Source organism: Pontibacter populi, from assembly GCF_019336435.1.
GTDB classification, from domain to species: domain Bacteria; phylum Bacteroidota; class Bacteroidia; order Cytophagales; family Hymenobacteraceae; genus Pontibacter; species Pontibacter humidus.
Window position 1 is genome coordinate 115,344 of record NZ_JAHWXQ010000001.1, and the last position, 57,671, is coordinate 173,014.

At 45.3% G+C, this 57,671-nt stretch carries 51 protein-coding genes and 3 tRNA genes (2 of these 54 cut by a window edge); 24 read left to right on the forward strand and 30 right to left on the reverse strand.

All coding sequences use genetic code 11. The features are described 5' to 3' along the window. The 3 genes from KYK27_RS00435 to KYK27_RS00445 form a co-directional block, all read right to left on the reverse strand. Nucleotides 1-45: the start of a serine hydrolase domain-containing protein gene (locus KYK27_RS00435; RefSeq protein ID WP_199108114.1), read on the reverse strand. It extends 1,131 nt beyond the left edge of the window; 45 of the gene's 1,176 nt are visible here — the first part of the coding sequence; its start codon is at nucleotides 43-45; the stop codon falls past the left edge of the window. Between the two features lie 95 nt (nucleotides 46-140). After that, complete coding sequence (locus tag KYK27_RS00440) at nucleotides 141-881, reverse strand: metallophosphoesterase (protein WP_199108115.1); 741 nt, start codon at nucleotides 879-881, stop codon at nucleotides 141-143. Between the two features lie 3 nt (nucleotides 882-884). Next, nucleotides 885-1,679, reverse strand: coding sequence for a nucleotidyltransferase (locus tag KYK27_RS00445; protein ID WP_199108116.1), 795 nt, complete (start codon nucleotides 1,677-1,679; stop codon nucleotides 885-887). A gap of 1,107 nt (nucleotides 1,680-2,786) precedes the next feature. Here KYK27_RS00445 and KYK27_RS00450 point away from each other — a divergent pair. Further along, nucleotides 2,787-3,347 carry a thioredoxin family protein gene (locus KYK27_RS00450; RefSeq protein ID WP_199108117.1) on the forward strand — a complete coding sequence of 187 codons (561 nt, stop codon included), beginning with the start codon at nucleotides 2,787-2,789 and terminating at the stop codon, nucleotides 3,345-3,347. On the opposite strand, the gene KYK27_RS00455 is transcribed toward KYK27_RS00450, so the two are convergent. After that, the gene (locus KYK27_RS00455; protein WP_233150191.1) at nucleotides 3,325-4,170 is read right to left on the reverse strand and encodes a murein L,D-transpeptidase catalytic domain family protein; all 846 of its coding nucleotides are present in this window, start codon (nucleotides 4,168-4,170) and stop codon (nucleotides 3,325-3,327) included. The two genes, KYK27_RS00450 and KYK27_RS00455, sit on opposite strands and share 23 nt — an antisense overlap. A 280-nt stretch (nucleotides 4,171-4,450) precedes the next feature. Between KYK27_RS00455 and KYK27_RS00460 the strand changes: the two genes are divergently transcribed. Together KYK27_RS00460 and KYK27_RS18390 are read left to right on the forward strand one after the other, a co-directional pair. Next, on the forward strand, nucleotides 4,451-5,350 hold the full coding sequence (locus KYK27_RS00460; RefSeq protein WP_199108118.1) for a Ppx/GppA phosphatase family protein: 900 nt from the start codon (nucleotides 4,451-4,453) through the stop codon (nucleotides 5,348-5,350). Between the two features lie 351 nt (nucleotides 5,351-5,701). Further along, entirely contained in the window at nucleotides 5,702-5,827 is a 126-nt protein-coding gene (locus tag KYK27_RS18390; RefSeq protein WP_255531932.1) for a hypothetical protein, read from the forward strand. Nucleotides 5,828-6,052: 225 nt separating this feature from the next. Here the strand turns inward: KYK27_RS18390 and ppk1 are convergent, their stop codons facing one another. The 6 genes from ppk1 to gyrB form a co-directional block, all read right to left on the reverse strand. Next, nucleotides 6,053-8,155, reverse strand: coding sequence for a polyphosphate kinase 1 (gene ppk1 / locus KYK27_RS00465; RefSeq protein WP_199108119.1), 2,103 nt, complete (start codon nucleotides 8,153-8,155; stop codon nucleotides 6,053-6,055). Nucleotides 8,156-8,308: 153 nt separating this feature from the next. After that, the gene (locus tag KYK27_RS00470; RefSeq protein WP_199108120.1) at nucleotides 8,309-8,962 is read right to left on the reverse strand and encodes a hypothetical protein; all 654 of its coding nucleotides are present in this window, start codon (nucleotides 8,960-8,962) and stop codon (nucleotides 8,309-8,311) included. Nucleotides 8,963-9,001: 39 nt separating this feature from the next. Next, nucleotides 9,002-10,162, reverse strand: a complete 1,161-nt coding sequence (locus KYK27_RS00475; protein WP_199108121.1) for an alpha/beta hydrolase-fold protein — start codon at nucleotides 10,160-10,162, stop codon at nucleotides 9,002-9,004. Between the two features lie 183 nt (nucleotides 10,163-10,345). After that, the gene (locus KYK27_RS00480; protein WP_199108122.1) at nucleotides 10,346-10,834 is read right to left on the reverse strand and encodes a hypothetical protein; all 489 of its coding nucleotides are present in this window, start codon (nucleotides 10,832-10,834) and stop codon (nucleotides 10,346-10,348) included. A 70-nt stretch (nucleotides 10,835-10,904) separates the two neighbouring features. After that, nucleotides 10,905-11,681 carry a hypothetical protein gene (locus KYK27_RS00485; protein ID WP_199108123.1) on the reverse strand — a complete coding sequence of 259 codons (777 nt, stop codon included), beginning with the start codon at nucleotides 11,679-11,681 and terminating at the stop codon, nucleotides 10,905-10,907. 196 nt (nucleotides 11,682-11,877) lie between these two features. Beyond that, nucleotides 11,878-13,833 carry a DNA topoisomerase (ATP-hydrolyzing) subunit B gene (gene gyrB, locus KYK27_RS00490; RefSeq protein WP_199108124.1) on the reverse strand — a complete coding sequence of 652 codons (1,956 nt, stop codon included), beginning with the start codon at nucleotides 13,831-13,833 and terminating at the stop codon, nucleotides 11,878-11,880. A gap of 484 nt (nucleotides 13,834-14,317) precedes the next feature. Here gyrB and KYK27_RS00495 point away from each other — a divergent pair, with 484 nt between their 5' ends. The 4 genes from KYK27_RS00495 to KYK27_RS00510 all read left to right on the forward strand — a co-directional run bounded on the left by KYK27_RS00495 (nucleotide 14,318) and on the right by KYK27_RS00510 (nucleotide 16,500). Then, on the forward strand, nucleotides 14,318-14,647 hold the full coding sequence (locus tag KYK27_RS00495; protein ID WP_199108125.1) for a DMT family protein: 330 nt from the start codon (nucleotides 14,318-14,320) through the stop codon (nucleotides 14,645-14,647). A 345-nt stretch (nucleotides 14,648-14,992) separates the two neighbouring features. Next, complete coding sequence (locus tag KYK27_RS00500) at nucleotides 14,993-15,427, forward strand: hypothetical protein (protein WP_199108126.1); 435 nt, start codon at nucleotides 14,993-14,995, stop codon at nucleotides 15,425-15,427. Next, a complete protein-coding gene (locus KYK27_RS00505) occupies nucleotides 15,411-16,094 on the forward strand; it encodes an SCO family protein (RefSeq protein ID WP_199108127.1) in 684 nt (227 codons plus the stop codon). Before KYK27_RS00500 ends, KYK27_RS00505 begins: the two co-directional genes overlap by 17 nt. Continuing rightward, complete coding sequence (locus tag KYK27_RS00510; RefSeq protein ID WP_199108128.1) at nucleotides 16,081-16,500, forward strand: c-type cytochrome; 420 nt, start codon at nucleotides 16,081-16,083, stop codon at nucleotides 16,498-16,500. Before KYK27_RS00505 ends, KYK27_RS00510 begins: the two co-directional genes overlap by 14 nt. 572 nt (nucleotides 16,501-17,072) lie before the next feature. On the opposite strand, the gene KYK27_RS00515 is transcribed toward KYK27_RS00510, so the two are convergent. The 3 genes from KYK27_RS00515 to KYK27_RS00525 all read right to left on the reverse strand — a co-directional run bounded on the left by KYK27_RS00515 (nucleotide 17,073) and on the right by KYK27_RS00525 (nucleotide 17,483). Next, nucleotides 17,073-17,146: transfer RNA gene (locus KYK27_RS00515), tRNA-Arg, on the reverse strand. A gap of 66 nt (nucleotides 17,147-17,212) precedes the next feature. Next, a tRNA-Pro gene (locus tag KYK27_RS00520) sits at nucleotides 17,213-17,286 on the reverse strand. 110 nt (nucleotides 17,287-17,396) lie between these two features. Beyond that, nucleotides 17,397-17,483, reverse strand: a tRNA-Ser gene (locus KYK27_RS00525). A gap of 321 nt (nucleotides 17,484-17,804) precedes the next feature. Between KYK27_RS00525 and KYK27_RS00530 the strand changes: the two genes are divergently transcribed. The 7 genes from KYK27_RS00530 to KYK27_RS00560 all read left to right on the forward strand — a co-directional run bounded on the left by KYK27_RS00530 (nucleotide 17,805) and on the right by KYK27_RS00560 (nucleotide 23,317). Further along, nucleotides 17,805-18,776 carry a VWA domain-containing protein gene (locus tag KYK27_RS00530; RefSeq protein ID WP_199108129.1) on the forward strand — a complete coding sequence of 324 codons (972 nt, stop codon included), beginning with the start codon at nucleotides 17,805-17,807 and terminating at the stop codon, nucleotides 18,774-18,776. After that, nucleotides 18,773-19,699: an aerotolerance protein gene (locus KYK27_RS00535; protein ID WP_199108130.1), complete on the forward strand. Its 927-nt coding sequence runs from the start codon at nucleotides 18,773-18,775 to the stop codon at nucleotides 19,697-19,699. Before KYK27_RS00530 ends, KYK27_RS00535 begins: the two co-directional genes overlap by 4 nt. 102 nt (nucleotides 19,700-19,801) lie before the next feature. Beyond that, nucleotides 19,802-20,401, forward strand: coding sequence for a TetR/AcrR family transcriptional regulator (locus KYK27_RS00540; RefSeq protein ID WP_199108131.1), 600 nt, complete (start codon nucleotides 19,802-19,804; stop codon nucleotides 20,399-20,401). 49 nt (nucleotides 20,402-20,450) lie between these two features. Continuing rightward, nucleotides 20,451-20,963 (forward strand): acyl-CoA thioesterase, encoded by a 513-nt coding sequence (locus tag KYK27_RS00545; protein ID WP_162427191.1) that lies wholly within the window; start codon nucleotides 20,451-20,453, stop codon nucleotides 20,961-20,963. Nucleotides 20,964-21,107: 144 nt separating this feature from the next. Next, the gene (locus tag KYK27_RS00550) at nucleotides 21,108-21,743 is read left to right on the forward strand and encodes an HD domain-containing protein (RefSeq protein ID WP_199108132.1); all 636 of its coding nucleotides are present in this window, start codon (nucleotides 21,108-21,110) and stop codon (nucleotides 21,741-21,743) included. A 149-nt stretch (nucleotides 21,744-21,892) separates the two neighbouring features. After that, the gene (locus tag KYK27_RS00555) at nucleotides 21,893-22,339 is read left to right on the forward strand and encodes a PaaI family thioesterase (protein ID WP_199108133.1); all 447 of its coding nucleotides are present in this window, start codon (nucleotides 21,893-21,895) and stop codon (nucleotides 22,337-22,339) included. Nucleotides 22,340-22,714: 375 nt separating this feature from the next. Continuing rightward, a complete protein-coding gene (locus tag KYK27_RS00560; RefSeq protein WP_199108134.1) occupies nucleotides 22,715-23,317 on the forward strand; it encodes a hypothetical protein in 603 nt (200 codons plus the stop codon). A 74-nt stretch (nucleotides 23,318-23,391) separates the two neighbouring features. On the opposite strand, the gene KYK27_RS00565 is transcribed toward KYK27_RS00560, so the two are convergent. Then, a complete protein-coding gene (locus KYK27_RS00565) occupies nucleotides 23,392-26,286 on the reverse strand; it encodes an alpha/beta hydrolase family protein (RefSeq protein WP_199108135.1) in 2,895 nt (964 codons plus the stop codon). A 443-nt stretch (nucleotides 26,287-26,729) separates the two neighbouring features. Here KYK27_RS00565 and KYK27_RS00570 point away from each other — a divergent pair, with 443 nt between their 5' ends. The 3 genes from KYK27_RS00570 to KYK27_RS00580 all read left to right on the forward strand — a co-directional run bounded on the left by KYK27_RS00570 (nucleotide 26,730) and on the right by KYK27_RS00580 (nucleotide 30,098). Further along, nucleotides 26,730-27,914: an acetyl-CoA C-acyltransferase gene (locus tag KYK27_RS00570; protein WP_199108136.1), complete on the forward strand. Its 1,185-nt coding sequence runs from the start codon at nucleotides 26,730-26,732 to the stop codon at nucleotides 27,912-27,914. Nucleotides 27,915-28,212: 298 nt separating this feature from the next. Then, nucleotides 28,213-28,746 carry a HEAT repeat domain-containing protein gene (locus KYK27_RS00575; RefSeq protein ID WP_199108137.1) on the forward strand — a complete coding sequence of 178 codons (534 nt, stop codon included), beginning with the start codon at nucleotides 28,213-28,215 and terminating at the stop codon, nucleotides 28,744-28,746. Nucleotides 28,747-28,781: 35 nt separating this feature from the next. Further along, on the forward strand, nucleotides 28,782-30,098 hold the full coding sequence (locus tag KYK27_RS00580) for a toxin-antitoxin system YwqK family antitoxin (protein ID WP_199108138.1): 1,317 nt from the start codon (nucleotides 28,782-28,784) through the stop codon (nucleotides 30,096-30,098). Nucleotides 30,099-30,675: 577 nt separating this feature from the next. On the opposite strand, the gene KYK27_RS00585 is transcribed toward KYK27_RS00580, so the two are convergent. From KYK27_RS00585 to murI, 11 genes are all read right to left on the reverse strand, one after another. Continuing rightward, complete coding sequence (locus KYK27_RS00585; protein WP_199108139.1) at nucleotides 30,676-32,568, reverse strand: amidophosphoribosyltransferase; 1,893 nt, start codon at nucleotides 32,566-32,568, stop codon at nucleotides 30,676-30,678. Nucleotides 32,569-32,576: 8 nt separating this feature from the next. After that, complete coding sequence (locus KYK27_RS00590) at nucleotides 32,577-34,091, reverse strand: NADH-quinone oxidoreductase subunit N (RefSeq protein WP_199108140.1); 1,515 nt, start codon at nucleotides 34,089-34,091, stop codon at nucleotides 32,577-32,579. A 150-nt stretch (nucleotides 34,092-34,241) separates the two neighbouring features. Further along, nucleotides 34,242-35,984 carry a NuoM family protein gene (locus KYK27_RS00595; RefSeq protein ID WP_199108141.1) on the reverse strand — a complete coding sequence of 581 codons (1,743 nt, stop codon included), beginning with the start codon at nucleotides 35,982-35,984 and terminating at the stop codon, nucleotides 34,242-34,244. 112 nt (nucleotides 35,985-36,096) lie between these two features. Further along, nucleotides 36,097-38,268, reverse strand: coding sequence for an NADH-quinone oxidoreductase subunit L (nuoL, locus tag KYK27_RS00600; RefSeq protein WP_233150192.1), 2,172 nt, complete (start codon nucleotides 38,266-38,268; stop codon nucleotides 36,097-36,099). Nucleotides 38,269-38,370: 102 nt separating this feature from the next. Next, a complete protein-coding gene (nuoK, locus tag KYK27_RS00605; RefSeq protein ID WP_233150193.1) occupies nucleotides 38,371-38,682 on the reverse strand; it encodes an NADH-quinone oxidoreductase subunit NuoK in 312 nt (103 codons plus the stop codon). A 2-nt stretch (nucleotides 38,683-38,684) separates the two neighbouring features. Next, a complete protein-coding gene (locus KYK27_RS00610; RefSeq protein WP_317195872.1) occupies nucleotides 38,685-39,197 on the reverse strand; it encodes an NADH-quinone oxidoreductase subunit J in 513 nt (170 codons plus the stop codon). Nucleotides 39,198-39,342: 145 nt separating this feature from the next. Beyond that, on the reverse strand, nucleotides 39,343-39,945 hold the full coding sequence (locus KYK27_RS00615; RefSeq protein WP_199108142.1) for a 4Fe-4S binding protein: 603 nt from the start codon (nucleotides 39,943-39,945) through the stop codon (nucleotides 39,343-39,345). A 139-nt stretch (nucleotides 39,946-40,084) separates the two neighbouring features. Continuing rightward, nucleotides 40,085-41,188, reverse strand: coding sequence for a complex I subunit 1/NuoH family protein (locus KYK27_RS00620; RefSeq protein ID WP_199108143.1), 1,104 nt, complete (start codon nucleotides 41,186-41,188; stop codon nucleotides 40,085-40,087). A 324-nt stretch (nucleotides 41,189-41,512) separates the two neighbouring features. After that, nucleotides 41,513-42,697, reverse strand: a complete 1,185-nt coding sequence (locus tag KYK27_RS00625; protein ID WP_199108144.1) for a glutathionylspermidine synthase family protein — start codon at nucleotides 42,695-42,697, stop codon at nucleotides 41,513-41,515. Between the two features lie 23 nt (nucleotides 42,698-42,720). Continuing rightward, on the reverse strand, nucleotides 42,721-43,275 hold the full coding sequence (locus KYK27_RS00630; RefSeq protein WP_199108145.1) for a hypothetical protein: 555 nt from the start codon (nucleotides 43,273-43,275) through the stop codon (nucleotides 42,721-42,723). A 913-nt stretch (nucleotides 43,276-44,188) separates the two neighbouring features. Then, nucleotides 44,189-45,004 (reverse strand): glutamate racemase, encoded by an 816-nt coding sequence (murI, locus tag KYK27_RS00635; protein WP_199108146.1) that lies wholly within the window; start codon nucleotides 45,002-45,004, stop codon nucleotides 44,189-44,191. Nucleotides 45,005-45,338: 334 nt separating this feature from the next. Here murI and KYK27_RS00640 point away from each other — a divergent pair, with 334 nt between their 5' ends. The 5 genes from KYK27_RS00640 (at nucleotide 45,339) to KYK27_RS00660 (ending at nucleotide 49,444) form a co-directional block, all read left to right on the forward strand. Beyond that, nucleotides 45,339-45,842 carry an RDD family protein gene (locus tag KYK27_RS00640; protein WP_233150194.1) on the forward strand — a complete coding sequence of 168 codons (504 nt, stop codon included), beginning with the start codon at nucleotides 45,339-45,341 and terminating at the stop codon, nucleotides 45,840-45,842. A 92-nt stretch (nucleotides 45,843-45,934) separates the two neighbouring features. Next, nucleotides 45,935-46,330 carry an SPW repeat protein gene (locus KYK27_RS00645; protein ID WP_199108147.1) on the forward strand — a complete coding sequence of 132 codons (396 nt, stop codon included), beginning with the start codon at nucleotides 45,935-45,937 and terminating at the stop codon, nucleotides 46,328-46,330. A gap of 90 nt (nucleotides 46,331-46,420) precedes the next feature. Continuing rightward, nucleotides 46,421-48,304, forward strand: coding sequence for an ABC-F family ATP-binding cassette domain-containing protein (locus tag KYK27_RS00650; protein ID WP_199108148.1), 1,884 nt, complete (start codon nucleotides 46,421-46,423; stop codon nucleotides 48,302-48,304). A 116-nt stretch (nucleotides 48,305-48,420) separates the two neighbouring features. After that, nucleotides 48,421-48,591, forward strand: a complete 171-nt coding sequence (locus KYK27_RS00655) for a hypothetical protein (RefSeq protein ID WP_199108149.1) — start codon at nucleotides 48,421-48,423, stop codon at nucleotides 48,589-48,591. A 106-nt stretch (nucleotides 48,592-48,697) separates the two neighbouring features. Beyond that, nucleotides 48,698-49,444, forward strand: a complete 747-nt coding sequence (locus KYK27_RS00660; RefSeq protein WP_199108150.1) for a phenylalanine 4-monooxygenase — start codon at nucleotides 48,698-48,700, stop codon at nucleotides 49,442-49,444. 107 nt (nucleotides 49,445-49,551) lie between these two features. Here the strand turns inward: KYK27_RS00660 and KYK27_RS00665 are convergent, their stop codons facing one another. Both KYK27_RS00665 and KYK27_RS00670 read right to left on the reverse strand, forming a co-directional pair. Beyond that, nucleotides 49,552-50,229, reverse strand: a complete 678-nt coding sequence (locus KYK27_RS00665) for a hypothetical protein (RefSeq protein ID WP_199108151.1) — start codon at nucleotides 50,227-50,229, stop codon at nucleotides 49,552-49,554. A gap of 98 nt (nucleotides 50,230-50,327) precedes the next feature. Next, on the reverse strand, nucleotides 50,328-51,428 hold the full coding sequence (locus KYK27_RS00670; RefSeq protein ID WP_199108152.1) for a CaiB/BaiF CoA transferase family protein: 1,101 nt from the start codon (nucleotides 51,426-51,428) through the stop codon (nucleotides 50,328-50,330). 855 nt (nucleotides 51,429-52,283) lie between these two features. On the opposite strand from KYK27_RS00670, the gene KYK27_RS00675 reads away from it, so the two are divergent. After that, nucleotides 52,284-53,651 carry a DEAD/DEAH box helicase gene (locus tag KYK27_RS00675; RefSeq protein ID WP_199109174.1) on the forward strand — a complete coding sequence of 456 codons (1,368 nt, stop codon included), beginning with the start codon at nucleotides 52,284-52,286 and terminating at the stop codon, nucleotides 53,649-53,651. A gap of 49 nt (nucleotides 53,652-53,700) precedes the next feature. Here the strand turns inward: KYK27_RS00675 and KYK27_RS00680 are convergent, their stop codons facing one another. Genes KYK27_RS00680 through KYK27_RS00690 form a run of 3 tightly spaced genes read right to left on the reverse strand, consistent with a single transcriptional unit; the run spans nucleotide 53,701 to nucleotide 57,290 of the window. After that, nucleotides 53,701-55,818: a ComEC/Rec2 family competence protein gene (locus tag KYK27_RS00680; RefSeq protein ID WP_199108153.1), complete on the reverse strand. Its 2,118-nt coding sequence runs from the start codon at nucleotides 55,816-55,818 to the stop codon at nucleotides 53,701-53,703. Next, a complete protein-coding gene (locus KYK27_RS00685; RefSeq protein WP_199108154.1) occupies nucleotides 55,818-56,246 on the reverse strand; it encodes a GNAT family N-acetyltransferase in 429 nt (142 codons plus the stop codon). The genes KYK27_RS00680 and KYK27_RS00685 overlap by 1 nt, the downstream gene beginning before the upstream one ends. A gap of 3 nt (nucleotides 56,247-56,249) precedes the next feature. After that, complete coding sequence (locus tag KYK27_RS00690; protein WP_162427215.1) at nucleotides 56,250-57,290, reverse strand: PhoH family protein; 1,041 nt, start codon at nucleotides 57,288-57,290, stop codon at nucleotides 56,250-56,252. A gap of 97 nt (nucleotides 57,291-57,387) precedes the next feature. Here KYK27_RS00690 and KYK27_RS00695 point away from each other — a divergent pair, with 97 nt between their 5' ends. After that, a protein-coding gene (locus KYK27_RS00695; protein ID WP_199108155.1) for an S-adenosyl-l-methionine hydroxide adenosyltransferase family protein crosses the window boundary here: on the forward strand, nucleotides 57,388-57,671 show its 5' portion. The gene runs 493 nt beyond the window's last position; the window shows 284 of its 777 coding nt (coding positions 1-284); it begins with the start codon at nucleotides 57,388-57,390; its stop codon lies beyond the right edge, outside the window.

The window sequence follows — 57,671 nt, forward strand, 5'->3', positions numbered from 1 at the left end:
CAAAGCAAGTATAACGAGCAGGTACAGGTGGTTTCTGAATTTCATGATGCGGGTGAATTAATTCTCTAAAATACGTACTGCCGCAACAAAACAAAAACGGCCACCTGTTTTGCAAGTGGCCGTTTTTTCCTTTTCATACTTTATACTTCCAGTACATAATACAGCAGTGGTTTATCCAGCTTTTGCAGCAATGGTTTAGCTACATTAAAGACCTTTACACCTTTAGCAGTTGCCCCTTCTAAAGTACCCACATGCGCATGCCCATGGAAGGCGGCCAATACCTGGCGTCGCTCTAATGGTTCTGCCAGCCTGGATGAGCCCAGAAACGGGTAAATAGCTTCGGGCTCGCCTTCTATAGTTGCTGCAATAGGAGCATAATGCAAAACAGCAATTTTAGGGATATCCGGGTGTTCTGTCTCCAACCTTGACAAAGCGCCATCCAGTTTCAGCGACTCATCAACAGCTTCCTGCACGAAAGATTTCATCATTGGTTCACCGAACATGGCCAGCATAGCGCGGTTAAAACCTCCGCCAAAGCCTTTTACGCCGGCGAATCCCACACCTTCCAATACCACCATATCGCCATCCAGCATATGTACGCCGGTTTGCGCCAGCACTTTCCGTATTTCGTCATGCTCGTTGTGGTCGTAGTCGTGGTTACCTAATACAGCAACTACAGGTATGGAACAAGCACGCAGTTCTTCGGCTAATATTTCTGCTTCCGAGGCACGTCCGTGGTCGGTCAGGTCACCGCATATCAGCAGCACATCTGCATCTGCCGATACGTCCTTGAAAAACTCAGTCCATTTGCCCTTGTCGGTATCACGTACATGTATATCGCCCACAGCCGCAACACGCGTTTTCTTCTTTTTTTTATCCATTCGCTAAATGGTTTTTATAGTTACCACCTTGTACTCCCATTCCGTAATATCGGTTTTGTACTGGGTCTGGTCTATAATAGGGCCGCGGCAAACTTTTTCAACCGAAGCAGGAAGTTCATACTGATGATGCGCGCGCTGCATAAGCTCATCAAAAAGCCATTTCGGGATAATATCGCGGTCGGCAGGATAAACAAACTGGAAGTTGATGACCTGGCTCAGGAGCAGTTGCCAGTGGTGGTCCATGCGGCTGAACAGGCGCTTCCAGTCGAGCTTTTTACCGTAGCGCAGAAACAGGTGGTTCACATCGGCACCGTCGTAACGCTCGCGATTCTGCACGTATATTTTGCACCAGATCAGCTCTTCCGGCGCCAGGAATTTTACAGGTATCCCAAACACTTTTCCTTTCACGGCATACTCATACCAGCTATCGTCTACAGTACAGATGTTATTCACCGTATCAAAAATAATATCGATGTAGTAGCCATTCTGAAACACTTTGGCCAGCCAGCGGGCATCTGTTATCTCGGTCTGGTAGCCCTTGTCGTTGAGGTATTTCAGGTGATACTGGTACTCGCTGGGCTTGCAGAAAATATCCAGGTCTTTCATGTCGCGCACAATACCGGTATATTCATACATCGCATAGCCGCCGCCCAGCAGGTAGGGCGTAGGGCTGTCCTTCAGGAGCGTAAGGGTTTTCTTATAAAATTCGTTGGCGATATCCTGGCCATTTGTAGCTTCTTTAGGCGTAGCTACGCTTTTGCCGTTTATCACCGCTTTTTCTTCTTTTATCTTTTTCATGTTAAGTCGATACTATAAAATCAGGTCTTGTTGCATTCATTTGGCATCGCAAGTGACGGGAAGGAACAACAAGGGAGTAGATTATTTACTCCATTCTGAGAGAATAGTTGTTGCGTAATTACAAGAAAGTGTCTGGTTATTAGCTAAAAGAAGTGCAAAAAAGTTGTTTTACATTGTGAGTAAATAGTGTCGTTACCTGTAAAAAATCGGGGTTTGTGGCTATTGACCCGGAGTATTTGTTGTGGGACTAGTGCAATGTTGCATAAGTATTGACTGTTTCACTAGTTCACCTTAGTCCTATAGTTACTGTTTCTTTTCATGTTCTTCAGAGCGGCAGGTGAGGGATCATAATCGTACTATAGTTGCTTTACCCTTTACTGTCATTTCGAACGCAGTGAGAAATCTATCTCGGCTTATAGTTGAATTTACCTGCACTTTGATATAGGATATCCTTTCAAATATCCTTTAATCCTGGGAGCTTTACTTATCTATCGTTTCAATTCACCTTGGCTCCCTCACGGCCGGGAGGCCCCGTCTTCGGGCATCGCGCTGCTTTCGCTTCCTTGGCTCCTAACCTCGCCATGCCTGCCGGCACCGCAACAAAGCAAAGGCGCTCAACCCAAAGACTGTGATCAATTCGATAGTTATGGTTGTTATAGTTTGCAACAATAAGCTTCGAGCTTGATCGTGGTAGTAGTTTCGAGAAGACAGGTAAACCTGTCCTGTTCTTCAGCTGTAACTATAGCACTATAAAGCAAACAATAGTAAATGCAGCAATTGTCCCCTTGAGGGTACTACAGGGGTGTTAAAACCGGAACTATAGAACTATAATACCAACTATAGCAACAACAGAAATTCCCCTCTCGGGAGGGGCAGGGGTGGGTTAAAACACTAACGATAAAACTACACCTCCAACTATAGAAGTAGCAGATGGTTGTGAAGGGGTAATCCTATCACTTTCGATCAAATCTCTCCTGATATACTGATACATTCAACCTATGCAAAACCGCTCTATAGCCGCTATTGATTAAATCAAATTAAAGAGGTATTTTAGAAGGGCCGGCAGGTAATGGTTCCGGCGCTTCACTCACTTCCAAACCTAAAACTATGGCTTACGCAACTTCTGAAATTGCTTTAGGCACCCAGGCACCCGACTTCGCATTACTCGACACTGTTTCCGGAAGACTGTTTTCGCTACGCGATGTAGCAGGTAGTAAGGCAACTGTTATCATGTTTACCTGTAACCATTGCCCATATGTCCAACACATCCTGGATAAGGTAGTAGAAGTTGCAAAAGAATATCAGCAAAAGGGAGTAGGTTTTGTAGCCATCAGCGCCAACGATGCAACTATACAGCCAGAAGACCGACCAAGTGAAATGAAAGCCCTTGCACAGGAACGCGGCTTTACTTTTCCATATCTGTATGACCAGACGCAACAAGTGGCCCGCACGTATCAGGCAGTTTGCACGCCCGAGTTTTTTGCGTTTGATGCCAACAAACGCTTAGCCTACCACGGTCAGTTTGATAGTTCACGGCCAAAATCGCATATACTGGTTACCGGACAGGATCTCACAAGTGCCCTCGATGCATTACTAAAGGGCCAGCAGCCATCACAAGAACAACAGCCAGCTGTTGGGTGCGGCATTAAATGGAAACATCCGTATTAGGCGGCAAAGCATTATTCGGATTTTCATTTACGATTTCAGCCATAGCAGTGGCGTGGTCTAAATAATGCGACGTATAGGCGTCGCTTTTAGCGTGTACATACATGGCTGTTTCGCCCATGACCGTGTTAATAATATCCTCGTGCTCCTCCATAGGCAAGGCCGGACAACCTAAGCTTCTGCCAAGTCTACCTGCCTGATCTATAAATTTAGGGCTTGCATATTCGGCACCATGTATTACAATGCAGCGGTCCAGGGCGTTGGTGTTAAACCCCTCATCTACACCTTCTAATTTAAGCGAAAGCCCATGCTTGCCGTTGTAAGTTTTTTGGGTCACATAAAAGCCTATACTACTCATATACGACTTGTCCTCGTTCGAGAAATTCTCAGCAAACTCCCCTCCCGAATTCCGGCCATGTGCCACGTAAGTATGATGCAAAAGTTCTTTCTTTTCAATATCTACCACCCAAAGCCTTTTTTGTGTTGATGACTTTGTAAAATCGACCATCGTTAATACCGGTTTGCCTGATAGCTTGCCTTCATGTTTCATGTTATAGTACCCGGTGAGTGCTTTCGAAAAAACTTCGTATTTCAGGCCGGTTTGCCCAAGTCCCATTTCGTTATACAAACTATAAGCCACCTCATCGAACTGCATAATTTTGTAGTTCGATACTGTTTCCTTAGTAGTTTTCTTGGTCTTGGTTTTAGCTGCACTGCTACTGATCGGCGCGGCCATAGGCGAAAATATAAGTGGAGCAAACAGCGGAAAAAGTCTTTTCGCTACTTTTCGTTTCCGTGCGTGCCACCTTGTTTTTTTCTTATCCATATCTTCTAACATTCGTTCTTCAGCACTTTATTGTACGCCCTGCACCTTCCATAGTTTAATTTTAAACCCTGGCTAACAGTGTTTTCAGATTAATGAGCTGTTGAAAGCCCTAACTATAGTCGGGCTGTGTTTTTCCTGTTCCGAATAAGATGGAGGTACTTTTCCCGGACTAAAAACAAATGTCATTGCGCCCGTATACCTGCACTATAGTTTCTCAGGAAACTGATTTCTGATTATCTTTGAACTAGAGAAGCAATTTATAACTATAACCGATCACCGTTTGAAATTAGCCGCCATCGATATAGGCTCCAACGCCGTAAGGTGCCAGATCTCAAGTGCCCTTCAGCAGGATGCCAGTGTAATTTTTAAACGGATAGAATACATCCGCTACGCCATCCGATTTGGAGAAGATGTATTTAATTCAGGCTATATCAGCGAGATCAAGATAGATAAGTTTGTAAAGTTGCTTCATGCCTTCCAGCTGCTTTTAGATGTGCACGATGTAGATCACTTTATGATCTGCGCAACCTCAGCCATGCGTAACTCCCAGAACGCACTGGAAATACTGAAACTGGTAGAGGAACGATTGGGGATGAAGATAGATGTTATTGACGGCGTGGCCGAAGCAGAGTTAATAAACAAAGTCATCGTGAATTTCCTGGATGAGCGTAACTACCTGCATATTGACGTGGGTGGTGGCAGTACAGAATTCAATATTTATGTTAACCGCCAGAAAGTGGCTTCTCAATCATTTGAGCAGGGTTCTATACGCCACATGCACGGGAACGACTCTGTAGAACTCTGGAACATGATGCGCCACTGGATAGAAGAAAATGCACGTAAATACCAGCCTTCCCGCGCTATTGGTACGGGTGGCAACATTAACAAGATCTATGACATGGCCGGCAAGGTAACCGGCAAGCCCATCTTCCGAAAACAGATCGAAGAGGTAGTAACTATAGTTTCGGGGATGAGCATGGAAGATCGTGTAAATAAGCTGCTCCTGAACCCGGATCGAGCCGATGTCATTCTGCCAGCCGCCGAAATATATTTATCTGCTATGCGCTGGGCAAAACTGGAGAGTATGATGGTTCCGAATGTGGGTTTGAAAGATGGCATGATCCACTCCCTTTACGAGCAGTTTCATCCCGAACGGTTCGTTATTGGTGGGATTAATTAATCGTTATAGTTTAGTCTCTTTTCAGTTTCATCCCGAATGCAGCCAAGGAATTTTATATGTTTTATAGTTCACTTTTGTCATTTCGACGAAAGGAGAAATCTACCTCAGCTTATAGTTCGATTGTCTAAAGTTCTATAATCTACTACTCCACAACCCGAAACAAGCCTTCCTTTTATAGCTCCTTCTAATCCTGAGAGCTCTGCATACTTACTGTTCTATAGTTTACTTTGGTGCCCTCACGGCCGGGAGGCCCCGTCTTCGGGCATCGCGCTGCTGCTTTCTTGCTTCCCTCGCTCTGCTCGGGTTGCCTAAAGGCACTGCAACAAAGCAAAGGCGCTCAACCCAAAGACTGTGAAGTTTCGCATAGTAACCAGCATCTATAGTTTGAACTGGGAGGCTTTGAGATGTATCGTGGCTATAGTTCCGAAGGGGCAGGGAAACCTGCCCTGTTCGTGGTCTGTAACCATAGAACTATAGTTTAGAAATTAGTAGCAGCAGCAATTGTCCCCTTGAGGGGACTATAGGGGTGTTAAAACAGAAACTATAAAATTATAGCCACGGACTAAAGCAACCTCAGAAATCCCCCTCTTAGGCGAGGCAGGGATGGGTTTAAGGCATGACCTCTCACCCCAATCAACATGACAAAAGAACCAGCATTAAAAAACCCTCCTCTTATTACTAAGGGAGGGTTTGAGGATTTATTTAAACCAGTTCTATATCCGCATTCTCATAGATGGTACGGTTGTAGAAAATCTTGTGAATATCCACTACATCTTCTCCGGCGGCAGGGCGTTTTTTAACGTACGTACCGTCTTCGCGCATAATGTAGGAGTTCTGGTTATCGAGCAGGTTATAGTGCAGGATGGAGATTGCTTCGCGTTTCAGATCTTCGTTAAGTAACAGGAACAAGGCTTCTATTCTCCTGTCGAAACTGCGGACCATGACATCAGCGCTGCCGCTGTAAACTTTGGCATCACCACTGTTATGGAAATAATAAATACGGCTGTGTTCCAGGTACTCCCCAACTATAGATTTCACGAAAATGTTCTCGCTCAGGTCTTCGCGGCCCGGGCGCAGACAGCAAATTCCGCGAACTATAAGTTTTATAGGAACACCAGCTTTGGATGCCTTGTAAAACTCGTCCATTACCTCTTTGTCTTCCAGCGAGTTGATCTTGATTACAATACCGCTTTTCAACCCTTTCTTGGCATTCCGGGCTTCGTTACGGATAAGTTCTATCAGCTGGTTGCGCAGGCCTTTCGGCGAGGTCATCAGCGATTTATACTCGTTCGGGCGTGAGTGGCCGGTAATTACATTAAAGAATTCGGAAACGTCGTGCGCGTAAATCTCATCGGTTGTAAGCAAACTGACATCAGAATATAAACGGGCCGTTTGTTCGTTATAGTTACCACTACCAATATGCACGTAACGTGTTACCTTCTCCCCTTCTTTCCGAATGATCATCAGCATTTTAGTATGGGTTTTATACTTGCTGATGCCATAGATTACAAAACAGCCGGCTTTTTCCAGGCGGTCCCCTTCTTTCAGGTTACGCTCTTCATCAAAGCGGGCTTTTACTTCAAACAACACCGATACGTGCTTCCCGTTTTCAGCCGCTTTAAGTAAGGCGGCCGTAACACGGCTTTGGTCTGCGAGGCGGTATATCGTTTGCTTGATACCCAGCACGTACGGGTCTTCGGCGGCGCGCTCCAGCAATTGCACCACCGGCTCCATGCTGTTGTAAGGATGATGCAGCAATACATCATGCTCTTTCAGGTACTGGAAAAGATCGATGCCATCACTGGGCAGGCTGCGTGGCATTACCGAGGATGGCTGTTTAAAGCAACGGTCCTTGAACTGGCGATGGTTAATAATCTGCCACAGCGCGCGCAGGTCTATTAAACTATTGATAGTGAAAACGTTGGCATTGTCAATCACCCAGCGATCCTTCAGCACTTTCATCATAAATGCAGATGGGTTCCGTTCCACTTCCAGGCGTACCACACGTCCTTTTTTACGCGTTTTCAGCTTCGATTTTATTTCCTGTACAAAGTCAGCTTCAATGTCGTCAGATTCTTCGAGGGTAAAATCGCCGTTGCGGGTAATACGGAACAGGTTAACTGAAACGATATCCACATTACGGAAAAGCTTCTTTATTTTCCAGCGGATAATTTCTTCGATGGGTACGAATATGATCTTATCCTTGCGGTTGATCTCGTAGAAACGCGCCAGGTTTTGGGGTATCTGTACAAAAGTCAGGCGGTCCTGTGCCTTCTGCTCATCGTCGGTGCGGGTGACTACACCAAAGGTCAGCAGCTGATTCATGAGTAGCGGAAAGCCATGGTAATTATCGAATACCATGGGCGTAAGCAGCGGGAATATGGTATTTTTAAAGTACCCGTCTACTTTTTTCTGCTCTATTTCGGTCAGTTCGCCAACCATCAGTACGTCAAAGCCACTCTTATCGAAAAGCGGTTTTAGCTCGTTGTTGTAGGTCAGGTACTGGTCGTTTACGAAACGATGCGAGTAATCTAAAAGCTTTTTGCGGAACGGCAACTCGCGCAGGCCCGAATAATCTGTACGCTCTTTACCGTAATCGATATAGTTGTACAAACTGCCCACCCTGATCATGAAAAACTCGTCGAGGTTAGACGAGGTAATAGCCAGGAACTTGAGCCTGTCGAAAATAGACTTGTTTGTGTCGCGGGCCTGATCGAGTACGCGGTAATTAAAGCGTAGCCAGCTCAGGTCGCGGCTGATGTATTTACTTTTCTTTATCTGGTCAGAGACCTTATTTATAAGCATGTTAACAGTAGAATTTAAAGCCGATCAGGGTTTGAGATCAGTTTTCTCAGGATGAAATTTGTACTTAGTGCTAATATATAGTTTGTAACGGATATTGCACAGTTTTAGCCATCCCAATACGTATTTATTATAGCTTCGGCCAGCGTTTATAGTTTAATCTATGGTTTGATCCGAAGAATTGCTTCCCAAATCAATAATATATACTATGCCTGCCGCTACCGTAACTCCATTTATAGAGGTAAGAGAAGTATAATTGCGGTAAGCTCCACCCTCTTGTGTAGCTCTTGAAAAGGACTCCGGGGTAAGGTACCGGGAAGTGGTGCCACTCAGGTATTCGATGCTTCCCTCGAAGCGCCATTTTTTGCCCCCGATCTGCAAGCCTGCTCGGGCACCATACCCCAGCGAAACAGAAGTAAAACCAGAGCTGCTCTCAGAAGAAAAATCATCTTTTTCGTAGCTCATGAACCGCAGACCCAGCAATGCATAGGCAAACGGATGAAAGTATCTGGCTACGGTAGCTTCAGCGCCAAAATGTGTATTTAAAATACTCATGCCGGCCTTCATATCCGAATTATTATCAAAAGCCAGGATGTTCCGGGAATAACTAAGTCCGCCAGCCCAGGGCTTTTCTGATGGCTTTATAAGTAAGCTCGGCTCATAGCCAATGGCCGCATACGTATCCCCGAATCTACCGGCAAAACCTGTTACCCGTGCTTTTAACGAAATGTCAACTTCTTGTGCGACGCCAACTATAGGCACTAATACAAAACAGGCTAAAACCAGTAGCGATGCTTTAAAAGCTTTCATAAACAAACTATAAAGAGAGATCAGAACTATAAGAAACGGTTATTTATTGCTGCGCTTTGCCGGGAAAATCAACTTTAAGGCACCGGGCATTCTGCGGGCCCATGCTGCTTCGTTGTGTTCAGCCTGAGGCGCTTTTACCCACACAAAATCTTTATGCTCTTTGTAGCCTTTTGCTTTCAGGGCCTGTAGCATTTCATCTATGCCGGGCTGCAGTTTTTCTTCCAGGGCTACGCCGCCGTTATCAATGTAAAAGTATATTTTCTTCTTTTTGCCAGTATAGTTCAGCACATCGTCCACGTAATCTATATGCTGTATTTTAAAGGCCGGCGACATACAGATGGCTTTCGAGAACACGTCCGGATACTCCCAGGCCAGCATGAACGCCATGATGCCACCAGCAGAGGAGCCGCCAATGGCTGTATATTTCCGTCCAGGTTTGGTGCGGTATTGCTTGTCAACAAATGGCTTCACAGTGTTCACTACAAAATCCATGTAGGCGGTACCTTTCTGGCCGGGTATGTACTCGTCGCTGCGGTCTGAGGTGTTGTAGATGCCAACTATAATAACCGGTTCGAGGGCGTTTGCACTTATCAGGCTATCAGCGGTTTCGTCGAGTTGCCAGTCTGTGCCAAAGGAGCTTGTGGCCGGGTCAATTATATTCTGCCCGTCGTGCATGTAAAGCACGGGGTATTTTTTGCTTTTATCAGCCTCATAACCATCCGGCAACCAAACTATAACATCACGATCCTGGAGGCCTTTTGCTTTTAAGTTTTTATGATAGTTTACATTACCTGTTATGCCGCCTTTAAACGGACGCATTTTCTTTTCGAGCCAGTGTTCAATGGTGTTTGCTATAGTTGTATCGCTGGCTATAGTTGCCCTGAAGTTTGACAGCGGAAATCCTTTTGCATCTGTGCCTTCGCGGTCCCAGGAACCAAGGGTGTATTTGTATTCCAATTGGGTATTTGCCGGAAACTTCAGCTTTAGTTGCCAGGTGTGCCTGCCCGTGTTTTGCATCGCTACTTTGGCAGGATTCCAGTTACCTAATTGCGGCTCGTTACCAACTATAAAAAAGGTACTGCTGTCGGGTAATGTGGGTGCGTATAGTTCAAAAGTTACCTGCACAGTTTCAGGCTGCTGTGCTTTGGCAACTATAGCTGAGGCCATGGCAAGTATCAAAACAAAGAAGAGCTTTCGCATGAGTGAGACGCGCTTTAAATGGATGTGGATATCAGGGAATAAAGATATTTATTTTATAGTTCTGCCAAGTAGCTATTCACAAAAAAGGCCAGCTAGATTGCTGGCTTTGGTGATGGTAACGGTTAGGCTAAACGACGGCAAGGCCGTCGGCCGAGGCTGACGTTTAGCTGTTGTTGTAGCACGTTATTCTATTTTCTTTTCAATTTGAGCTTTATGTATTTTCCTCAATCTAATCCCAAGAAGTTTGTTATCCGCATAGGCCGACAACGTCGTTCTTAAATTAATCTCATGCTCAGATTTTGTTTCAGCGTCCATCGCTAGAGAGATGTTTGCTTCATTTAATCCACTTATTGAGATTCTTGAATACTTCTTTTCAAATTCTTTTACCGTTTTCAGTTTGCTGGCTTTAAATGCTGGCCAATCCGTCAAATTACGTTTTGTCGAGTCCTTATTCTTTTCAGCAAACTTTTCTAGGTTCCGCTTTATTGATTCGCCTAACAGCTCATCAGTTACGTCGAAACTTAAAACCTCAACGTCCTCTTGCTCATAACGAAGCCAAGATTCATCAACAATGAAAGGAGCAACAAGTATCTTTCTATACTCTTCGCTCAAGTATACAGCAATCATTTTTGAAAACTGTTTCTTTTCTTTTTTTGACTTAAACCAATTCATATTATTAATGTACTACAACGTACTTGGGCATAAGGCGGCGAAGCTGGCTTATGGGTTTGGTTAGCAGAATTTATGCTTCTCCGGCAATGTTTAAATCAAAGCAATTCCTTTTTGTTAGATTCACTTTCAAATTAATATTACAATTTCCTCCATCATTCATTCTGATTATGAAGTATTTAAATTCTTTACTTATATAACTTCCTCTACAGTAATCTCTTACCCAAACTTCTTTTTCCTGCTTAGAATTAATAACTGGAATACATTGGATAACATAATTATCTATCGCTTTGAGATTAACCCTATTTTCTGAAAAGCATTTTTTTAAAATACTATCCAATGCTTCTAAATCATTTTGATTCAAGTCGTAAGGTTTAACAGAATTAGGGTCATAATTATAATTGGCAGGATTATAAAGCTTGGGACTAAATGTGAAAACTGCGTAATTTTCATATTTACTAAAATCTAATCTAGGTTTAGAATTGAAAAGATTTTTTTGAATTTCTATTCTTAAAGGAGAATCAATGAATTCTATGAAATTATTTTTTATTACAGCTTTATCAGTGTTTGCATATTTGAAATCAAAAGGGCTAAAATTAATTGTATCATTTTCTAAAAAATAAAAGCCCTTAAACTTTTCTTCCTTCTCATAATTAAAACTTTCTTCTAAAACTGTAAAAGTATAGCTGCTATCAGAAAAGAGTTTTATTTTCATATTTACGCCCAAATCATGATTGTTTTCCGCAACAATCTGTACATTTTTTGTTCGTGTTGAAACTACCTGTCTATTCTTCTGGCATTGAACGAATAATGCTAAAGAAAATAATGTGAGTATGATTTTTATCTTCACTTTTGATTTGAAATACCTGCTAACTATAGTACAAACAACAACATACACTTATCTGCACTATGTACGTCATTACATACTCAATATTATCAAACCTGAATATACACTATTACAACTCAACTCTTTACAAATTACCCAACAAAAAAGCCGGCTATACTTTGCAGTACAGTCGGCTTCTGTAATCAATAAGAACTATAGTTTACACGTCTACGCGTGCATACTTCGAGTTACGTTCAATAAAGTCACGGCGAGGGCCGACTTCGTCGCCCATCAGCATCGAGAACAGGTGGTCGGCTTGTGCAGCAGACTCTATCGTTACCTGCTTTAAGCTTCTCACATCCGGGTTCATGGTGGTAGTCCAGAGCTGTTCCGGGTTCATCTCACCAAGACCTTTGTAACGCTGCACGCCTACGCTGTCGTCTTTACCTTTACCAAGCTCTGCAATCGCGTCGATACGGTCCTGCTCGCTCCAGCAATAGCGCTCTTCCTTACCCTTTTTAACCAGGTAAAGCGGTGGCAATGCAATGTAGATATAGCCATTCTCGATCAGCTCCTTCATGTAACGGAAGAAGAACGTAAGGATAAGTGTACGAATATGCGATCCGTCCACGTCCGCATCCGTCATGATGATGATACGGTGATAGCGAAGTTTCTCCATATTCAGGGCTTTCTCGCCGTCTGCTGTACCAAAGCTCACACCAAACGCCTGGATCATATTCTTGATCTCTTCGTTCTCGTAAATGCGGTGCTCCTGTGCTTTCTCCACGTTCAGGATTTTACCACGTAACGGAAGTATAGCCTGGAAACGACGATTACGGCCCTGCTTAGCCGATCCACCAGCCGAGTCACCCTCTACCAGGTAAATCTCGCAGTTTTCAGGGTCGCTGTCAGAGCAGTCAGCCAGTTTACCCGGCAAGCTGGTGCTTGAAAGTACGTTCTTGCGCTGTACCATTTCGCGGGCTTTGCGGGCTGCGTTACGGGCCTGTGCGGCAAGTATTACCTTCTGAACTATAATGCGGGCTTCTTTCGGGTTTTCTTCCAGGAACTGGTTCAGCATTTCGCCAACAGCCGTATCCACAGCACCACCTACATCAGAGTTACCCAATTTGGTTTTTGTCTGACCTTCGAACTGCGGTTCCTGCACTTTTACAGAGATCACAGCTGTTAAGCCTTCTCTGAAGTCGTCACCGGCAATGTCTATCTTCAGCTTATCCAGCATACCAGACTTATCTGCATAAGCCTTAAGCGTACGGGTAAGCGCTCTACGGAAACCACCTACGTGCGTACCACCTTCTATGGTGTTAATGTTGTTCACGTACGAGAAAATATTCTCAGTGTAGGAGGTGTTATACTGAAGCGCGATCTCAACCGGAACACCGTTTTTCTCGCTCTCAATATGAATAGGCTGCGGTATCAGGTTTTCGCGGGTTTCATCCAGGTAAGCAACAAATTCCTTCAGACCACCTTCTGAGTAAAACGAATCGCTCAGAGGTTCGCCCTGCTCGTTCATTTCGCGCAGGTCTTTCAGGTTAATGCGGATACCTTTGTTAAGGTAAGCCAGTTCGCGTAAGCGACCTGCTACTGTATCGTATTTGTATTCGGTAACCGTAAAGATGGAAGCATCCGGCTGAAAGGTAACTGTTGTACCTGTTTTGTCAGTTGTTCCGATCTCGCGAACCGGGTAAGCCGGTGCACCAATGTTGTAATGCTGCTCAAATATCTTTCCGTTACGGTGCACAGTTACGTGCATATCAGTAGATAGTGCGTTAACGCAGGATACACCCACGCCGTGCAGACCACCGGATACTTTATACGTGTCTTTATCAAACTTACCACCGGCGTGCAGTACTGTCATTACCACTTCCAGGGCAGAGCGGCCTTCTTTCTGGTGAAAGTCCGTAGGAATACCACGGCCGTTATCCGATACCGTTACAGAGTTATTTTCGTTGATGGTAACATTGATCTCATCGCAGTGGCCGGCAAGGGCCTCATCGATAGAGTTATCTACTACTTCCCAAACCAGGTGGTGTAAGCCTTTTATACCAATGTCACCGATATACATGGCCGGACGTTTACGAACTGCTTCCAGTCCTTCCAGTACCTGTATACTATCTGCTGAATAATTATTTGCTCTTTGTGCTTCTACTTCACTCATGTGTGTCAATAAGGTAGATTAATAGGTAAAATTACCACTTTTATTTCGATTATGCTATACTTTCTCCGGCTAAAAAGTACCTGTAGCTGACAGGTAAAATTTCAGGATTCTGAACTGGTAAAGCACAACAATATATCAACAAAAAACCACAGCATTTAGTGCCTGTTTTACAGCCTTTTACCTGACAAAACACAAAGGGCAGCCTATAGTTACAGGCTGCCCTCCGGCAATGTTAAAAACAGGAAAATCTATCGTAAAAGCCGGGCTCAAATTCTGAAGGAAACTATAGTTCTGAACTGGAAGTAAATCCGTTACAGCATAACTCCATCACCCGGTTTATTTATTCCTTTTTATAGTTAGTGAAAGCCCCACAATCTGAGCACTAAACTGTAAACGTGATGGCTATAGTTTAAAGTATAAAATCAGGCGCAGGCAGGTATCTTTTGCAGATATTTATTCAAATTTGCGGCTATACTTTTGTCTTATGAAAACTATAGTTCTGCTGCTGATTTCCAACATCTTTATGACCTTTGCCTGGTATGGCCATTTGAAGTACAAGGATGTATCGCTCTGGAAGGTAATTCTGATCAGCTGGCTCATTGCATTTTTTGAGTGTTGTTTCCAGGTGCCGGCCAACCGCATCGGGCATGGGCAATTCACGGCTTTTCAGCTTAAAACAATACAGGAAGTAATAACGCTGGTTGTCTTTATCGGCTTTTCTGTTTTCTATCTCCGCGAAGAAGTAAAGTGGAATTACATAGTTGGCTTTGTTCTGATCCTGGCGGCAGTATTCTTTGTGTTCAAGAAATGGTAACTTGTAATGATTAACAGTTAAAGACGAATTAAGTATTATTCACTATTCATTAAACTTACTGTAACGGACATCTTTGTCCGGAACGAATCCTGAAGCGGTTTTCCTAATCCGCGTAAATGGAAAGCTGATCTACGGGAATAGAGAGTCCCCGGCAGAATGCTTTGGGACTTAGAAGTCCGAAAGAGCAGTAATTAAGTATTAATCACTGCTCTTTAATCATTCACCATTAGTCATTACCTGCCTGCTTTCTGTAAGCTAAACCCAATTTAAAGTCGCCTGCATTTTTACATTCCTGTATTTGCCCGTACCTTCGTGGCGTAATTCAAAAGCTTCATTCTGAAACACATGAAAAAGCTGATCTTGCTGCTTGCTTTACCCTTTGCTATAGTCGCCGGTTGCCAGTCGGGTCCTACCGAGGCAGAACAGAAGACTGAACTTGAGAGCCACGTTATAGCTGTACACGATTCTGCAATGGCCAACATGGGTACCATTATTAAACTGCGCCGCAACCTGCAGGCCCTCTCCGATTCTTTAACCGCGCAGCAAACTGATAGTACAACTATAAAAGTACTACAGCAAAGCGTTACCGGCCTCAAAGCTGCCGACGAAGGTATGATGAACTGGATGCGCAACTATAAAGCCCCGGATACGCTGCAACACCAGCAGGCCATGACCTATTTGCAGCAGGAATTACAGAAGATTGAGAAAATAAAAGTTACCATGGACAGCACGATAAAAGCTGCCCGCGTTATTTACCACCAACATGAACCCAAGAATTAACTATATCCTAAAGCAAACTATAGTTGCCTCTGCTTTTATATGTGCATCAGCTTTAACCTATAGTTGCCAAAGCAATTCAGCAGACCAAACATTACCTATACTAGGCTCACGCGAGCCTGTAGAGCGTGTAGTAGATGGCAAAACTATAGTTGATACCGTTTATCACCAGATACCGGATTTTGCATTCACAGATCAGGACAGCCAACGCGTTACACAGGAGACTGTAGCCGGAAAGATCTATGTTACTGATTTCTTTTTTACAACCTGCCCGAGTATCTGTCCTAAAATGAAGAGCCAGATGCTGCGCATCTACGAAGCGTACAAAGATAATCCCAACGTAGTGCTCCTCTCCCATACCATAGACCCTGCTCATGATACTGTGGCCGTGCTAAAAGAGTATGCCGATCGCCTGAACGTTGAAACAGCTAAATGGCACTTCGTAACCGGCGACCGCGACAGCATTTACGACATGGCCTTGCAGTATTTTGTAGGTGTACAGGAAGATGACCAGGCAGAAGGTGGTTTTGCACACAGCGGCGACTTTATGCTGATAGACCAGAACCGCCACATTCGCGGCCATTACCACGGCACCGAACAGGAAGATGTAGACAGGCTGATAAAGGATATGGAGATACTGCTGAAAGAGCAACAGCATGAAGAAAAGTAGATTTATAGTTGGCTTTTTTGGTGCACTGGCGCTTATAACGCTAACGCAATGCTTTACCGACAAACAGAACCAGGGCCAGAAACTATACGTGCAGCACTGCCTGAGCTGCCACATGGAAGACGGCTCCGGCCTGCGCGGCCTGATACCTCCAATAGCCAAAGCTGATTATCTGCAAACCCACCGCGACGAACTCGCCTGTCTTATCCGCAATGGCGCTGATGGTCCGATGGTAGTAAATGGTATTGAGTACAACAAAGAAATGCCGGGCGTGCATACCCTTCGCGAAGACGAGATCACCAACCTGCTAAACTATATCCAAACCAACTTCGGCAACAACAACAAGCGCTACACCATGACCGAGGTAGAAGAAATGCTGGATATCTGCCCGGTGCCGCATGGGAAGTAAGTTAGAACTATAGTTTGGTACTGCTAAAGGAATATCATACCGTTTTCAACTATGCGAGCTCACAGGATTAGTTTCAGAAATTCCATAAAAGCAAAAAAGCCGTGTGAATCGTTGATTTACACGGCTTTTTAGTAATCTAAATTACTCTCTTAATTGCTGTTTCGGACATCCGTGTCCGAAACTTTGTCTGCTGCGGACTTCCTAGTCCGCGTAAATAGGAAGATAATCAACGGGGACAGGGATGCACCGAGCAGGTGGCATTCGGACTAAAAAGTCCGAAAGAGCGGCGCTGAGCAGATTCCATTCGGGGAGTAATTTAGAACTATAGTTTAGCAACAGTTACCTCCATTTCTGTTTTCAGTTCTGAAGTGGAGACGTTTGCAGAGCTGATCATGCCTAAAGAAAGAGTGTGCCGCAGAGTGTGCCTTCACCTATACTAATAGATACTTCCTCGATACTGAGCACCTGTTAACCTAAGATGGTTAGAAAGGACTTTACACAACGTATAGGGCCAAAAACACAAATGCCTGCTCACAGTCTGTAAGCAGGCATTTGTATGTTAAAGTTGCAAGTGATCCCGTTTGGATTCGAACCAAAGACCTACTGCTTAGAAGGCAGTTGCTCTATCCAGCTGAGCTACGAGACCATGGGTACAGCTATTTACTGTATCCTTTAAACAAAAAATTTCGGAATTGCTTCCGAAATTTTTAAGTCGGGGTGGCAGGATTCGAACCTACGACCTCCACATCCCAAATGTGGCGCGATACCGGGCTACGCTACACCCCGAACTATGCTTTCAACTCCGGTGAACACTTGCGTGTTTTATTGTTGAACGCGGTGCAAAAGTAAGAGAAGTTTTTAAACTGTCAAAACAAATTTTAAAAATATTTCTCTTGCGGAGGAGGGGGGATTCGAACCCCCGGTACCGTTACCAGTACGGCAGTTTAGCAAACTGCTGGTTTCAGCCACTCACCCACCCCTCCGGGCCTCTTTCTGCTAAAGAGTATGCAAACTTACAAAAACTTTACGACCGCGCAATAGCCTCTCTCAAAATTTAAACACCTTTTTCAGCCAAATTAACCAACCCTCTCCCCCGGTTTCAGCTTAAGTAATTGATACTAAATCAACTTACCATTATCCTACTGACAAAAGTTTTTTCGGCTTGGACACAAAAAACTTTTAAAAGTGCGTTTCTGAGGCTGGAAGTGCATAGTTACAGGCTGCAGTTAATTCTTATCTTTGTAACCTGCCTGGCTGTAGATTACCACAAACTATAAAATACGGGCCGCAATTTTTACACAATCATGACCTGGTACCAGACCATCACCCTGCTCGAGATTCTGTTCGGTGCGCTCTTTTTTGGGCTGTACGCAGGCTATCTGTGGCGTGTGCGTCGTATTGCGCATTTCTTCGGGCAGCGACCACATGGGGTCTGGGTTAAATTCGTGCTGCGCCATCTCTACCTTATTCTTATAGTTATAGCTATCCTTGGGCCATCGTTCGGCGCCATGAAAAAGGAGATCAGAACGATTGGCAAGGACCTGTACATTGCGGTGGATCTTTCGGCTTCTATGAACGCGACAGATGTGCAGCCCTCACGCCTCGAAAAATCTAAACAGGAAATCCAGCGCCTAATCACACGTTTCAACTCCGACCGGATGGGACTGATGATCTTTGGGGATGACGCCTATATACAAAGCCCGCTTACCTATGACCAGAATGCCCTGCAACTATACACACGCACGCTAAATACCAACCTGCTGCCCAACACCGGCACAAACTACGAGCCCGTGTTGCAGCTTGCCCTCGAAAAATTCGGGCAGTTAGGTAACAGCCCTGCGGCAGAGCAAAAAGCCCGGGTGCTGGTATTAATTAGCGATGGCGAGGATTTTGGAGATCAGGTAGAGCAACTGGCCGAGCAGCTTCGTGAGCAGAACATCAGGGTATTTACGCTTGGCGTGGGCACCACCGAAGGCAGCCGCATACCAGTAGGCAACACGTATAAGCGCGACAACGATGGCAATATAGTAACTACAAAACTGAACCCGGAGCCACTTGCTAAACTGGCAGAACTGACCAATGGGCAATACTTTGAGGTAAACGACCGGGTGAGTGAAATAAGCAGGCTGGTAAGCGCTATTAATAATATAGAAGGCGAGCTGCGCGAAAGCAAAACAATAGATGTAACAGCCAACAAGTACGTGTACCCACTAGCACTTGCGTTACTACTTATTCTGCTGGATGCGCTGCTAACTATAAAGATCGTACGGATATGAAAATGTGGCTGGCGATACTTCTTTTCCTGAGCATACCCGGATCCGGTATTCAAACCATTTCCAGGATAAACGATTATACCGTACGCGCTGCTAAAGCCTACGAGAAGGAGAACTACGCCGAAGCCATAACCGCTTACGAATACCTGCTGGAAGACCTGGAGGTACAAGACGACCAACTGCGCTTAAACCTGGCACATGCTTATTTCAAAGCCGGTCTCTGGGCTGATGCACAGTATCAATACCGTTTGCTGGCCGATCATACATCTGGCCACATCCGGTCGGTGGTGCACCTGCAGTTAGGCAACATTGCCAGTTACAGTAAAAAATACGCACAAGCCCTCTCGCTGTACCGTAACTCCCTGGTGGCAAACCCTGAAAACGAGACCGCCCGCTACAACTACGAACTCCTTAAAAAGTACCTGGAACTGCACCCGGAGAAAGCTGAACAGGACAAACCGGACCCGGAACTGGATCAACCTGATGGCCAGCAGTTGCCGCCTGCTGCAGAAGAAAACCTGGAACCACAGCCGAAACAAAACCCGGACGCCAAGGGCGATCACGAACAGGAAACTGATACACCACAGCCAGACCCGGCCGGTCAGGATCAAAAACAAGGTGGGCAAAGCAATCGGTCTAAGCAAAAAGACAAAGAAGAGGCAGCCGGCAACGAGCAAGGAGATACCGAAGGGCAGCAACTCAACAGCCAGTTCGACCCTAACCAGAAAAACCCGCGCGGTAGCAACGAAAATGCAGCCGCAGACGATAGTCGTGCCCGAACACAAATAGAGAGACAACAGGTAAAGATCAGTGCTGAGAAAGCAAAGATGCTGCTCAACGCCATGCGCGACGCAGAACTGCAATACCTGCAACAGCTTCCTAAAAAAGCGAAAAGCCAGAAAGACAACAGCAAACCAGACTGGTAAACTATAGTTTGCCTTCTCCCCTCCCAACTTTAAACTATAAAAAACCTCAGCTTATTTTTTGAATTCACAAACCGATTGGTTTATTTTGTCGCAACATTATCTATGGAAACTATAACCAAAGCCGAACGCACGCGCCAGTACATAATCGAACAGGCAGCACACTTGTTTAACCAACGTGGTTATTCCGGTACTTCGTTACAGGATATCATGGCTGCAACCGGGCTTACGAAAGGTGGCATTTATGGTCATTTCGAGAGTAAGGAAGAGATTGCGCTCGCGGCTTTCAACTATGCGTCCGGTATTATTCTGCAATTGCTTTCGCAAACTGTAAATGCTCACAAAACAGCGGTAGCTAAGCTGGAAGCGTTGCTGGACTTTTACAAAAAGTATCTCATTTCCCCGCCTATTACCGGTGGTTGCCCTGTTTTAAACACATCTGTAGAAGCCGACGACACCAACCCACTGTTGCGCGCCAGTGTGGTAAAAGTGCTCAATAAAATGCACCGCTCCCTCGAATACATAGTGCAGCAGGGAATACAAAATGGTGAGTTGAAAGCTACAGCTAATCCGGAGCAGTTTGCCATACTTTTTATCAGTATGATAGAGGGTGGCGTTATGGTTTCCAAGGCGTATGGTAATCCGCTTTATCTGAATACAGTTTTAAAGCAGCTGCACAAGATGATAGCTGAAATTAAAAGCTAATTTTTTTGATCATAAATAAACCAAACGGTCTTTTTTAAATTTATCAACTATGAACGAGACATCACTACCAAAGTACCCGGAAAGCGCTTCACTTATTCGTTTTGAAGACTGCGACCCGTTCGGCCACCTGAACAACGGCCGCTACACCGATTACTTTCTGAACGCCCGCGAGGATCAGCTCCGTGAGAACTATAACCTGGATATTTACCGCCATATGCAGGCAGCAGGTAAAGCATGGGTGGTAACCTCGAACCAGATGGCGTACCTGCGCGAGGCCAAACTGATGGAAAAAGTAACCATACGTACGTGCCTGCGCTGGTTTACCGATACCGACATTATGATGGAAGCCCTGATGCTGGATAAGAAAACCGGCAAAATTAAATCGGTGGCCTGGATGCGCTTTAGCTATATAGATGTGAAGATTGGCAAGAAAACTAGACACGAAGATCATCTGCTGGAGCTTTTTGGCAAAGTGGCTATACTTGGCGAAGGTAAAGACCTGTTAATGTTTGAGGAACGTGTTAAGGAACTACGGCAGTCAGAAGTAGCTATTGAACAATAACTTATAGTTGCTGAAAGTTTTTTTCAGTTTTTTTCTGTCGTCTTGCAACCAATAAGGCTGTTTAAGACTCTTCCTTTTAAGTTTACGTGTGCGCTCATCATTCTGAGCTAAAACTGCATCTGATCATTTTCTGCCAAACCTGATATGAAAAAGGAACTTAAGAGTATTTTAGAAGTAATAACGCTGGCTGAGCGGCTAAAGTGCGAAATGCGCCACAGCTGGCTTACCGATGGACGACAGGAAAGTGTGGCAGAACATACCTGGCGCATGGCTTTGATGGCAGTTTTACTGGAACCTTACCTGGATGAGGAAGTTGACACCGCCCGAATGCTGAAGATGATCCTGGTACATGATCTGGTTGAGATTGAAGCAGGTGATATTCCGGCTTTTCAGCTGATGACTGAAGAGGCAAGAGCTTTAAAGCAACAGAAAGAACTGCAGGCGATTGAAAACCTGCGTGATAAACTAGGGAATGGCATCGGGCAGCACATTTTTGAACTATGGCACGAGTTTGAAGCCAAAGCCACCTACGAAGCAAAAGTAGCCAATGCCTTAGATAAACTGGAAGTACGCCTGCAACATAACCACGCCGACATTGCCACCTGGCTGGAAGTGGAACAGGAAAACGTTTTCAGAATGGGCGACCATACCGGTTTCGATTCCTGCCTCGATCAGTTAAAAGACCTGATACAGGAACAGGCAGTGCAAAAAATGGAGAAGGCTGGCATTTCCACTACAAGTGTACTGGCCCGGGTAGCATCGCAGAATGCGCTCGCTTAAAACTTTAGGTTAAGTTAAACATGTGAATGCAGGAAGCACTGGCCTAAGTCAGTGCTTTTCTGTTTTTATATTTCCTAACTATAGTTTACACTAATCAAAAGGCAAAACTATAGTTGCTATTCGTATACTTGTGCTCTCAAATTTAAATTATGGACTCAACTGCACATCACCGCCAACTCGAGAAACTATACCACAGCGCCAACATACAGCAGTTTATAGAAGGCAGCCAGCTAACCGTACAACACCAGACAGCAGAGATTACGTTGCCGGTACAGCCACAGTATAATCATGGAGCCAATGCCATGCACGGCGCTCTGTATTTTAAATTGCTGGATGATGCCGCCTATTTTGCTGTTGCTTCTATAGTTCAGGATGTGTTTATAGTTACCTCATCTTTTCAGCTAAACCTGGTGCGCCCTGTAACCGGAGGAACTATAAAAGCAGTCGGCAAAGTCAGAACGATCGGTAAAAATCTGTTTGTAGCTGAGTCTACGTTATTTAATGAGCAAGGCAAAGAAGTTGCTTTCGGTACAGGTCAGTTCATGAAAACAAACCAGCCGCTCAGCAGCCTCGACGGATACGCTGAAGTAAATTAATTATATTACCCTCAAGTATAGCCTTCTCGATGGCTGTTTTTAAAAGTGCGTTTGGTTCTAAAGTTAGAGTACCCACTGTTGCATCTGTACCCTTCCAACCTTCCTTATAACTCTTAAAGCCGTCACTAAATCACTTCTACTGATTTGTATTTATTCGTGTATCCCAATACGTTACCGCAGTTCCCTAAGCAGAAAAACACCTAAGCTGAGCTGGCTACTTATAAATTTTTTGTGTGCTTCCCTCCCATTTAATACGCCTTCTCTTACATATACTCTCCCTTTACCAGTAATTAATAAACCGTGAAGATATATCAATAACTAAAGAATGGCCTCCTTGTTCTTAAGGGTATATTCTAAACGAAAAGTAAAAAAACTATGAAAAATTTATCACAAAGAGCTACAGCCATTGCTGCTGCATTTTCAATTTTTGCATTTACTGCCTGCGACTCTAATGAAGCAACTCCCGATGCAACTTTACAATCTGATAATTCACAGGCAGCTCATCAATCCAATTCAATGAACCTGCACAAAACGTACACTGTAGAGTTGATGGAGTTGAATGGCTCTGGTGTAAGCGGCATGGCACTGATCGAATTAATGGGTAGCGAGATTGAAGTAAGTTTAGAGGCCACAGGATTAACTCCCGAAATGGAGCACATGCAGCATATTCATGGCTTTATAGAGAACAACAAAAATTCGGTATGCCCTCCCCCTTCTGCAGATACCAATGGTGATGGCCTGATAAGCTTGGTGGAGGGTATTCCTTTCTATGGACCGGTGCTGGTACCTCTCACTCCGTACCCAATGGCTGACGTAACAGGTATGGTAGATTTTATGAATCAGTATTCTATAGACAGAACAGTGAGATCCTTACAAAATAACGTAATTGTGCTGCATGGCATGTACGTTGATGGCGTTTATGATCCAACCATACCAGTAGCCTGCGGTCAGATAAAAGTAATGAACCAGGGAAAATAGGGTTAACCTACTTAACTATAAAATAAAAAGAGGAGCAGATGTAAATCTGCTCCTCTTTTATTTTAAACTATAGCTTATTGGTTGATCTCACTGGCTAACTCTGGCTCTGGTTGTGGCTCAGGCTCGAGTTCAAAACCATAGTCTTTCCCTTTCAGGATAGTCGGCACGCCCTTCTTCATCCAGATTGGCATTGGTTTGCCTTTCAGGTAATAATCAAAGAACTGCGACATTCTAACGGAAAGGTCTTTGCGGTTTTTACGCTGCACCAGGTTATGGTCTTCGCCGTTGTACACCAGCATCCAAACCGGTTTGTTTAACCTGCGGAGTGCCATAAAGTACTCGATGCCTTGGTACCACGGAACAGCACCATCCTGGTCGTTGTGCATGATAAGTAGCGGCGTTTCTACACGGTCAGCAAAGAACAGCGGCGAGTTCTCGATAAACTGCATTGGTTTCTCCCAAAGCGTTCCACCAATACGGCTCTGCGTTTTCTCGTACTGGAACTGGCGGCTCAGGCCTGTTCCCCAACGGATACCACCATACGCACTTGTCATGTTCGAGACAGGAGCACCAGCCATGGCAGCTTTAAACAGATTGGTTTTGGTAACCATATACGCGATCTGGTAACCGCCCCAGCTCTGCCCTTGCAAGGCCATGTTCTTTTCATCAATAAAGCCCTGCATCGCCAGCTTTTGCACACCTGGTATAATACAGTCCATCGCGCTCTCGCCCGGGTAACCATTTTTGTACACGATGTCCGGCACAAATACCAGGTAGCCATTACTCACATAGTAGGAGATGTTAACCGTAGAAGCACTTGGTGCAGGGATTTTATGGGCATGCAGCTCATCTGAAGAACGCTCATAAAAATAAACGATCATCGGGTACTTCTTCTTCGGATCAAAGTTCTCTGGCTTGTACAGCAAACCTTCCAGCGGAATTCCGTCCGTAGATTTCCAGTCAACTAACTCCACCGTTCCCCACAGGTAATCTTTCATTTGCGGGTTAGCGTTGCTTAGCTGCGTTGGTTTATCAAAAGTGGTTGCCGTGGTATACAGGTCCGGGAACTCCTGGAAAGAGCCCTTGCGGAACGTGAAGCGGTTCTCATTTTTAGCTTTGCGCAAACGGGTAAAGCTATTCGGAGCCATTACCAGTTGCTCAGGCTGCGCCTCTTTGCTCACATAATCACGGAAATAACCACCTGATTTATCCTTGTTATTGAAAGTGCTTAAGTAAAGCGTGGCGTTTTCTGGTATAAACTTCTCTTCATCGTCTAGCTGCTCGTATCTAAAGCTGAGCTTATTCTTGCGGCCATAGTTATCAGTCAGGTTAACAGGTGCTTTTTTACCCGTCGGGTCCAGTTTCCAGATGTCGTATTTATCATACACCAACAGGTAGCTATCATTCTCAACCCACCCTGCAGAACTATAGGAACCTGGCAGCGCCGGTATGTCATTCGATTCGTCGTAGAACGGCAAACCGATACGTTTGGTAAGGTTCAGGTTCTTGCCATTTTTAGTTGCCAGCGTGTGCCAGCTGCTATCGGTTGGTTCGTACCAATACACATAGTTTCCCTTCGGAGATAAGCGTGGATAGCCGCGCGTTTCATTCAGTACCTGCTTGCGTGTGCCTTTTTTCAGGTCGATCAGGTAAGCATCTTTACGGGTTGGTGTATCGTAACCGATGGTCATTTTGTACTTTTCGTCGCTCACACCAAGTGCCACATCACCTTCGCCGTACGCATCCAGGTACACATCCGGAATCTCCAGGGTAGCCAGCTGCTGCATTTTCTTGCCTTTCAGCTCATACATCGCCAGGAACGACTGCTTCAGATCGCGGTCCTTATTCTTAAGCTGCATCGGCTGGATAAGAGGGTCTTTGTAGGTCCAGATGTCGAGGCTAACTTTGTCTTCTTCCAGTTGGGTCGTATCTTTTTCGTAGCGGGTCGGGCGCGGGAACGTACCAAAGAAAAGGCGCTTGCCATCTTCCGAGAAATTCAGTCTGCCATGTTCACTCACCATCCAGTCTTTCGGCATACCGGCGCTCAGTGTATCGGCCAGTATTGTTTTGCGGTTGTCCTTTTTGGTCCAGTGGTGCAGGGCAAAGTAACGGATCTCAGCTTCCAGGGTATCGTTGGTTGCCACAAAAGCCAGTTGCTCACCAGCCTTATCAGCTGCCAAACCTTTGTAAGTTACTTTGCCTGTATCAATTGGCATCACTTTCAGGTCGGCGGTGCTTACGGCAAAAACGCCAGCTTTGTGCAGCGAGTCCAGCTCATCTTTCACAAAGTAAAGCATGTTGCCCTTCTCCGAGAAAGTATAGTCAATTACTCTGTCAAAGCGTTGCTCTTTACCGGTTTGCAGGTTACGCAACACCAGTTCTGTACCGTTATATTTTTTATTTTTCTTCGGAGCTTTTTTAGCTACGGCCGGTTTGGCCGCTTCCTCTTTTTTGGCTTCTGCTGCAGGCTCTGCTTTCTTTTCCTTTTTAGCCGGAAGCTCTTTCTCCAAGTGATAAGCTACCCAGTTGTTCCCGTTTTTAGGAAGCTGATAAGACTTTACCCGCGGCATCTTTACCACGTTCATATTCTCCAGCAGCACTATAGCCAGGGAATCTTTCGGCAGGTCGTCGCCTTTTTTCTTCTTCAATTTCAGCTGGCGCACTTTCTGGTACTCCGGCTTAATATTGAACACAGCATAACGGCTGTCGTTGGTAAAAGAGGCCTTGGTGCCACGCGGGTAACTGGTAAGTTTGTTGGTTACCATATCCCGGATCAGGAGTTCACCATCGCCTTCCTGAGGGTTCACATTAAACAGCACATACTTGCCGTTATCCGATATCTTTTCCCCATCCACGTTTTTCCAACTGTCGTACACGTCGTGGGTTAAAGGTTTTTTTGCTGCTTGCTGTGCCTGGGCCTGCATAAACCCGAAACTACAGCATACAGCCAGGTATAAAAATTTCTTCATCCTGGGTAAAATAGGTTAGTTAGTTTAATAGTTGATTAGTTGTTCGTATCTAAAGATAGGTAAAACCCCGAAAGGTTTAAAACATGAAGAAAGTTATAGCTAAAACTACAGATAGTTTATAGTTTACCTTCTTAAAGGACAAGATAAGCTTTGAAGCTAGAGAGTTTAGGAGTTAAAGAGTTTGTGAGTTAAAAAGTTAGAAGGTTAGAAAGTTTAGAAGTAGGGTGCTTGCGGTAACTTTCAGGTGTGCTCTAATGTTGCTAACAGAGAAGTGAGAGTCAGTTACAACCTCAGAACTAAGTACATCATTAGGTCTGATCTTAAACTCACAAACTCTTTAACTACCAAACTCCTAAACTCTCCAACTTCCTTACCTAACGTTCGTTTGTTTTTAACTATAAATCCTGATAATTTCACAGTACCAATTAAATCCTTACAAAATCATGCAAACTAAAGAAGTTTATATAATATCGGCTGTTCGTACGCCAATCGGTTCTTTCGGTGGTGCACTGGCAAGCCTTTCTGCAACTGAGCTTGGTGCGGCGGCTATTAAAGGCGCTGTAGAAAGAGCTGGTATCGATAAAAACCTGGTGCAGGAAGTTATCATGGGTAACGTACTGTCTGCCAACGTTGGCCAGGCGCCGGCACGCCAGGCAGCTGTTAAAGCTGGTTTAGGCTACAATGTTGAGTGTACAACTATAAATAAGGTGTGTGCTTCAGGTACTAAAGCGATCATGTATGCTGCTCAGGCTATTATGCTGGGCCATAAGGATGTGATTGTGGCAGGTGGCATGGAGAGTATGAGCAATGTACCTTACTATGTAGAAAAAGCACGCTGGGGCGCTAAAATGGGCCATACCCAAATGGCAGATGGCCTGATCAGAGATGGTCTGTGGGATGTGTACAATGATTTCCATATGGGGAATGCTGCTGAGAACACAGCCCGCGAAATGAAGATCACCCGCGAAATGCAGGACGAATACGCGATCAGTTCTTACAAAAAGTCTGCGGCAGCTGCTGAAGCAGGTATGATGAAAGATGAGATCATCCCGGTTGAAATTCCGCAGCGTGGCAAAGATCCTATAATTGTTTCGGAAGACGAAGAGTACAGAAAAGTAAGCTTCGATAAGATTCCTGGTCTGCGTCCAGTATTTGATAAAGAAGGTTCAGTAACGGCTGCCAACGCATCTACTTTAAATGATGGTGCTGCTGCCCTTGTACTGATGAGCAAGGAAAAAGCTGAAGAACTTGGTGTGAAGCCGATCGCGAAGATCCGTGGTTTTGCTGATGCCGAGCAGGATCCGATCTGGTTTACAACTACGCCAGCTCTGGCTATTCCGAAAGCACTTAAAAATGCAGGTGTAACCCCGGAAGAAGTAGATTTCTACGAGATCAACGAAGCATTCTCGGTGGTATCTATTGCTAACAACCAGAAACTTGGCCTGGAAGGTGGTAACGTAAACGTGTTTGGTGGTGCTGTGTCGCTTGGTCACCCGCTAGGAGCATCGGGTGCGCGTATTGTAACCACACTTTGCAACGTACTGGATAAAAAAGGCGGTAAAATTGGTGTAACCGGTATCTGTAATGGTGGCGGCGGTGCTTCTGCCCTGGTTATCGAGAAACTATAGTCTAACTTATAGTTTGCTCTGAGCATGATTAAACTTCGTTTTTGCAGGCGAAAATTGTTCCTTTAGGGTTCTGACTAAACGATTTATGAGCCGCATAGCAGCGCTACGTGGCGAAGAAATGGTGAAGTCAGGTTCCTGAAGGGGCAGTTTGCAGCGCAAAGAATGAAGTATAATCATGCTCTAAGGCATACATTTTGCAGGAAGCCTTACGTTTAAACGTAAGGCTTCTTTTTTATACCTTAGCTACAGATTAAACTGATTACTATAGTTTTGGTGTTTACCTATACGAAAGATACGAATGTCATTAGAGACTGAATTAGTTAAGTTCTGGGATTGGGCCAACATGACTCCTGAAACTTATAACGAAGAAAGAGGATTAGGCGAATGGGAAATCGAATATCCAGGCTGGGATGAACTATACAAAGTAGCCGACGAAGCACTCGAACAGTTGAACAAGGAATTTAACCATGACCTGGCCCAATTACTGGTTTACGCCCTGGCTATAGATAATGAATCCGGAACGGTGCTGCAGAAAGTGGATGAAAAGTTAGAGAACAAACTGCGGTTCGTAAAGAAAGCTATCAATTCGGATCAGTCGCAGGCACGTTGGCAAGCGGCCGAGTTGCTTGGTAACTCAGAAGTAGAAGACCGTGAAAAGTTGCTTGTTAACCTTATCAGCCGTGATAAAGATAAGTACGTTATCAGGAGGGCATTGATGAGCCTGGATAAGGTGAACCATACCAAAGCGGCTGAGTTTGCGAAAGGCTTTTTAAAGGACCCGGATCCGTTTATGAAATTAGTATCAAAAGAAATCGTTAAAAAGAAAGCCTGAACTATAGGTTAGTCATTCCATTGTACTCCATCCGTATGTATAAATTATTTTCAGTTCTGTTTACCCTCTCCCTGGTAAGCACTCTTGCCGTAGGGCAAGCCCGAAAAGTGGTAACCTACCACGACCAGGCCCGGACAACTATAAAAGAGGTTTATTTTATGAAACCGGATTCGGCTATAGTTGGCAACTATGTTCGCTACTACCCCACCGGCGAAAAAGAAGCTTTTGCCAAGTTTGTGGAAGGTAAAAAGGACAGCGTTTTCACGGAGTTCTATCCAAATGGCAAGCCTAAAATTAAGGTAACATATAAGCTGGACGTGAAGCAGGGACCTTTCCAGGCGTTCCATCCGGATGGCCGTTTGATGCAGGAAGGCAGCTATGAGAATGACCAGCAAAGCAGCCTGTTCAAAACGTTTTACGATGATGGCAAGATTCGGAAAGAGACCACTTTTGTAAAGGGCTTCCCCGAAGGATTGGTGAAAGAATACTACCCTGATGGCAAGGTAAAATCAGAGATATACTATAAGAACAGCCAGCAAAGCGGTCCGGCCAAAACATACTACCCGAATGGCCAGCTAGAGAGCGATGCCAACTATAGAGCTGGTATGCTGGAAGGCTCTTATAAAACCTACTACCAAGATGGGCAACTGCAACAGGAAGTTATAAATGTAGCAGGTCAGCGTCACGGCACTTTCAAAAGCTATTTCCCGGATGGTAAGCTAAGTACTGAAGGCGGCTTTGCAGCCGGCAAAATGAACGGTCCAAGCAAATCTTACTTCCCGAACGGTCAGTTAAGAAGTGTTATAAACTATAAAAACGGTGAGCCAACCGGCCAGACGCAATTCTTTTATGAAGATGGCACCCTGCGTGAAGAGGGCAACTATAGCAACAACGGCGCCGATACCAAAGTAACCACTTATTATGCCAGCGGACATATTAAGGCAGAGGAAGAGTTTAAAAACAAACTGCAGCAGGGCAACTGGAAAACGTACTTCGATGAGCCCGGTAAAAAGGTAAGCACCAGCGAAGTATATGACAAAGGGAAACTTCAAGGTGATCAGCTTACATTCCACGAAAATGGGCAGGTAAAATCAAAAGCGGTTTACAAAGATGGTAAAATAATAGGTCTCAGCTACGAGTATTACCCTTCAGGCAAAGTTAAATCAGAAACGGAGCACAAAGACGGCAAGAAATTCGGCGCTTACAAGCAGTACTTCGAAAACGGAAAACTGGAAGTGACGGGCAAGCACATCAATAACAAAAAAGTAACCACCTGGAAACACTACAACGAAGATGGCAAAGTTGTCAAAACTATAGTTTACAAGGATGGTAAGGTTGTAGAGGAGAAATAGAAAAGTATTAGAGCTACCGATTTTAATTAAAAGGAAAGCTATAGTTTACAGGGACAGACTACGGTCTGTCCTTTTTCTTTAGCTTTAACTATAGCTCTTTAGTTTCTTTGAAGAGTAGGGCTGTTTGAGCGCTGTCCTGCCGCAAGTTTACAACTTGTGGTTTTTAATGGTGTTGAGTTTTCAACTCAACTGGGCCAGAGGCCCAAACTATAGTTCGTCACGAGCAAGGACGCTCGCGACATGGAATACTGTATAGTCTGGAATAACCAGTTAAGCGTCCTTACTAGCATTCAGCGAGTGTAGACGATCTGGCAGACTCTGGCCGCGACAGTTAATATTTCAGTAATTTGGGAACCGCTCTTTGGGACTTCTGAGTCCGGAAGCTCTCTGCAGGGGACATCCTTGTCCCAGTACATTTACGCGGCTTAGGAAGTCCGCGACAGGCAAAGTTTCGGACAGAGATGTCCGAAACAGCAATTTATTGTCTTTAGCTTCACAACTATGGTAAAAACTAACATAAACAAAAAGGCACTTCCCAACTATAGGAAGTGCCTTTCTTATAAATAGCTATAGTTACTTAGTAAGCTCTTACTGCTTTTTTCTCCACAAAATTCATGAACGCACGGTTCACAACTCTGGTACCACCCGGTGTTGGGTAGTTGCCTGTGAAGTACCAGTCGCCTCTATGGTTCGGGCAGGCCAGGTGCAGGTCTTCTATAGTTTGATAAATTACCTGTACTTCAGCTTTCACTCCCGGCGCTTTCACAATTTCAGAAACTTTGGCAGAGATCTCGTCATGCGTAAACAGGTCGAAAAGCTCTTTTACAAAGTTGGTTTCTTTAAACGCTTCAGTTCCTTCTACAGCCTGGCATTTATCGTACACTTCATCAATTTTGTAGTATAAGCCCCGGTCTTCAAGCAACGCTAACATGGCACGGAAAGCTACGAACTCTTTTAAGCGGCTCATATCAATGCCATAGCAATCCGGGTAACGGATCTGCGGCGCGCAGGAAACGATAATGATCTTTTTCGGGTCCAGTTTGTCCAGCATCTTAATGATAGACTTCTCTAGTGTAGTACCACGAACAATAGAATCATCCAGCACAACCAGCGTATCTATCCCCTTCTTCACTACTTCATAAGTCGTGTCGTAGACGTGCGTTACCAGGTCGTCGCGGTTGTTGTCGTCGGTAATAAAGGTGCGGAGCTTAACATCTTTAATTACCAGCTTTTCAGCGCGTGGCTTAAACTGCAGAATGTCGTCCAGTTCCTCTTCAGTAAGCTGCTGGTTCAGAATTGCTTGTTTGCGGTAGGTACGCAGGTAGTCTTCGATTCCCTTCATCATGCCCAGCCAGGAGGTTTCGGCGGTGTTCGGGATATAAGAGAAAACGGTATTTTTAAGATCGTAGTTAACAGCTTCCAGAATCTGACCACAAAGGCGCTTGCCCATGTTTTTGCGCTCTTCATAAATTTCCGGATCGTTACCTCGGGAGAAGTAGATGCGCTCAAAGCTGCACGATAACTTTTCGCGCGGCTCTATAATCTCTCTCAGCGATGGATTTCCTTCTTTATCAACTATAAGCGCATGTCCCGGCGTAATTTCCTTGATAGCACTATAATCAACATCAAAAGCAGTTTTAATAGCCGGCTTTTCAGACGCCACCACTACTACTTCATCATCTATGTAATAATAAGCCGGACGAATGCCATTCGGGTCGCGGACAACAAACGATGCACCGTAACCGGTAAGGCCTGCCATGGCATAACCACCGTCAAAATCTTTACCGGCACGTTTTAAAACATGCTCCAGGTCAAGGTTCTCCTCTATCAGGCTGGTTATTTCTTTATTGGTAAACTCGTGCTTGTAAGATTCGAACAGCTCCTGGTTTTCTTCGTCCAGGAAGTGGCCGATCTTTTCCAGAACGGTTATAGTATCAGACTTTTGTTTTGGATGCTGACCAAGTTCGATCAGTTTCTGGAACTGTTCTTCTACGTTGGTCATGTTAAAGTTACCGGCAACAGCAAGGCTGCGGCTTCGCCAGTTGTTTTCGCGCACCATCGGGTGGCAGTTATCCACGCTGTTTACGCCGTGTGTGCCGTAACGCAGGTGGCCCAGGTACACATCGCCCAGGAAAGGCATGTTATTCCATACCCAGCTGATATCTTCCGCTTTTTCCGGGTTACTTTCTTTCAGCTCTTTGTACTCTTTGCCGATCTTGCCAAAAATGCTGTCGATGGCGCGGGTCTTTACAGAGCGGAAACGGCTGATGTATTCCATGCCCGGTCCGGCATCTATTTTAATACTGGCAACACCTGCCCCGTCCTGGCCACGGTTATGCTGCTTCTGCATAAGCAAAAACAGCTTGTTAACGCCGTACATGGGCGTGCCATACTTCTCAACGTAATACTCAATTGGTTTTCGGAGCCTTATGAGGGCAATACCGCATTCGTGTTTTATTGAATCGCTCATGTTTGCTGTTAAAGTGTCTGTGCCAACAGTTTTTCGATCCAGTGCAGCAGCAGGTCGGGCTTAAAAAACAGGACCAGCAGCGGCAACGCAAAAAACCCCAGCAGCAGCTTATTCGACAGTGAAATAACTAATTTTTCTTCAGTATAATTCCTTTTAAAGAAAAGGTAGTATGGAATCCTGATATAATAGAATAGCGCAACGCCGGTAAGCAGCACACCCGCTACTAAAAGTACCAGCAGCATGGTTTGGTTCGATGAACTATAGGCTTCCCAGACATTGCTAAAAATTAACAGCTTACCCATAAATCCAGCTAAAGGTGGAAGACCGGTTAATGATAGCAGGTACAACAAAGCCATCAGGCCCAGGTAAGGTAATTTGTGCCCTAAGCCGGTAAAGTGCTCCAGCCTGGTGACTCCAAAATTCTCTTCGGATATCTGCAGAAACAGGAAAATGCCGTAGTTCATGAACAGCAACACCGACAGGTAAAACAGCACACTCGAACTATAGTTGGTACCAAAAGCCAGCAAGGCCATCAGCAGGAAACCCGCATGCGAAACGGAAGAATAAGCCATCAGCCTGCGTGGCGTTTTTTGCCAGAGTGCTGTAAAATTACCAATGATAAGTGTCGCCAAGGCTGCAATGCTCAGGAACCAGAGTATATCATCGAAATAAGAGGCTACAGCCGGATCGGAGAAGGCTGCCACGAAACGAAGTATAACAATGATACCCGCCATTTTAGGACCTGTTGAGAACAAGGCAACGATGGGCATAGGTGCTCCCTGGTAAATATCCGGCACCCAGAAGTGGAAGGGCGCAGCAGATATCTTAAAGAAAAAGCCTGCAAATACAAGTATAGCTGCTATAGTTACCAGCAGGTAATCGGCCTGCAGAAGTGCCTGCCAGAAAGTGCCTTCGGTATAGTTTAGGGAACCGGTAAAGCCATAGAAAAACGACATACCATACAGCATCACCCCTGCCGATAAGGTACCGTAAAGGATATATTTCAGGCCGGCTTCTACAGCGCGTTTTTCGTGTTTTAAGGTTAGTGTAAGAATGTAAGATGCTATGGATACAAGCTCGATAGCCAGGAAAACCATGAGCAGGTTAATGGACTTCGCCATCAGGTTCAGACCCAGCACCAGCATCAGGATCAAAGCAAAGTATTCCCCTTTACCTTCTTTCAGATTTTCCAGGGACCTGCTTTGGAGTGACAGAAGTGTGGTAAAGATGCCTGCAGCGCTAAATAGGATTCCGCCGTAACGGGCCAGTCCATCGGAGCGCAGCAAATTTAGAAACTGCACGCCACCTGATGTATAGCCGCCTAAGATTTGAAGTACAAAAGCGGAAAAAAGCCCGGTAAGTGCCAGCCACGGCAGCAGCTGTTTTATAGTTTTAGATTTAAAAAGATCGAGCGTGACCAGAAGCAGAAAGAAACCAGCCAGCAATAACTCAGGCAACAGCGAACCTGCCCCGGCTATAATGGCGTCGATCTTATCAGATAATAATACTGCCTGTTCGTTCACTTACTTAATCTATTATTTTTTGCTGTTTCGGATTTCTTAATCCGAAACTAAAGCTGAAGCGGATTTCCAAATCCGCATTTATAGTATAATGGGGATTAGGAAATCCCCAGCATCCTGCTTCCGGACTTGGAAGTCCGGAAGAGCATTTATTTACTTAATGATCGTAGACAACACCATATTTAGCTGTTCCTGCCCGCTTCTGAGCACCAGTTCTGTAAAGCCCTGTGCCGTCATTCCAATTTTATCCAACAGCAGGTGCGGGAAAATGCCGAACAGAAACGCAAGAATGGCCAGCGGCACCAACATCAGGTATTCTCTCCTATTCAGGTCTGACATAGTTGCTTTCTCGCGCAGTTCCGGGAATATCCAGTACTTGCCAAAGAACATGCGCTGCAGCGCCCACAGGTAATAAGCAGCCGCCAGTAATAAGCCAAAAACAGCAACTATAGTTAGCCAGCGTGGCAACAGTCCGGTTATATCAGGAGAGCTAAAGCCACCTACCAGTACCAGCAATTCCGCAATAAACCCAGAGAAACCAGGCAAACCCAGTGATGCAAAGAAAGCAATTACCACAAACGTAGTGTAAGCCGGCATACGCTTGGCCAGACCACGGAAGTTCAAGATCATGCGGTCGTGGGCGCGGTCATAAATAACACCAACTACCAGGAAGAGCATCGCTGAAATGATACCGTGACTGAACATCATATAAATCGCACCGTTCACGCCTTCCGAAGTAAGCGAAGCCAAACCCAGCAACACAAAACCCATGTGCGATACCGACGAGTAAGCGATCAGCTTTTTCAAGTCGTTCATGGCCAGCGCGCAAAGGGCACCATAGATAATGGAAAGCACGCCCAGGCCGCCAACCAACACGGCAAAATAAGCACCGGCATCCGGGAAGATCGGGTAAACGATTCGGATCAGACCATAACCGCCCACCTTTAAAAGTATGGCAGCCAGTAAAACAGAAATAGGCGTTGGAGCCTCCACGTGCGCGTCCGGGAGCCAGGTATGTACCGGCACCGAAGGCACTTTAATGGCAAAACCGGCAAACAATAACAGGAAGGCAATAAAACGGATAGGCAAATCCCACAGCACCGTACCGGAGAACACATGCAGCAAACTACCTGGTATAAAGTTGGCAGGATCCATCATGGCCGGGATACTGAATGTGCGGACGAGATCTGCACCCTCGATAACATTTTGCTGCAAAGATTGCTGCACCTGCAGGATCGTATCCGGATTAATTCCGCTGGTTTGCAGCATGCCTAATTGTGCTGCTGTAGCTAACGGGTCGATCACAGATGTATATAACCCGATCATCACAATCAGGATAAAAAGCGAACCAACCAACGTGTAAATAAAGAACTTGATAGCAGCGTATTCGCGTTTCGGACCACCCCAGATACCGATCAGGAAGTACATCGGAAGGAGCATGAACTCGAAGAACAGGTAAAACAGGAAGAAATCCAGGGCCAGGAAACAACCCATTACGCTGGTTAACAATAACAGGTAGAGCAGAAAATAGCCCTTCACGTTCTTCTTTATAGTCCAGGATGAGATAACGCCGATAACGCCAATAATGCCTGTGAGCAGCACCATGCTGATACTGATGCCATCTACACCCACAAAATACTCGATCTGGAAACGACCAAGGCTACCCAATGAAAAGCCGATCCAGTTTAGTTTCTCTACAAACTGATAGCCCTGTTGCCCGTTGGCTGCGGCGGTACCATCAAAGCGGAAGTATAAAACTATAGCCAGCACCATCTGCACCAACGCACCCAGCAATGCTACTACCTTCGCCGGCTTTTGCAGACGAGCGGGCATAAGCAGCAATACAAGCGCTGCTAATAAAGGTGAAAAAATAAGGCTACTAAGTATAAAATCCATCAACTGTTTTTATGGTTGATTGTTAATCGCTGATTGATAATTGCTGGCGGTTGGTTTTAACACTCCTCCTGCAAAATCTTATAATCTCAAAAATCTTAGTCCCAAAGATACTTTAAAACAAGACGATATATAGTATAACCAAAATAAATCCGAAAAGCGAATAGGCATAATAACTCTGTACTTTCCCATTCTGCAGGTTCCGGCCAAGCATTCCGAATACCTTCGACAGTGCTCCTACCAGCCACACCGACCCATCTACTACCAGTCTGTCGAACCAACTCACCATTTTCGAGAGCACGACCAGCCATTTACTGCCATAGTTCAGGGTATAATCTATGATGCGTTTATCGACACGGTAAAGCGTAGTAGCTGTCCAGAGTACCGGCTTTACAAAAGATGTGTTAAAGAAAGTATCAAGGTAAAAGTGGTTATAGCTGAGTCGGGCAAAGGTGCTGTTCAGCTGCTCGCCTGCTAGTTGTTCGCTCGTTTTCCGGTTATATTTGATGAGCGCTATCGCTATTCCGACTGCCGCCAACAATGCAGAAGCCACTCCGATTACAATGTGCACCAGGTGGTTTCCATTATCCTGTATAGTTATAGCCTGCATCAGGTTATCAGCAAGCAGGCCAAACGAGAAATTTTCTAGACCGATACCGTTTACAACCCAACTACCGCTAAAACTCAAAGGGTTTAAGGAGAAGAAAATACCTAACGATAGTAGAGCCAGTACAATTACCGGAACCAACATGACACGCTCCGTTTCCAGTTTTGCAGAGAAGCGAATCTGGGTCACATTGAAAGGCGCCCGGAAATTGCCGAAGAACATGAACCACATGTGGCGCGTCATATAATACGCTGTCAGCACCACTACTACAAAGCCGGTTATCGGAACTATAAAGTATACTAAATTACCGTTTGCGCTCATAGTTTGCGCCCATGCCCAGCTAACCGAAAGGATAGCATCTTTGGAAAGGAAACCTGATGTAAGCGGAATGCCTGCCAAAGCAGCAGTTGCCAGCAAGTAACTGTAAAATGTGAATGGCATAGTTTTGCGCAGCCCACCCATATTCCTAATATCCTGAGGATCTATGTTTTCCAGGTGTGCGTGGTGCAGCCCGCGGTGCATGGCATGAATGATAATACCGGCATTCAGGAACAACGCTGCCTTAAAGAAAGCATGTGTGGTCAGGTGGAAAAGCGACGCATCATACGCGCCCGTTCCCATTCCCATTACCATATAGCCCAGTTGCGAAATGGTAGAAAATGCCAGCACCGCTTTAATGTCGAATTGGTTCAGTGCAGCAAGCGCTCCGAGCAAAGCTGTAATGGCCCCAACTATAGCGATAATGGTTAGTGCATCCGGGGTAAAAAAAGCATAGCATCGTGCCAGTAAGTAAACACCTGCCGCCACCATAGTTGCGGCGTGTATCAGCGACGAAACCGGCGTAGGACCCTGCATGGCATCGGGTAACCAAATCTGCAACGGAAACTGCGCCGACTTGCCCACACAACCCATAAACAAACCTAATCCGGCTAAAGTCAGCAGCAATGGGCTCAGTTCCAGCAGCCAGGGCTCTCCATTTAAACTATAGGTAACTATGAAATTATTATTTAGCCACTCACCTGAGCCGATAAGTGTTCTGAGGGCTTCCAGGTCGAAAGTGCGGAAATAGGTGTAGAGGGCAAACAAACCGAGCAGCAGACCAATATCCCCTACTCTGTTCACCAGGAAAGCTTTTTTATTGGCTGCCACCACTGCCGGCCGCTCAAACCAAAAACCTATGAGTAGATAGGAAGACAAACCTACCAGTTCCCAGAAGATAAAAAGCAGCAACAGGTTATCTACCAGCACAATACCCAGCATACTAAACGTAAACAGACCCAGGTAGGCAAAATAGCGATGATAGCCTGTGTCGCCGTGCATATACCCTACCGAGAACAACTGCACCAGCGTGGAGATAAAGGTCACGATCACCAGCATGAGCACCGTGAGGTTATCCAGCAGTATACCGGCTGTAAAATCGGAAACTATAATGGAGGGCAGGCTAAACCAGACGGTGCGGGTATGATAGGTTGCAGTGTTCCAGGTTTGAGTGAAAAGATAAACCGAAAGTGCAAAAGTGATTGCTGAAATGCCAATCGCCAGCCAATCGCCACGGCGGGGCAGGCGCTTACCGAAACTAAACAGTACCATAAAAGCCAGAAGCGGCAGCAACAACACTACCAGTGCAGTAGTGGTTTGGGGCGTGCCAGCCAGTGGCTTTAAAAGTTGGGTAAGCTCCAAGTTTAGGTTTATAGTTTCAGTTGTGTGCAGTTTTCAGCTGCCAAAGTTAAGTATATTGCTTAAATTTTATACTTATAGTTGCGTGTTGATCAACCGTAAGGTTTACTTATTAATGTCGGTTACAATCTCGCTCAGATTGGCAGTTTTGAAATGCTGATACACGCGCAGAACTATGGCTAAGGCAACAGCTGCTTCGGCGGCGGCAATAACTATAACGAACAGGGAGAACAACTGCCCCTGCAATAATTGCGGATCATGACGGCTAAAAGCTACCAGGTTCAGGTTGGCCGCGTTAAAGATCAGCTCAATCCCCATTAGTACCACCACCGCATGGCGTTTGGTAATAACTGCCAGTATGCCGATGCTAAAAAGCACCGCACTCAGCAGCAAAATATGTTCTAAGGGAATATTCATGCTTATACTTTCTGTTTGTCAGTGGCAATGTAAGCAGCACCCATCAGGGCAATAAGTAGCAACAATGAGGCTATCTCGAATGGCAGTACGAAATCCGTCATCAGTTTTATACCAATTGTTTGCACCGTGCTTTTCTGGTTGCCCAGTACATCCATTTCCATTGTTTGCAGCCATGGCAGCGAGCTGATATTGGATTTAAGGATACTATAGCTTAGCCCCACAACTATAAGCCCGGCCACCAGCGCACCCCAAACCGTATTCACGTTCTCCGACAACAACGATTTATCTTGCACGCGACTGCTGAGCATGATACCGAAAAGTATCAGCACCAACACCCCACCCACATATACCATAAGTTGGGTAACAGCTATAAAATCAGCAAACAGCAGCACGTAAATGCCAGCTATACTCAGTAATACTATCAGCAGCGAGAAACCAGCGTACAGCAGGTTACGCGTCAGCACCATGTATGCCCCCGAGACTATAGCCAGTATTGCGAAGATGTAGAAAAGCACGATTCCGTTATTAGTTGTTCGTTATTGGTTTTAGTTGCTCAAAAGACCTCGTAGCGTGCGCAGCTCCTACGAGTGTCTGATGCCAAAGGCTTTGATTCTTAGCCAGACACTAGCAGGAGCTGCGCGCACTGCTAGGTCTTTGCTTCTATTGTTTTCTTGCTGCCAGCGCAGCTGCTTTTGCCGCTGCCATTTCTTCCTGCTGCTTTGCCAGAAGCTCCTTTTTCTCTTCGGCCTGCTCCGGCGACAAGTCAGTAAAATGGTAGATCATATTTTTGATATCTACTTCCGCGAAATCGTACACGGGTGTCATGGTCAGGCAGTCGGTTGGGCAAACGGTAGTGCAAAGGCCGCAGTAGCAACACTTGGCCATATCGATGTCGAAAACTGGCGCATATAGTCGCTTTTTGGTTCCGTCAGAGGTTAGCCCGATCTCTTCCGTTGCTTTTACAGATTCTATCGTGATGCAGTTAACCGGGCAGATCTTGGCACAAAGATCACAAACTATACAGTCATCAATCTCATTGTGAAGGCGGTATCGGCCGTTATCGGGAACAGGAATTGCTTCGTAAGGATAAGTCAGCGTTACTAATCCCTCCGGTTGGTTAAAGTAATTTTTATCGGTCACGTACTCCGGGGTACGGCGGTTTTTTGCATTCCAGAAGTGTTTCCACGTCAGGCGCAGGCCACTTATCAGTGACCTTACCGCAAACCAGAATCCGGATTTATGTTTTATGGTCTTAGTTTCCATAATCTTAATGGCGTGTTAACCCACACCTAACCCCTCTGAGGAGGGGAATTATTCTTATAGTTCTGTCATCTCGAATGTAATGAGATATCTATTTAGAATTCCAGATAGATTTCTCGCTGTACTCGAAATGACACTAGTTTTAAATCATTAACAATCGCCAGATGCCCGCAATCAGTACAACACCTAAAGCAATAGGCGTGAGCACTTTCCAGCACAGGTGCATCAGCTGGTCTACGCGCAAACGTGGATACGTCCAGCGTATCTGCAATTGCAGGAACAATAGTACAAATGTTTTGCTCAGCAACCAGAAGCCGCCCCAGAGTATTCCTGACAGTTCTCCTACAGTGCCGGTTGTCCAGTACGCTAAACTCACAGGGCCGATGTTTGGCAATGGCGTATTCCAGCTTCCCAGGAAAAGGATAACGGCTACTAAACAAACCAATACCATCATGCTATACTCTGCCAGGAACAATATGGCAAACCGGAATCCTGAATATTCTACGTGGAAACCCGCCACCAACTCCGACTCCGCTTCCGGAATATCGAAAGGTGCACGGTTACTCTCAGCCAGCGACGCTATAAAGTATATGATAAAGGAAATCAAAAGTATAGGTGCACGGAAAATGTTCCAGGTAGTAATGCCGCCTATAGTTGTCGTGTTAATGCCCAGGGCCTCGATGCCAAACAGCCAGTTCATCTCAAACTCCAGCCCCGGAAACCGGTTCATTAAAGCACCTTGCTGGTAACTAATCTCCTGAAAATCCAATGACTGACAAATCATAACTGCTGACAGTATAGCCAGCCCAGCCGGAATTTCATACGACACGATCTGAGCTACCGAGCGCATTGCCCCTAGCATGGCATATTTGTTATTGGATCCCCAGCCGGCCATCAACAGACCAACTACATCTAATGAGATGATCGCCAGCAGATAGAAAACGCCAATTCCTATGCCTGCGGGCACCAGATCCGGCGTGAAAGGGATAACAGCAAAACCAGCGAAAACTGCAGCAAATATTAAGATCGGGGCTAACTTGAAAAGATTCTTATCAGCAGCAGCAGGAACAATATCTTCTTTCTGCAACAGTTTAAGCACATCCAGTACCGATTGCAAAGAGCCATAAGGACCTGCTTCGGTTGGGCCAAGCCTATCCTGCATAAAAGCCGCCACCTTCCGCTCTGCATACGCCAGCACGATCACTATCGAAAGCAACAGTACAAGTGTTAGCACAAAAGCGAGCATAGGCGTTCAGGATTTATGAGCAGGCAAAGGTAAGTTTTAATTTGGAAATTTGGGGAGGTAGAGATTTGTCTGAATCAGGATTTACAGGATTTAGGGTTTGGCAGGATTAATAGCTATAGTTTTACTGCTTGATTGTTTTTGCTGGCGCGAGCTTTCAGCTCGTGTCTTACCATTATGTTGAGTTTGTAACTCAACTGGGCGGGACGCCCAACTATAGTTTGTCACGAGCGAAGACGCTCGCGCCATAGTTACAGCTTCAACAAACTATAGCTATGGTTTAGAAATCTACTCATCTTCAAATTCCCAAATTTTCAAATCTAAAACCTACTCCACCAAATGCGGTACAAACTGCGACAGGTTGGTGATGATGCCTTTTTCGCGGCGGAAACCGATGGCGCAACCTTCGCCAGCCCAGAATACGCCTGCCTGGTAGGTATAGCCTTTGTTGTCTTGCGGTAACTCGCACCAGCGTTGGTAAACCTGCTGTTGCTGGTCGTATTCCCCTTCCATTTTGGTAACACGCACTTTATCCACCACTTCCACACTTTGCCCTTCTCTACCGAAGTAGGGTTTGCGGATATACTTATCCCTCAGAGGAGTAAGATCAGCTTCGAGTAAAAGCGGGTGGTAAGGATAAGCTTTCCAGAGCCAGGCCAGCATGCCTTTACTTTGGAACAGTAAGGTATAAGCCGGGTTAGCAATCACTACATTGCGGCTACGGGAAAGTTGTGTCAGGCTTTCGCATAGTTCGGGTTCTTCCCAGGCAATCTGCTCCCAGGGCAATAACTTAAACAGAAACGAAAACTGTTGCCATTGCTCATTTTCTACCTGTGCCCAAACACCACGCTCTGTTCCTTCTGTCGAAATATTTACTTCATCTATCGGGCAAAGATGTGTGTCAAAACCGGCTTCTTTGGCCGCCTGAGCCAGCACAGCACAATTGGTTTCATCTTCAGCACTTCCGCCAATGTAAGTCAGCAGTAAAGCAGGGGCAAGATCGCTGTTCATCATGCGCCAGGCCTTAAATTGCTCTACCAGCGCCTCGTAAAGGCCGGAATACTGGTTCGCATCATTTTTGCCGGCAGCAGCCAGGCTCGCCCATTGTACTACAGCCGTTTCGGGAATGGAGGTGGCGGTATCAGCGTTAAATTCAATCAGTTTTGGCCCTTCGGGGGTTTGAGCCAGATCAAAGCGGCCGTACAAATGCCAGTGGCGGTCGTCGTTCCAGGACTGGCGCACCAGCTGCCACAGGTTCTGCGGTATGCCCAGCACGTTCAGAAAAGCATCCGGTAAATCGTCAGGCACTGCCTGCACCATCATATTATAGAGCGAATCGGCAGCCTCTAACAGTGCATCAGCATCCTGCTCATTTAATACCACTGCTTCGCCGGGTACATAGTTGGCGCAGCCGTCTTCTACGCACCACTCCCAACCAAGCCCACGCACAGCAGTTTCCACATCGCCTGTATGGGGCTCTAGGCGAACTTTGATTCTTAAGTTATCAAGCATTAACTATAGTTCTGAAGTATGGATTAGCCACCGAAACCGCTGCCACTGCTACGGCCTCTGAAATAACCGCTTCTGCCGGAGCGAGGTGCCGTGGACTGCTGACGGTATGTTTGCACATTCTGGCGCCATGCTGCTGTATTGTTCATTACACCCGGGTTAGCGTAGTAGCCAGGTCTCGGCGACATCATTCGGCCAGCCATGTAGCCCATTCCGCTCCACCAAAGTACGCTTCCTAACCCGAAGCCGCCCTGTTGGTACGTGTTCTGGTTTGCCGCAACATTTTTCATCTGGTTCTCCAGTTCCAGACCTTTCAGGGTATCAACCCGGCCATCCTGATACTTCAGGATAGCCATGCTTGCTCCTGGAACGGTTGTTCGCTCATCGGTTATTTTCCACTGATCCGGTGCTTCTTCGGTAAGTTCAGTAATGATGCCATCCGGCACTTTCACCTCTTCGTTGGCACCCGTATTATTATTGTTGTTGTCTGGTCCGCAACTAGTCAGGCCCATACAGGTAGCTGCTGCTACAATAAAAGCGTTTCGTTTCAGGTCGCCGATGCGCAGGTATCGTTTTTTCATGAGTTCTGATGGATTACAGTTAAAGGTACGGTTTTTAGCCTGATTTTGGTAATTATCACGGGATTTAGGCTTCCCTCAGGCTGAAGGTCAAAGTGAAAAAGGGGCTTTTCTATTGATTATAGTTGGAATTTTATAGTTGGCGAGGCTCAGTCACCCCTAATCTCTGCTTGTTTAAGGAGGGGAGCTTTTACCCCTTCCCTACCTTCCCCTAAAAACAGGGGAAGGAGTTTTTCTGCTTTAGCTATTGTTGGTGGCTATGGTTTTATCGTTACGGTTTTAACCCACCACTCCCCCCCGAGAGGGGAATTTCTTCCTTTGCTATATGTTGAGGTTGTAGTTTTATAGTTGCTGTTTGTCATCCTCCTACCCCCTTCAAAGGGGGACTTTTCGGCTATAGTTAAAGTTTGAGTTATAGTGCTAGAGTTACAGTCCACGATCAGGACAGGTCTACCTGTCCCTAAGAAACTACGACCACGATTAATCTCGAAGCTTATAGTTTCAAACTATAGTTAGCAGTTGCTAAGAGAAACCTATCAGTCTTTGGGTTGAGCGCCTTGTAGATTTCTGGTGCCTGTAAGGGCATTGTGAGGAACGAACAAAAGAAATGTACACCGCGCGATGCCCGAAGACGAGGCCTCCCGGCCGTGAGGGCACCAAAGCTAAATTGAAACTGTAGATTTGTAGAGTTCCCAGGATTAGAAGTAATTTGTCAGGATAGCTTGGTTCAAGTTGTAGTTGAGCCAACTAGAAGCTGAGATAGATTTCTCACTTTGTTCGAAATGACAGAAGAGGAAGGACTATAGGTTGTATAAGATCCTTCGGCTAATGCTCGGGATGACAAGAGAAAACTGTCGAACGGTTAATAATTTCTCACTTATAACGCTTAGAGCGAAGAAAAAACCTTCTACCCCCACTACTCCCACAACGGATAATGCTCTAACTCTACCTGGCGCTGAAAGAAAATACGGGTGCTTTCTTCAAAGGAACGGGTAAAGTCCGACACGTAAAAATGATGATCGCCGACCAGTTTATCTGAAGCTAAGTTATTCTGCTCAAGGTAATCTTTTACATACTGCGCCACTATAAGGCTGGCATCCAGCACATCCACATCACCTTTATAGTAATTTTGTATCTGTTTTTTGATAAGCGGGTAATGCGTGCAGCCAAGTATAAGTGCTTCTATTCCCTGCAGGTCCGGATCTGATAAATAGGTATGAATAACACTTTCAGAGATGTTATCATTAAAAAAGCCTTCTTCTATCATAGCGGCCAGAAGTGGCGTTGCATGCGATTTGAGGTCTATTTCCAGGCCAAGTGCATCTACCTTTTTGCGGTACACATTGGAGTTTATAGTTTGCTTGGTACCAATCAGGCCGATGGTACTGCCGGGGTATGAAGCACCAATATAGGATACGATCGGATCTATAACATTCAGCACCTTTGCTTTGCTGCCAACATATTCTTTTACCAGTTCATAAGCTGCCGCCGATGCCGAGTTACAGGCAATCAGTATAACCTTGCATTGTTGTTTCAGGAGCAGGTCGCAGATCTTAACGGCGTAGGCTTGTATGGCAGCGGTAGACTTATCGCCGTATGGCAGGTGAGCCGTATCGCCGAAATAGATAAGTCTCTCGTTAGGCAACACTTTCGTAATAGCCTGAGCTACAGTGAGTCCGCCAATACCGCTATCAAATATTCCAATTGGAAGATGTCTTTTTTCCTTTTCCATCGTATGCGAAATTACTTAAAAAGTCGTTTCCACGCCGTTCACCGTTAAAATATATCTGTTCACAAAAATTTGTAACCTTTTGGAATCATACCAAACTAAGTCAAGTTATATTCGCAACTGTAATATTACTAAAATATTAAGCACTTATTATTTTTGTTAAATATTTTGTTAGTTTTAAACTATAACTTATATTTAAATGTAGTAAGATTCCACACCTGGTGCTTCTCACGAAGTTATCAGCCTGCCAAAGGTGACACACTGTGCAACTGTTTTTCTGTATACTAATCAGAACTATACTATTTCAGCATTTTTTAAATAGATAGAAAAGCCCCTTATGCAAACAGCACTTACTCTGCCAGCACCAACCATAAAGCGCTCTTCACTTTATGGAAGTCTTACTACCCGTTTTGTCGCATTCCTGGTAGATACTACCATGTTGGTCTTTTTCTATACGATCATATTTTATTCAATCGGTACAAATGCAGATCACATTCATTCCTGGGATAAAACATTTCAGCATAATGGCTTCAGCATCTCAGATTTAGTACTTATTGGCAAGATTCTTTTCTTCAATCCTTACTTTGCAGCGGTTCACTGGCTGTACTATACCCTGCTGGAAGCCTCACCCAAGCAGGCAACTATAGGCAAATTTACGCTGGGCTTAAAAGTGACGGACCTTCGTGGTAAACGCATTACCATCTGGCAATCTAACCTGCGCTATTTCAGCAAGTTAATCTCCATCTTACCGGTGTGCCTTGGCTTTTTGCTTATACTTGTAACACGCCGCCACCAGATGCTGCACGATTATATTGCACGAAGTGTAGTAGTTGGCGATTAATCCCTTTCACTAAAATTGTACTATTTTCCATTACCTCGTCTTAAAGGTCTCGTATAACTATACCTGAGTATCAATAAGAAAGGAGGATTATTATGAGATTTATTCCAACCCGTTTCCACGGATTTTTAGATTATATAGTAGGTATTTTTATGATCATCGCCCCTTGGGTGCTTGATTTTTCGGACAACGACGCCGCCACCTGGACCATAGTGATAGCCGGTATTATAGTACTGATACAAGCTGCTATGACTGACTTTGAAGTTGGTTTGGTGAGACGTATACCTATGCAGAGCCACCTGATGATGGACTTTGGTATTGGTGTTATACTGGCTCTTTCGCCATGGCTGTTCCAATTCGATGATTATGTGTATCTGCCGCACCTGATAGTAGGTATTTTCTCTATTCTGGCCTCGCTTACTACACACCGTGTACCGAGCCACAGCTATAAGGCAGAACATACCAACCCGGATCATATCCGCCACATGTAAGTAAAATACTTTTTAGTAAAACAGGCCAGCCTTAACAGGTTGGCCTGTTTTATTTTAACCTATCCCCGAAGAAATGCCTAAATTTGTAACATGAATTACCTATCTGCAGAAAATATTTCAAAAAGCTACGGCGAGCGCTGGCTGTTTAAAAACCTGAACTTTGGTATTAGCCAGGGGCAGCGTGTGGCACTGGTTGGCGTAAACGGCTCCGGAAAAACTACTTTACTGAATGTGCTGGCCGGCAAAATTCCGCCAGACGAAGGCAGCGTGAGCATGCGCAAAGAAGTAACGATAGGCTTCCTGGGCCAGAACCCGGAGTTCGACGAGAACCTTACCGTGCATCAAACTATATTTTCGGGACAGAGCGAGGCGTTAGACGTGATCCGTGATTATGAGATCGCAATAGAAAACCCGGACACCAGCGCAGAGAAAATGCAGCACCTGATGGAAAGAATGGATGAACTGCAGGCCTGGGATTTTGAGCTGAAAGTAAAGCAGATATTATCAAAACTGGGCATCCATAACCTCGAAGACAAGATCAGTCACCTATCGGGTGGGCAGCGCAAACGTGTAGCCATGGCCCGTGTACTGATAGATGAGCCAAGCATGCTGATCCTGGATGAGCCTACCAACCACCTGGACCTGGACACGATAGAATGGCTGGAAAACCTGTTATCGACGCAGAATACCACCTTGCTGATGGTTACCCACGATCGTTACTTTTTAGATAGAGTGGCCAACGAAATTGCGGAACTGGACGGTGGGCAGGTGTTTAGCTACAAAGGCAACTATAGTTATTTTGTAGAGAAGAAAGCCTCGCGCGAGGAAATGGCAGCAGCTGAAACCGAGAAAGCCCGCAACTTAATGCGCAAAGAGCTCGACTGGATTCGTCGTCAACCGAAGGCGCGTGGTACTAAAGCCAAGTACCGGGTTGATGCTTTTGAGGAACTGAAAGAAAAAGCGGCCAAGAAAGTAAGCGGCCCGCAGCTGGAGTTATCCGTTAAAACCACACGCCAGGGCGGTAAGATCATTGAAGTAGATCATATTTCTAAATCATTTGGCAGCAAGAAGATTGTAGATGATTTCAGTTATGTGTTCAAGAAGAAAGACCGCATTGGTATAGTTGGGCCGAACGGTGCTGGCAAGTCTACTTTCCTAAATATGCTGACCGGCAAACTACAACCTGATGCCGGAACGATAGATGCCGGCCAGACGACGGTTTTCGGGTACTATACACAGGAAGAACTTCAGTTTAAGGAAGGGCAGCGCGTTATAGATATTGCCAAAGAGATTGCCGAAGTGGTGGAAATGGCTAATGGCGAGGTGATTACAGCATCGCAATTTTTACAGCACTTCCAGTTTGCCCCGGCACAACAGTATACCATGGTTAACAAACTGAGCGGTGGCGAAAAACGTCGTTTACAGTTACTGCGCGTGCTTATCAAAAATCCGAACTTCCTGATACTGGATGAGCCGACCAACGACCTGGACATTATTACCCTGAACATACTCGAGGATTTCCTGCTGAACTTTGGTGGTTGTTTGCTGATGGTAAGCCACGACCGCTACTTTATGGACAGGCTGGTAGAACATTTATTTGTATTTGAAGGCGAAGGCAAGATCCGAAACTTCCCGGGTAACTATACCGATTACCGCGAATGGCTGAAGGATCAGGAAAAGCAGGAACCTGAAACCAAAACTATAGTTGCAGCCCCTGCCCCTGTTCAGGCCAGGAAAGAAGAGCAGCCGACCAACAAGCGCAAAGCGACCTTTAACGAGAAAAAAGAATACGAGCAGCTCGAAAAGGAAATAGCAAAACTGGAAGCGCGTAAAACGGAAGTAATTGGCTTGATGAACGCCGGCACCACAACTGATCACGCTCAACTAAGTGCCTGGGCTACCGAAATTGAGGAGATAAACGAGCAACTCGAAGAAAAAGAATTCCGCTGGCTGGAGCTGGCTGAGATCATCTAACTTTAAACAACTATAAAGGCGGCTACTTGGCTGCCTTTATAGTTTACCGTGATATTTCTCTTTCTGAAGTTTGCATATGTAAAATAACTTTCCCTATTTGGGGTATAGATTTAAACATGCACCAACCAGCTTCCATAGCGATCACACTTTCTTTGCCGGTAACACCTGGCCAGGAGCTGGTGCATTCTATCTATTCTTATTGCCAGAGCATCTATAGCTATTATCGCTATTATTATCGCCGTACCTACTGCGCTCTCTTTGGCAATCACACCGATCATACATCGTAAATAACAGAAAGTCTTTACCGGCTTATCTTAAGTGATACAAAAAAGCAGCGCGAAAGCCCTGCTTTTTTGCTTTTATACCTATCCGTAACTATAAAATTACAACCTGATGAACATTACACAGAACTACAGCAGCTACACACAAGAGAACCATACTGTTTGGGCCATACTTTTCGAACGCCAGTACCAGAACCTGCAGGGCAAAGCCATTCCGGAGTTTTTTGAGGGACTGGAAAAAGTAGGCTTCAGCCGCGACCGTATTCCGGATTTTGATGAAGTGAACCAGCGTCTGAAACCGCTAACTGGTTTTGAAGTGGTGCCCGCGCCCGGCATTGTAGACGATGCGCTATTCTTTGAGCTGATCGCTAACCACAAATTTCCGGCAACTGTCTGGATCCGGAACATGGACCAGCTGGATTACCTGGAAGAGCCGGATATGTTTCATGATGTGTTCGGACATGTGCCGTTGCTAACTATACCGGTTTACTGCCAGTTCCTGGCGCAGCTATCGCAACTTGCCCTGCAATACATTGATCGCCCTGATGTGATTGACCTGCTGACACGCATTTACTGGTACACGATAGAATTTGGGTTGTTTACTGATAATGGCAAAACACTGATCTATGGCGCCGGTATTCTTTCCTCTGTAGGAGAAAGCAACCTGTCTGTTTCTGATGCCAGCACCAAATTCACTTTTGATGTAGCGCAGATACTGGAAACTTCTTACATAAAAGAGACTTTCCAGAGCCAGTATTTCCATATCTCTGATTTTAACGAATTGCTGGAGGCTCTGCCAGCCTTAACTATAGCTCTCGACAAATTAAAAGCAGAACTGGAAATACCTGCCACTTTATAAAACAAAAGCCCGGCTATAGTTGTAGCCGGGCTTTTTAATTCTTATCCATAGTTAAGCTTACAAAGCTACCAGCCAACTATAGCCAGCGGCACAGCCTAAATTTATAGTCAATGTGTCAGCGTAGAACTCACCTGGAAGCCTAATTTACGTGGCTGTGTGATCACGTTTTCCTGTTTCTGTTTCAGGGTAATACGTTCTATTTCGCTCACATCCTGGCCCATTAAGTCGTTGTTTACGGCGGCAACCATGGCGCTTTCAATTATCAGGCGTAGTGTTTTGTTGTTGATCACATTCTGGGCAATGCGGTCGTAAGGCAGCTCCATCTGTTTCACGCCTTCAATTACAAAATGGCGGTCTATGTTTATCAGCATGCGGCCAACCAGGTAACCGGGGTCATCCATACGGTTATATTTTATAGTATCGGCCATAAAGTTGTATGCCATTATATGCCCGAAAAACCTGCGCCTGAAATCTTCTTCGATGTAGTCGTTCTTCATCAGCTCATAATCTTCCGGGAACGTGATGATGTTGGTGTGCATGATAAACATGAGCATGTCGCCGGAGAACTTTACATGAAACTCGAATTCGCTGATATTTATGTATTCGATAATTACATCAGCGTCTTTCTTGGTTATCCGGGTGGTCAGTTTCTTTACTATATCCTGGGCAATTTCCTTCATCCTGTCGAAGGTGGCTTTTGTGTTGCGGTAAATAGCCTGCTTAGTTACAGATTTCTGATGAAGCCCATTAATAATATCGTTAAGTCTTTCTTCTGATACTGCCATTGTTTTTATATACTCGGTAGTTTGAATGATTTTACAGCAGAAACTGGTAAAGAGTTATAAAATATAGTTTTGAAAGCGTTGTAACTATAGTTGCTGCCTCAGGTTTTATAACCCGGCGGAGGGGTAAGTTGCACCGGTTTTTCATCTCCTACTTTAAACGCAACCTGGCGCACACCCGGCTTAGCATCAGTAGCTTCCAGTAATAGCTGTCTGGCTTGCGGCAATTCAAAAACATTAGCAACAGAGTTCACAGCACCAGCCGGAACATGCAGCTTATGCAGGGAATTTAAAAGTTGTTGCTGATCCTGTTTTGCAATAAGCTGGCGCAACAGCTCATTTAGCTCCTTCCGGTTTTGCACCCTGCTATAGTTGGTTTTGAACTTTGAATCATGCGCCATTTCAGTAGCTCCCAACACGTTACATAAGCGCTCAAACTGCCTGTCGTCACCAATGGCCAGCACCAGCTGCTTGTTATCACAGGTTGTAAATACTGTACCATACGGGACAATACTGGGGTGCTCGGAGCCCATGCGTTGCGGGTTTTGCCCTGCTACCAGCCAGTTTGTTGCCTGATTAGCCAATGCCGAAACAGCAGCCTGCACCAGCGACACCTGTACATATTGCCCCTTTTTAGTTCGTTCGCGTTGTAACAAAGCTACTAACAAGCCTTCTTTCAGCTGATGAGCCGCCAGAATATCCATTAGAGCAACGGGCAACTTAGTAGGCTCTCCCTCCGGCTCCCCGTTCAGATACATAAAACCAGTCTCGGCTTGAATTACTGCATCATAACCGGCTCTTTCATCATCAGGGCCGTAGCCAGTTAAGTGACCGTAGATCAGCGTTGGGTTTATAGTTTGCAGGGTTTTATAGTCTACCTGTAACTTTTCGGCGTCGCCGGGTTTGTAGCTGGCAATAACGATGTCAGCCTGTTTTACCAAACTATAGAGTTGTTCCAGATCGCTTTGCTTTGACAGGTTGAGTGGCATTGATTCTTTGCCCCAGTTTGCCGCGCAGAAGTAGGCAGGTGTATCAGTTTCAGTTGGTTCTGATCTTAGTTTCCAGCGGCGGGTTACATCTCCATTAGTAGCGGCATTCTCTATTTTTATCACCCGCGCGCCAAGTTCTGCAAAAAACTGGCCTACACTTGGCCCGGCCAGCACACTTGCCAGTTCCAGCACCAGCATATCTTTACCTATCATGTCGTTCAGGTTTCTAAAACTATACAGTCACCCAAACTTCGCGAAATATTTTTAATGATGTTGAAGTAGTTTGAAGAGAAGGCTGAACTATAAAGAATGCTCTTTCCTTTTACGCGGACAAGGATGTCCGCATCAGATAAAGGTTCGGACACAGATGTCCGAAACAGCAGGATAGTTATCCAGAGCCAATCTAACTATGGCTTGTTTCCCGCTTCTAAAAGTATAGTCAGAACAGGCAACTATAAAGCAAAAAAGGCTCATCTGCCGAAGCAGAAGAGCCTTTTTTTGAGATTTTTAAGAATTACCTGTTATAAAAGAAAAAACAGGGCATTGATAATATTCAAGCCAAGCAATAGGTAGAAATTTGGTGAATCTTGTATAGCCTTTTTCATATATAAACTAATAACTGTAAAATGAAGTCTTTTTGGGATGCAGCGTTTGCTACATTTTCATCTTACGCCGGCCTATACCAAATGTTACATTTAAATATCACTTTTTATATACTTGCCTCAATTCATTAATATATAAATAGTTATATATATTACATTTAATATCAACAAAAACGCGTTTTAAAGCTTTTAAACCCATATTATATACCAATTACCACATTTACATCATTTTGCACTTACTTATATTTTATTCAATTATTTATCATATAAACACCAAACAAAGCTCATTCTTCGCAGGCTATACCATTAGCTTTTTTATAGAAATGATGTCAAAATAATTTATCTTTACCATAGACCTGCTAAACGCATTGCGTAGTGGGTGCATAACAGTTTATATATAAAGACAATAACATTGAATTTCCATTCATTTAATTTACACGAAGACGTTGTTACAGGTATAGAATCGATGGGGTATAACAGCCCTACTCCTATACAGCAACAGGCCATACCGCTTATTTTAGAGAAGAAAGACCTGATTGCCTGCGCCCAGACCGGTACCGGTAAAACAGCAGCGTACCTGCTTCCACTTATCGACCGTATCTCGCATGCCAACGCTACACATACCAGCACACTTATTTTAGTACCAACCCGCGAACTTGCCAAACAGATTGATGAGCAGGTAGAAGGTCTCGGCTATTTTGCCCCGGTTAGCTCTATTGCCATTTACGGCGGTAACAAAGGCGGCGAATGGGACCAGCAGAAACGTGCCCTTACCAGCGGCGCCGATATTATTATTGCCACGCCAGGACGACTGATGTCACATATGGCGCTGGGCTATGTAAAGCTGGACGAGTTGAATTACCTGGTGCTGGATGAAGCAGACAAAATGCTGGACATGGGCTTTATGGATGACATCCTGAAGATTGTGCGCCAGTTGCCGGCCAACCGCCAGACGTTGCTTTTCTCGGCTACCATGCCTAAAAAGATTCGCGACCTGGCACAGCAGATCCTGAACAAACCAGAGGAAATCAACCTGGCCGTATCGAAGCCTGCTGAGAAAATAGACCAGCGCATGTACCTGACCTTCGACAACCAGAAACTGCCCCTACTGGAATATATTCTGCGGGAGCTGGAGGTTCAGAACATGATCATCTTCACCTCGCGCAAGTCTAACGTGGCCCAGATCGTAAGATCGCTGCGCAAGATGGGATTTGAAGCCGAAGGTATACAGTCTGACATGACGCAGGATGAGCGCGAAGCCGCTTTGCGTGATTTCAAGAATAAGAAATACCAGGTTCTGGTTGGTACAGATATTCTTTCGCGCGGAATTGATATCGACAACCTGAGCCATGTACTTAATTTTGACATGCCGCAGGATGCGGAGGATTATGTACACCGCGTGGGTCGTACGGCCCGCGCTGCCTCTACAGGTATGGCTATTACCTTCGTGAACGAAAAGGATATGTATCGTGTGCGCAAAGTTGAGCAACTGATTGAGCGTGAGATACCAAAATTAGGCTTACCGGAAGACTTTGGTCCCGGCCCGGTTTACGACCTAAGCAAGAAGCAGGAACGACCACATGGTGGTGGCAACCGCCCAGGACAGGGTAACAAAAACCGTTCTAACGACAGAAACAGAGGCGGCAACCGCGACAGAAACAAACCGAGAGGCCCGAAACCTGAGCAAAAAGCTGTCACCGGCGAAGCTGGTGCAACAGCAGAAAAAACAGGTAACGACAGGCCAATAAAACCATTTACGCCCCGCAACAGAAACAAAGGTAATCGTGGCCCAGCCGGTAATCCAGCCGCACCGCAATCAACCCCTACAGAATAACATAGAAACGCCGCTTCCAAAAAGGGGCGGCGTTTTTTATAGTACTAACCTATAGTTGCTGCACCAACGCTCCGGAAGTAGTCACGTCATATACAGGTATTTTCTTATTGCTGAGTTCTGCTCTCATACGCTCTATATACCAGGGTTTATTACTACCATCCAGCACTATAGTTTTAAAAGCAAAAGCTTGCAGCTCTTCAGGTCTGATGCGAACATTCTGAGCAAGAATAATATAATCTAACACCATAGTTGAAATAGGCTGTACTTTCAGTGGTCTTCGGATAAGCAGGATTTTCTTACTCTCCCAGACAAGCAACTCATTTCCGTCAAGCAATACTTCTGAGACTACTCCGACAGTTTGAACAGTGGCCTCTCCTACAAGTTTAACCGTTGGTGCCGCCACACCCAGATCCCACAAATGCGCCTGTATATTGAAATTATAGTTCTGTTTATCTGCTGCCAGCAAGCTGTCTGTAACAAGTATAGCTTCTTGGCTCTGTATAAAAGCCATGGCTGTGCTGCCGCGCAGACTATAGATCGTCAGTAATTTTTGATTTTGCTGCGCTATCGTTTCCAGTATCTGTTGCACCGAAAGCACGCCAACTATGCAGGTAGCAAACACCAGGTACTTCAGTTTTTTACGAACCAGGAACAGCGTAAAAAAGGCAAGCAAACTATAGAGCAGCCACGACTGCAGTGCTGTAATATCAAGGCCATTTATGAGCGCATTCGGGAAAGTGGAAAGCAACAGGTTTATCTCGTTCATGACCCAGATAAAGCCGAAATGTACCGCAAACAGCAACTCTGATACATAAGGCACCCAGTAAAAAACCAGCGCCAATAATCCTGCATAAAGCCCGAAGGAAGATACCGGAACCACCACGATATTTGCCAGCCAGAAATATACCGGGAACTGATGAAAATAATAGATACCCAGCGGCAAGGTGATTAATTGCGCGGCCACAGCAATCGAAAAGAGCTCCCAGATCTTGTCCAGGAATCTGTTGTTTATATCCAGCAAGCTATAGATTGCTGGATGGATAGTCACAATACCTAGCACCGCCAGGAACGACAACTGGAAACCGACATCGAACAGGAAATACGGATCGTAAAAAAGTAACAGGAAAGCAACTATAGCCAGTGTGTTATAAATGTTATGCCGGCGGCTCCAGACCATTGCTATCATCACGAGGCTGAACATAAGCACTGCCCGCAGTACCGAAGCCGACAACCCGGTCACAAAAGCGTACAACCACAGCAACGTCAGCACTATAGTTACAAACACCAGTCGCTGACTTTTATTCAGGTTTACACTCTTAAACAGCAACAGAAACACACCAAATATTAACCCGACATGCATGCCCGAAACAGCCAGCACATGCATGGTTCCGGTGGCAGCATAACTGTCGCGCACGTCGTTATCCAGGTCATCTTTTACGCCCAGAATAAGCGCTGTAGAAATACCAGCTTCACGTTTGGCCTGCACGTTTTCCTTTATAGTTTCTTCGAGGTAGCGGCGGATCTTTATGCTCAGGTAAAGCAGGAAATTGGGTGGATCGTTGCCAAGTTTAGCAAACTGCTGTGCCTGCAGGTTCTGGCGATGGTAAATACTTTTCTTCTGTAGATAAGCCTTATAGTTGAATTGTTCAGGGTTAAGTGGGCCCTGTACCGGTAGCGGCGAACCTTTAATCAGTAATTTATCGCCGTAAGTAAACGTATATTCTTCAGGCGTATCGTGTGGCACGGTAACCTGCACCTGCCCTGTCGCTTTTTGCCAACTCCCGTTAACCAGTACTTTATCAACAGCCAGTACTGTGCGCTGGTAGCCGGGTTTCTGAATGACGTAATCGTTAACTATACCGGTGTAATAGGTTGGCTTTTGGTTAAGGTTAGAAAGGTGATTTGGTTGCAGATGTGGCGTGCGAAGTTCAGTTATCCAGAATCCTGCAGAAGCAAAACAGAACAGGCCAACTATACCAACCCAGGTATTAACTTCTGCTGATCTATAGCTGCGGGAATAAATAAACAAGCCCAGAAACAGGGCAACAAAAAAGGTGAAGACCTCAGGGGCAAACCTGAAACCTTCACCTATAGTTGTATACGCTAAAATGCCCGCTATAAAACTAAGCGCAATCCTTAAAAACGGATATGGCGCCCATTGCAGCATCAGCCCGCAAAAATCATTTTATAGTGTTGTATATCGCATTCCGTAAACATATCGCCTTCGGTTTTAAAGCCGTTGCGCTTATAAAAATTTACTGCCGGTAACTGTGCATGCAGGTAAACTTTTCTGCCATTCTGCTCCGCATTCACATCACGTAACACAGCCTTTAACACTTCCGCACCTACCAGCTTATTTCTATAGTCAGGCAGTACGGCAAAGCGCTCCAGTTTTACACCGTGGTCGGTAGTACGCCAGCGGGCTGCGCCGCATGGCACGCCTTCAAAAGTAGCTAAGTAATGACTGGCAGTAGCTTCAAAACCATCGTATTCAGCTTCGCGGGGCACCTGCTGTTCTTCTACAAAAACCTGCTCCCGTATCCGGAAAGCTTTTTTGAGGTCCTGCTCCTGCTCTGCCCTGATAACCTGTATCATAAACTATACCTGCACGTTATTTCTAAAACGCCTGTTGTTGTTTACCACACCGTTTTTCTCATCTTCTTCGGCCTGTGCATCGCGCTTGGCACGACGTTCTTCTTCCAGCTTGCTGTAGGCATTCACGATGTCTTTCACCAGTCTGTGACGCACCACGTCATCGGCAGTCATCTCGACTACGCCAATGCCTTTTACACCACGAAGTATGTTCAACGCCTCCATCAGACCGGAACGCTGGTTGCGCGGTAAGTCTATCTGCGACCAGTCGCCGTTTACCATCAGTTTCGCGTTCGGGCCCATACGGGTCAGGAACATCTTCATCTGGGCTGGCGTCGTATTCTGGGCTTCATCCAGCAGCACAAACGCGTTGTTCAGCGTACGGCCACGCATGTAAGCCAGCGGCGCAATTTCGATGATCTTGTTTTCCTGGTAATACTTCAGCTTCTCAACCGGAATCATGTCTTCCAGAGCATCGTAGATCGGGCGCAGATATGGATCCACCTTCTCCTTCATATCACCAGGCAGGAAACCAAGGCTTTCGCCTGCTTCCACTACCGGTCTGGAAATGATGATCTTCTTCACTTCCTTGTTCTTGAGCGCACGTACCGCCATTGCCACCGACACGTAGGTTTTACCAGTACCGGCAGGCCCTAAGGCAAATACCAGGTCATTCTTCTCAATGGCATCCACCAGCTTCTGCTGGTTCGGCGTCTTCGCTTTTATAACGCCACCCTTCGAGCCATACACAATAACATCCGGAGAGGTAACTATAACTTCTTCATCGGTAAAAGAATCAGAAGAAAGGTATCTATTTACGCTGTTATGCGTAATCTTCCCGAACTTATGGTAATGGTCTATCAGCGACGAAAGTATTTCGTGAATTTTTGTGATCTCAGGGGTTTGTCCCTGTATTTTGATCTCGTTTCCTCTTGATATGATTTTGCTGCTCGGAAATGCGGCAGCGAGTTGTTTAATATTTTGATTTTCGGTTCCCAGAAAGTCTATCAGGGAAATATTTTCGAGTGTTATTACTTTCTCTACCAAATGTTTAGCTCTTATATAGAATGTTGGTAATATTTTCTTTAATTTAAAGAAATTTGGTTTATATAATTACAAATTTATCTAAATTATAGTTCTAAAGATGGCTGTAATTACGTTTCTATCCGATTTTGGATATACTGATCATTATGTGGCTGCGGTAAAGGCGAAACTTCTTTCGTTAGATACTGATTGTAAGATCGTTGACATTACCCACGCCATAGAGCCTTATAACATAGCGCACGCGGAGTATGTGCTGGGTTCTGTGTACCACGAGTTCCCGGAAGGCACCGTGCATTTGATTGGTGTCGATACCCAGCGCAACAAGGATGGCAGGTTCCATGCAGCCCGCCACAAAGGCCACTATTTCCTGATGCCAGACAACGG

Coding starts and splice junctions, on each gene's coding strand:
- KYK27_RS00440 (WP_199108115.1), bottom strand. CDS start 881: ATGGATAAAAAAAAGAAGAAAACGCGTGTTGCGGCTGTGGGCGATATA.
- KYK27_RS00445 (WP_199108116.1), bottom strand. CDS start 1,679: ATGAAAAAGATAAAAGAAGAAAAAGCGGTGATAAACGGCAAAAGCGTA.
- KYK27_RS00450 (WP_199108117.1), top strand. CDS start 2,787: ATGGCTTACGCAACTTCTGAAATTGCTTTAGGCACCCAGGCACCCGAC.
- KYK27_RS00455 (WP_233150191.1), bottom strand. CDS start 4,170: ATGGATAAGAAAAAAACAAGGTGGCACGCACGGAAACGAAAAGTAGCG.
- ppk1 (WP_199108119.1), bottom strand. CDS start 8,155: ATGCTTATAAATAAGGTCTCTGACCAGATAAAGAAAAGTAAATACATC.
- KYK27_RS00470 (WP_199108120.1), bottom strand. CDS start 8,962: ATGAAAGCTTTTAAAGCATCGCTACTGGTTTTAGCCTGTTTTGTATTA.
- KYK27_RS00475 (WP_199108121.1), bottom strand. CDS start 10,162: ATGCGAAAGCTCTTCTTTGTTTTGATACTTGCCATGGCCTCAGCTATA.
- KYK27_RS00480 (WP_199108122.1), bottom strand. CDS start 10,834: ATGAATTGGTTTAAGTCAAAAAAAGAAAAGAAACAGTTTTCAAAAATG.
- gyrB (WP_199108124.1), bottom strand. CDS start 13,833: ATGAGTGAAGTAGAAGCACAAAGAGCAAATAATTATTCAGCAGATAGT.
- KYK27_RS00495 (WP_199108125.1), top strand. CDS start 14,318: ATGAAAACTATAGTTCTGCTGCTGATTTCCAACATCTTTATGACCTTT.
- KYK27_RS00500 (WP_199108126.1), top strand. CDS start 14,993: ATGAAAAAGCTGATCTTGCTGCTTGCTTTACCCTTTGCTATAGTCGCC.
- KYK27_RS00505 (WP_199108127.1), top strand. CDS start 15,411: ATGAACCCAAGAATTAACTATATCCTAAAGCAAACTATAGTTGCCTCT.
- KYK27_RS00510 (WP_199108128.1), top strand. CDS start 16,081: ATGAAGAAAAGTAGATTTATAGTTGGCTTTTTTGGTGCACTGGCGCTT.
- KYK27_RS00530 (WP_199108129.1), top strand. CDS start 17,805: ATGACCTGGTACCAGACCATCACCCTGCTCGAGATTCTGTTCGGTGCG.
- KYK27_RS00535 (WP_199108130.1), top strand. CDS start 18,773: ATGAAAATGTGGCTGGCGATACTTCTTTTCCTGAGCATACCCGGATCC.
- KYK27_RS00540 (WP_199108131.1), top strand. CDS start 19,802: ATGGAAACTATAACCAAAGCCGAACGCACGCGCCAGTACATAATCGAA.
- KYK27_RS00545 (WP_162427191.1), top strand. CDS start 20,451: ATGAACGAGACATCACTACCAAAGTACCCGGAAAGCGCTTCACTTATT.
- KYK27_RS00550 (WP_199108132.1), top strand. CDS start 21,108: ATGAAAAAGGAACTTAAGAGTATTTTAGAAGTAATAACGCTGGCTGAG.
- KYK27_RS00555 (WP_199108133.1), top strand. CDS start 21,893: ATGGACTCAACTGCACATCACCGCCAACTCGAGAAACTATACCACAGC.
- KYK27_RS00560 (WP_199108134.1), top strand. CDS start 22,715: ATGAAAAATTTATCACAAAGAGCTACAGCCATTGCTGCTGCATTTTCA.
- KYK27_RS00565 (WP_199108135.1), bottom strand. CDS start 26,286: ATGAAGAAATTTTTATACCTGGCTGTATGCTGTAGTTTCGGGTTTATG.
- KYK27_RS00570 (WP_199108136.1), top strand. CDS start 26,730: ATGCAAACTAAAGAAGTTTATATAATATCGGCTGTTCGTACGCCAATC.
- KYK27_RS00575 (WP_199108137.1), top strand. CDS start 28,213: ATGTCATTAGAGACTGAATTAGTTAAGTTCTGGGATTGGGCCAACATG.
- KYK27_RS00580 (WP_199108138.1), top strand. CDS start 28,782: ATGTATAAATTATTTTCAGTTCTGTTTACCCTCTCCCTGGTAAGCACT.
- KYK27_RS00585 (WP_199108139.1), bottom strand. CDS start 32,568: ATGAGCGATTCAATAAAACACGAATGCGGTATTGCCCTCATAAGGCTC.
- KYK27_RS00595 (WP_199108141.1), bottom strand. CDS start 35,984: ATGGATTTTATACTTAGTAGCCTTATTTTTTCACCTTTATTAGCAGCG.
- nuoK (WP_233150193.1), bottom strand. CDS start 38,682: ATGAATATTCCCTTAGAACATATTTTGCTGCTGAGTGCGGTGCTTTTT.
- KYK27_RS00615 (WP_199108142.1), bottom strand. CDS start 39,945: ATGGAAACTAAGACCATAAAACATAAATCCGGATTCTGGTTTGCGGTA.
- KYK27_RS00620 (WP_199108143.1), bottom strand. CDS start 41,188: ATGCTCGCTTTTGTGCTAACACTTGTACTGTTGCTTTCGATAGTGATC.
- KYK27_RS00625 (WP_199108144.1), bottom strand. CDS start 42,697: ATGCTTGATAACTTAAGAATCAAAGTTCGCCTAGAGCCCCATACAGGC.
- KYK27_RS00630 (WP_199108145.1), bottom strand. CDS start 43,275: ATGAAAAAACGATACCTGCGCATCGGCGACCTGAAACGAAACGCTTTT.
- murI (WP_199108146.1), bottom strand. CDS start 45,004: ATGGAAAAGGAAAAAAGACATCTTCCAATTGGAATATTTGATAGCGGT.
- KYK27_RS00640 (WP_233150194.1), top strand. CDS start 45,339: ATGCAAACAGCACTTACTCTGCCAGCACCAACCATAAAGCGCTCTTCA.
- KYK27_RS00645 (WP_199108147.1), top strand. CDS start 45,935: ATGAGATTTATTCCAACCCGTTTCCACGGATTTTTAGATTATATAGTA.
- KYK27_RS00650 (WP_199108148.1), top strand. CDS start 46,421: ATGAATTACCTATCTGCAGAAAATATTTCAAAAAGCTACGGCGAGCGC.
- KYK27_RS00655 (WP_199108149.1), top strand. CDS start 48,421: ATGCACCAACCAGCTTCCATAGCGATCACACTTTCTTTGCCGGTAACA.
- KYK27_RS00660 (WP_199108150.1), top strand. CDS start 48,698: ATGAACATTACACAGAACTACAGCAGCTACACACAAGAGAACCATACT.
- KYK27_RS00665 (WP_199108151.1), bottom strand. CDS start 50,229: ATGGCAGTATCAGAAGAAAGACTTAACGATATTATTAATGGGCTTCAT.
- KYK27_RS00670 (WP_199108152.1), bottom strand. CDS start 51,428: ATGATAGGTAAAGATATGCTGGTGCTGGAACTGGCAAGTGTGCTGGCC.
- KYK27_RS00675 (WP_199109174.1), top strand. CDS start 52,284: ATGGGGTATAACAGCCCTACTCCTATACAGCAACAGGCCATACCGCTT.
- KYK27_RS00680 (WP_199108153.1), bottom strand. CDS start 55,818: ATGCTGCAATGGGCGCCATATCCGTTTTTAAGGATTGCGCTTAGTTTT.
- KYK27_RS00685 (WP_199108154.1), bottom strand. CDS start 56,246: ATGATACAGGTTATCAGGGCAGAGCAGGAGCAGGACCTCAAAAAAGCT.